Origin of the sequence: Kitasatospora sp. NBC_00240 (assembly GCF_026342405.1) — a bacterium.
Classification (GTDB): Bacteria; Actinomycetota; Actinomycetes; order Streptomycetales; family Streptomycetaceae; genus Kitasatospora.
Window position 1 is genome coordinate 57,672 of the sequence record NZ_JAPEMU010000002.1, and the last position, 57,671, is coordinate 115,342.

Genomic DNA, 57,671 nt, shown 5'->3' on the forward strand with positions numbered 1-57,671 from the left:
CCGAAGTCCGGGCCGTTGCCGCCCTCGCCCGCGACCAGGGTGTACGCCTCGTCGATGAACAGCACGCCGCCGCGCGCCTCCTCGAACCGCTCGGCGGTCTTGATGGCGGTGCCGCCGACGATCTGCGCCACCAGGTCGAGGCGGGCGACCTCCACCAGGTGGCCGCGCCGCAGGGTGCCCAGTGCGGCCAGGATCTGTGCGTAGAGGCGGGCGACGGTGGTCTTGCCGGTGCCGGGCGGCCCGGCGAAGACCAGGTGCCGGCTCATGGGGGGAGCGGGCAGGCCGGCCTCGCGGCGGCGGGCCGCCATCCGGTTGAGGTTGACGAGGTTGGTGACCTCCTGCTTCACCGCGGACAGGCCCACCAGGGAGTGCAGTTCGGCCAGCGCGGCGGCGAGGGCCTCCTGCCCGGGCAGGACGTCCGCCTGCGGGACGTCCGCCTGCGGGACGGGCGCCGCTGCGGGCGCGGCGGTGGCGGCGGTCCGAGGGGCGGTCGTTGCCAGGCTTGCGGTCGCGGCGCTGCCGGTGTCGGGGGACCCGTTGCCGCGGCTGCCGAGGTTCTCCAGGGTGAACCTGGTGTCCGGCACGGTGCGGCGCAGGCCGGCGCCGGCGTTGTCCCAGCTCTCGCAGTCGCGGACGGCGACTTCGCCGGTCGAGTCGATCAGGAAGCCGTCGGCGTCGTTGGCGTACACCTCGCAGGCGCCGGCCGAGCCGGTCGACTGTTCGGCGAAGCGGATTCCGCCGCTGCGGCAGTGGTGGACCCGGGAGCGGCTGACGGACAGCTCGCCGTCGCCCTCCACCGCGATGCCCTGGGCCGCGGCGCCGGAGACCTCGCAGTCGCGCAGGACGGCCCGGCCCTGTGCTCCCACCAGGACGCCGGCATCGGCGCTGTCGAGCAGTTTGGTGCCGCTGACGTACGGGTTGCCGCCGCTGCTGACGGCCAGGCCCGCGTGGCCGGTCTGCTGGATGCTGCACTCCTCGACGCGTCCCCGGCCGTTCTCGGTGACCAGGATGCCGTGGCCCTTGCAGTCGGACAGCGTGGCCTTGCGGAACAGGGGGTTCGCGCCGGTGCTGATGCCGATGCCGTGCTGTTCGGCGCCCAGTACCTGCAGCCTGGTGTAGGTGCCGGCCGACTGCTCCCGGACGACGACCGCCAGCGCCGCGGAGTCCTGGATCCGGCAGGACGTGAGGGTGGGATTGCTCTCGCCGGTCACCCACACCGCCGTCTGCTCGGACCGGGTCACCTCGCAGTCCTCGAACGTGCCGCGGGAGCGTTCGGCGACGTGGATGCCGTTGCCTCCCGCGCGGATCACCCGGCAGCGGAGCACCGTGGGATCCGCTCCGCCGGTGAGGACGATGCCGTGGCTCGCGCTGTCCGCGATCTCGCAGTCCTCGAAGGCCCCCCGTGCCTTGCTGGTCAGGTGGACGGCGGAGTTGGCGGTGTCGTGGATCCGCGTCCTGACGACCTGGGTGCTGCTCTCCTTCTCCATGCCGATGGCGGGGCCCTTGGCGCCGGACACGTCGCAGTCCTCGATCCGGCCACGGGCATGGTCGGTGGCGCAGATGGCGTTGCCCTCGACCTCGCGGATGGTGGAGCCGGTCACCACGGGGCCGGCGCCGGCCGCGATCACGATCCCCGATCCGCCGATCCGCTCGATGGTGCACCGCTCGACCAGGCCGCCGGCCTCCTCGACCGCCACCAGGCCGGAGCCTCCCGGGTTGGTGATCAGGCAGTCCCGCATCGTCAGGGTGGACCGGTTGCGGGCGAGGACTCCGGCCCAGGAGTCCGCGTCGACGCCGCAGTCCTCCATGACGAGCCGGCCTGCGGCGAGATCGACCGTCGCGCAGGTGGTGTCGCGGTTGCGGAGCACCAGGCCGCGGAGGGTCAGGAGTTCTGCGGCGGCCACGACCGCGCTCCCCTCGACCGCCTCCAGGGTGACGCTTCCGCGGCCGTCCTCGGCGGTGATGCTCACCGAGGTGAGCACCTTGAGGCTCTCCCGGTAGTCGCCTGGCAGCACGTTGATGATCGCTCCGCTGTCGGCCTCCGCGAGCGCCTGGCCGATGGTGGGGTAGCAGCCGGGTTCGCTGCCCGACACGTTGAGCACCCTCCTGCTCATCACCGGGCCTCCATGGTCGGACGGGGGCGGATTACCGTGGCCGCACCGGTGGTGGCCGCCGCGTACGGGGCTTCGGGGGTGGCGGGACGGGTGGGTTCCTTCACGGTGGTGCTCCAAGCTTGGGCGGGCGCGGGCTGCGGGCATCGCCCGGTTGACACGGGGTCAGAGTGAGTCGGGGCCGGGCCGGGGCGGCGGAGGTGTGCCTGGAGGGTCCGGCTGGGTGAGGAACGCGATGGCCCGGTGCCTGGTGGGGCCGTCCACCACCGGGGGTTCGAAACCGGCGGCTCGGATGTGCGCGAGAAGCCCGGCGTCCGGTTCCAGGCCGTACTCCTCCAGGTAGTAGGTGGTCGCCTCGCTCCAGATCCAGATCCCGTCGGTGCGGATGTCGACGGGCACCACCGCACCGCGCCCGGGTGCCATGACGTCGTCCAGCCGCTCGGGGGAGGACAGCAGCAGTTCCCCCACCCGCAGGTAGGCCGCGGTCTGCTCCGCCTCGTCCAGGTCGTCGAAGCGGGCAAGGCCGGACTCCTGGTCCGTCTCGGCGAACACCGGGGCGACGGAGAACGGAACGGCGGCCGGTGTCCACAGCAACTGCCCGTACCGACGGGCGAGGAGTTGGTAGAGCGGGATCCCGTCACCGGTCGCGTAGACCTCGACCTGCGGCTCGGCCTCACCGGCCGCCTCAAGGCGGCGCTGAAGCCGCCCGGTGACGGTGGGCAGGTCCAGCCCGCGGTCGACCTCGACGACGAAGACGCGGCGGGGCGCTTCCTCCCCGGCGATCGGGGAGCGCCAGCTGCGCCACAGTCCCCGGGCGCCAGCGACCTCCGCGAGGGCGTCACCGGCTGCCCGGTCCACGCTGTCGGGGGTCTCGCCGTCATCAGGCCGGCCGAAACGCGACGCGGTGAACTCGTAGGACGGCTCCGGTCCGGTGCCGGGCGGCAGCCCGTCCAGGGGTGACGAGTCCTGGCCGTCGGCTTCCAGCAGCTCGGCCAGCAGATCCTCGTCCGGTTCGGACAGCGGCAGGTTGTGTTGGAGAACCACCCAGACCAGTTCGGTGGCGAGGACCCTGCGCTGTTGCTCGGCCAGCAGGGTGCGCAGCCGGACGAGGTCGGCGTCGGGGATCCGGCCGGCCAGGCCGAGCAGCAGCCGGTGGCAGTCCGCGGCCCAGGCGGGCCGCGGCTCCGGCGGGAGGATCGGCTCCGGGTCGGAGTGTGTGCGATCGGACATGTCTGCGCTCATTCCTGCTGCTGCGGTCGCTCGACGAGGAAGAACCAGGAACTGCCGGGAGCGGGGAAGTCGGGCACGACGCTGCCGATCGCGTACTGCACCGTCGTCATGACCACGAGGACGCCGTCCGCCTCCCCTCCTTCGAGCAGCCCCAGGTCGTAGCCGGAGCCCGGCGGGAACGTCACCACGACCTGCCCGCGTGGCAATCTCTCGGGCACCTGGACGCTGCCGAAGGTCGGCTGCCCGCTGCGCAGCCAGTCGTCGAAGCCTTGGGCCGTGCCCACTCCCGGGTCGAGGTTCACAACCGCGTGGACCGACTCTCCCACCCGAGCTGTGGCAAGGTGCTGGGAAGTGATGCGGCCCACACCGGCCAGCGCGTTCACCTCCCGCAACCTCTCCGCGAAGGATCGGTGGGGAGCCCCGGCACCCGGCTCGACGCGCGGCGCACTGTCGGGTTCGGGTTCCGGTTGGTGGGGCGCGGCAGACGTCCCGGGTGCGGTGTCCGGGCCGGGCGTTCCGGGAGCCTCGGGCACCGCCCCGCCTCGTGGCGGCACGAAGCCGAACTCGTCGGCCAGCGACCTGGCGACCTGGTGGGCCCGTTGCTGCCCGAACATCACCAGCGTCTGCGCGACGTCCTCGTGGACCTGCTGCTCGATCCTGCGCCGCTTCTGGACGGACTCTGCGGAGTCGGGCTCGGGCTCGGGCGTCCGGCCGTACTGCCGGACGATGCCGTGTGCCCCGGCGTAGAGGGATTCCGACGGACCGTCCGGAACATCGATCATGGTCTCGTAGCTCGGCGGCGCGTCGAGGAGCCGGATCAACGGCACGCCGGGCGCGGCCCACTCGCCGGTGCTCTGCAGGGTGAAGTGCTCCGGATCGGGAACGACCCAGGTACTCGGCTGCCCACTGCTGTCTGGACGGCGGATCTCCCCGGCGGCGCCCCCGGGGAACTGCACCAGGACCTGGCCCGGCCTCGCCTGCGGACGGAGCGCGACCGGGGTCGGTTGCGCCGTGGCGAGCCAGTCCGTCACCACGACGGTGGGATCCGCACCGGCCGGCACCTCGATCGCGATGTACGTCGGCGCCAAGGCGGCCCTGTTGGCGGCGATCAGTTCCAGGGCCAGCCGGTCGGCCTCCACCGGGCCGCGCCAACGCAGCACATGCGCCACGCGGACGACCGTTTCACGTACGGCACTCGACATGTTCTCCCCCATAGTCAGTCGGGCCCCGAGCAGATCCTCGACCAGCTCACGTGCCCGGCCGAACAGCCGCGCCCGGGCGCTTTGCGTGAGCTTGGCGAGCCGGGACTCGGCGTACGAGAGGTCGGGCCACGGCAGGGCCTCGCTGGTACGTGGGATGTACCGCACCCACGGGCTCTCCCCGCGCGGCCCCGGCTGGAGCGGCAACCCACCGCCCGGGGTGGTGTCCGCGTGGACCGAGGACCAGTCCACCGCTCCGGTCGGGGCGTGGACCTCGACCCCGGCGAGGTCCGCGAGCACCTGCCCGAACCTGTCACCCGGGACGACCTCGCCGGCCCGGCTGTAGGGCGAGTCGTTGAGGGCGAGCCCGTCGACGGCCAGCCGGATGGGGCTGTGCCCGTCCCAGCCCGACCTGAGCAGGACCCGCAGCAGGGGCTCCGGCCCGGCCGTGAGCCAGATGCCGAGGCCCGGGACGGCGAGCGGCACGCCGTCCGGTTCACCGTGCCCCACCACCAGGAACTCCTGGTCGGAGGCGGCTTGCTCCAGGGTGGTAGTGCTCTGGGGCTTGAGCGGCCCACCGTCCAGGGTCGGGGAGCCGTCGCTCCCCGGCGTCAGGGAGAGGCCGTTGCGGAACGGTGCCGCGTGGACGTGGCGGGGCCGGATCCCGACGTCGGCGAGGTTCTCGATCCGACGCGCCGCCTCCGGCACCAGGGCCCCGTAGGAATTGGTGGTGAACCGGGGCGGCTCGTCCCGGCCCGGGAACCGGTGCCAGTACCCGAGCCCGCCACCCGGGCCCGCCGCGGTGACGGTCGCGGTCTGGGCCACATGGCGCGCGACACCCCCATGGGGTCCGTCGGGCACACCGCCGGATACACCGCCGGTGTGGGAGGCGGCAAGGTAGACATCCGTCCCGAGTTCAGCGGCCAGCCGCTCCATCTGCTCGTGCAGCCGCATCGTGGCGGCGCGGCCGAGCGCGTGCGTCTCAAAGCTGACGTGCCCGTTGGGCTCAGCCAGGAAGCGGCCCAGCACCTGAATGTCGTCGCTGCCGTTCCAGAGCCGGTTCGAGATGAGCCGCTCGGCGACGCCCTCCTTCCGTTCGCCATCCGTCCGCACGTCGACCGGCGTGCTGTGTATGGCGCTGTCGCGCAGGAGCCGGGCCAGGTCCTCGGCCTTGACGGCCTCCGGCCCCTCGGGGCCCATCAGCGCCAACGACCCGTCGTGGACGACGATGATGTCCAGGGGCAGCAGACCGGCGACCGGGCGCAGCTCGAACGGGTCCTCGCCGTGCATGCGGGCGGGGTGCAGGCCGTGCTGCTGGATCACCTCGTAGTCGGTGTAGGCGCGGGGGTTGTCGTACGTGGCGGCGGAGACGAGCGATCCGGCGTCGCCGAGCCAGAATGAGTGCTCGCCGACCGCGCCCGACCGGACCAGGCCGGGCGCGGGGCGGTTGGAGGAAGTGGCTGGGCCCGACCAGAACACCGACACCTGCGGCACGTCACCTGGTTGGGTCGCGACGCTGCCGCGGGCCTCGGCGCCGCCGACCGGCGCGAGGACCTCGTGCAGTGCCTGGCTGCCTGCCGCCCGGTCGCTCAGCGCGGCGCGGAAGTCCCGGACCCAGGCCTGGAACCGGTCGTGGCGCGGGCCCGCCTCCGGTGTGGCCACCAGCAGCCGGACCCACTGCCCGGACCACACCTGGCTGCGCCAGTTCGCGTCGGTGCTCTGCCGCTCGGACGCCGGTACGGCGCCCGTCGTCATGACCTCGATGACGTCCTCCGGGGTGGCCTCGCGCCGGGTGCCGTCGTGCAGCTGGATCTCCGGGGCGCCGCTGTCCCCGAGGTACAGCGCCACGTCGTAGAGGAAGGGGTGGGCCGCGACGGCCCCGGTGGCCGTCGAAGCCGGGAGCGGTGCCGGGGCCAGCACGACGCCGCCGTCGGTCAGCGCGAACGACGGGCGGGTGTCGGCTGCCACCAGCCGCCCGTAGAAGTCGGTCACGAAGCGGGGCCGCTGCGGATCCGCGTCCGGCGGGTCGAACGACTGCCAGCTTCCGCGGAGGCCGTTGGAGCTGGTGAGCGTCATGTCGCGCAGGTTCGGCCAGTCCATCAGCGCTGAGAAATCGTCGCCGGGTGTGTAGACGGGAGCGCCGAGCGCTGCGGCCACCTCTCGCATCAGCTGCTGCTCGCCCGCTCCGCCGAACCTTCCGTCGTGCCAGACGAACTGGACCGCCTGGCCGGGTCGCCACCCGTGGTGAGCCAGCCAGGCGACCACCTCCGGGGCGGTCGCGGGCCCCCACTCGTTGCCCGGTAGCGACAGCTCGTCGAACGGGCCGTGGTTGACAGACGCTAGGAACAGGTCCGTCGGCCGATCGGCGAATCGCAGAGGCCAGACCCCCGTGAGGAACTCGACCCACTGCTGGGTTTCCTCGATGCGCTGGCCCAGCTGGTGTGCGCCGCCGGGCATCACCAGGGTTCCGCCCAGCGCCCTGGTCCGTCCCTGAGGGGCGAGATCGACCACATACCGGAACCCGGGCGGAAGGGGTGCCGCGATCAGCCATTCGTCCACCTCGTGCACGTTGACGGCGACCACCCGGCCGATCTCCGTTGCCAGGCCGTAGGCCCAGGAGACGGCTTCCTGGCTGTTCGGCCCCCCTTCGGACCCGGCGATCAGGACGGGAAGGGCTGTCGTCGGCGGACCCTCCGGCCAGACGGCCCGCACGAACTCCCGGGGCGAGAGGGCGACCGACTGCCCGGTGAGCGTGCTGACGGTGGGTCGGCCCTCCGCGTCGACATCGAGATGGATCCGGTAGTGGTGGGGATCGTCCATGTTGCCCTCGACGAGTCGGCGCATTCCCTCCTGGGACAGGTCGACCCGGGATCCGGCGCCGAAGGTGCTGACGAACAGCCTGAGGTCGTCACGGGACCACGCGCGGCCGTTGACGTCGATCAGTGGAGCCGCATTCGAGCGGAGCCGTCCGTCGACGGTATGGAAGGCCGGTTCCGGTCCGGAGCCCGCAGACTGGTCCGACGGTGTCACGACCTGCCACTCGCCCTCCCCGGTCAGGACCAGGTCGGCGGAACTCCGATCGATGACCGCCCCGGTGCCGGGGGGTGGCACGTACACCGGCCTGCCGGTCAGGTCGGCCAATTCCTGGACCGCGTGGAGGAAAGCCGGGTACCCGGCCGGCCCGAGGGCGTCCCCGGTGAGGATCTGCAGGGGCGCCGTACGGTCGTACAACTCCTGAACGGCCGTGACCTCGCGGGCCACCCAATCGGGGGTGGTGGGAACCCAGCGCCCGTCCAGGCGCAGCCGGACGAAGGAGCCGTCGGGCCCGGCAGCAACGAGAACCGTCATCCGGCTGGGCCGGTCGGCCAGCAGGTCCAGGCCGGTCGCGGCCACCAGCCCCGGGGGCAGGCTCTCCAAGGCACCGAGGACCACGGGCAGGTCCACCGAACGGAGAACGCCTTCGTGATCGGTCAGATGCTCCTCCTCGCTCCGCCCGTCGGCGGGCAGCACCAGTTGCCAGCCCGCAGGCAGATCGGAAAGAGGCACCAGGCGCACCGCGTCACCGTCGATGACGGATCGGGCTCCGGGGCTCGGTAGGTAGACGGGCCGGCCGAGCAGTTCGGCGAGCTCGGAGGCGGATTGGACCAAACGCGAGTGGAGCTCCGGAGAAACGGCTTCGGCCAAGTGCAGCTGAACCCGGAGGATCGGCAGGCCGTTCCGCCCCTCGACCGTGTCGAGGAGCCGGGCGAGTTCGCGGGCAGCGGACGGTGGGACCAGCAGTCCGTCCTCCATGGGGATGCGCAGCTCTCCGGTGGGGGTGACGACCACGGCGAGCACGGCACGGCCCAGTTCGGAGTGGTCCAGGTTGTGGTCACGCCAGGCGGGGAGCCTGTGGTGGGCGGCCCTGCTGTCCCGGCGCAGCACCCCGTCCAGGAACGGGAGCCATGGGCTGCGTGCCGAGCTTCCCGGAGGGGGAATCTGCTCCCATCCGGGGCTCATGTCCGGTTGGATCGCCCGGATCACCATGCTATCGACCCGCACGGTGCTGCCCGTGGTCGTCGTCCACACCGGCCGCTGGGAGAGGTCGGCCACCTGTTCCAGCAGGTCGCGGACCGCGCGCTCGTTGCGCGCGGTGCGGCCGACGACATGGGTGCGGATGATCTCGGCCCCGTTCCACCCGTGGGCCGTGGTCTCGGCCAGTGTCCTGATGATCGCCTCGGCGGCGGCCCGTGTGTTGGGAGGTCCGCCGAACCCGCCGGGGGTCAGCAGTCGGCCGTTCTTGTCGACCCACAGCACGGCGGTGACGCTCCCGCTCTCCGACAGTAGGGAGTCGAAACGGCGGACGTCGGCGTCCCGGGTGGAGAAGAGCACGACTCCGGGGGACGACTGCCACACCGGGAGGATCTCGGTGTCGACGGTCGAGTCGGAGATGAGGGAGGGGGGCGCCGAAGGATATTCGCGTGGCGGCCCGCCGGCACGCGTCCCGCCGGACAGTCCTCCGCGCGCGTGCAACCCGAGTTCGCGGAGCAGATCATGAGCGGACCGATCCCCCTCGTCGGCCGCCAGACCGGCCGCCAGGCGGTCGGCCAGTCGCACCTGTACCTCGTCGTAGAGACGGTTGCGGGCGGCCAGTGCGTCCGCGCCGATCACGAACGGGCGGTGCAGCATCCGGTCGGCCTGCGCCAGGAGGCGCGCACGTTCGCCCTGCGGCAGGGCGTCGAGGTGGGCCCGGGACTCGGCCAGGGGCGGCTGCGCTGCGAGTCTGGCCTGGAGTTCGCGGTCGGCCGGACGCAGCAGAGCGGGGTCGGCGGGCTGGTAACGAGGCGGGGGATCGGCGATCAGGTTGGTCGGGAGGCCTTCTGCTTCGGTGGTGGGCACCTGTGACAGCAGCCTGGATGCAGGGATCGATGCCGCCGCTTGCTCGGCTGTCAGCCGCGCCGCGATCCGGTGGGCCTCGACCGGGCCGTGCCGGAGCAGTTCCAGCGCCACGCGCAGGCGGGCCTCGCGGCCGGCGGGGGTCTCGCCACGGGGGCCGCCGTAGGTTTCGAGGATCCGCTCCGCACGGCGTTCCAGCATGCTCAGCGCCTTGTTGGAGAGCTTGCCGAGCCTGCGCTCCACCTCACCCAGCTCGGGCCTGGGCTGCGGGGTGTAGGTCACCCAGTCACCGCTGTCGCCCAATCTCGCCCCGGAAGCTGCGGCGTCCCAGTCGACCTTGCCGGTGGGGGCGAAGACGGTCGTGCCGGAGCTGTCGGCGAGTGCCTGTCCGTAGCGGACGCCGGGAATGCCCTTCGCCTGCGGTGGGAACGCCAGCCCGTCGACCGCCAGTCGGAGCGGGCTCCGGCCGTCCCAGCCGGCCGCGCGCAGCACCCCGAGCAGCGCGTCGGGGCCGGTGTTCAGCCAGGTCCCGTGAGCGTTCGGGGCTGTCCACACCTCGTCCGGTGCGCCGAAGGCGACGACCAGGAACTCACCGTCGGCCGATGCCCGCTCCCAGGCCGCCGCACCGGGCACCTTGATCGGCGCCCCGGACGGCCTGTAGCCGCTCGTAGCGGCGGAGGCCAGTGCGAGACCGCCGGGGAAGCGCTCGATGTGGAGGTCGGACGGTGAGAGTCCGAGCCGTGCCAGGTCCTCGACACGGCGGGAGCCCTCGGGCACCAGGGCGCCGTAGGAGTTCGTAGTGAAGCGGGGCGGTCCGTCACCGCCGATCGCGCGGTGCCACTCCGGCGCACCCGTGCGGGCGGAGAGGACGGCTCCGGCCTGCACCAAGTAGTGGGGCCGGGCGGCCAAGTAGACGTCGACGCCCAACGCGGCCGCGAGTGCCTTGCTCTCGCGCCGCAGGGCTTCCAGCGCGGCCACGCTGAGGTGTTGTCCCTCGTAGCTGACGTTGGCTTCGTGGTCGGCCACGAACCGCCCGAGGAGCTGGAGGTCGTCGCTGCCGTTCCAGAGCCGGTTCGAGATGAGCGGCTCGGTGCCGCCCCGCGGCTGTTCGTCGGCCGAGCGCAGGTCGGCCGGGGTGCTGTGCGTGCTCGCACGGAGGATCACGGCCAGCTCTGCGGCCGTCTTCGGTGTCGGCCGGCCGTTGGCGTCAAGCAGCGCCAGCCCACCCTTCGCGGTGATGATCAGTTCGATCGGCGTCAGGCCCGGGTGGGAGACGAGGCCGAACGGGTCCTCTCCCTGCATCCGGCCCACGTGCAGGCCGTGTAGTTCGACGACCCTGTTGTCGGTCACCGTGCCGTCGCCAAAAGTCGCGGCGGAGACCAGCACGCCCGTGTCGGAGATGCGGAGGACGGGCTCGGCGGGACGCCGCAGCATGCCGGCGGAATCGGTGACCAGGAACCCAGGTGCGGGGTCGGGGTCCTGGTCCGTGCCGAGGCGGATCCAGTGGGGCTCCCTGCTCCGGGGGCTCTCGTCCCCCCAGCGGACGACGACGGGCGGCCACTGCCGACGGCCGTCGTCGGGCGGGTGGGGCGCGGTGACGGCGCCGGGTTCGGGGGCGTACACGTCGACCGGCCCGGCCGCCGGACCCCGGTTCGCGAGGTGGTCGGAGAGGCTCGCCAGCCGCTCGCGCTCCTCGGTGAGGACCGTGCGCAGGCCCCCGATCCAGTCCAGCAGTCGCTGGTATCGCGCGCCCGGGGCGGGGGTGTCCACGAGCAGGCGCAGCGGCTGTCCCGACCAGACGTGGTAGTGCCAGGCGGGGTGGGCCGTGTGCGGCTCCACGGGCATGGTGCGCTCACTGATCAGCTGCAGGATGTCCGCGGGGGTGGCGTTGCGCTGGGTACCGTCGCCGAGTTCGACCACGGGTGTGCCGTCCTCCCCGAGCGCGAGCGCGACGTCGTAGGTGTCAGGGTGCGGCTCGACCTGCAGGATGCCGATGTCTCCGGGCATCCGGGCCGGGGCGACAACGACACCGCCGCCCGTGAGCGCGAACACGGGCTGCCGGTCGGCGACCACCAGCCGGCCGTAGCGGTCGGTCCGGTGCTCGCCCACCGGGACCCGGACCTGCGGTGGGTCGTAGGCGCGCCACTCGGCCCGGGCCCCGTCCGGCTGGAGGACGATGTCCCGCAGGTAGGGGTGGAAGGTGTACGGAACGGACATCCCGTCCGGGGCGTACACCCGCGTCCCCAGTTGGGCGGCGATGGCGAGCATCAGTTGCTCGTCCGCATGGCCGATCGGCTCCAGCGGCTTCGACCCCGCCCACGCGATCTGGACCGCCTGGCCCGGCTTCCAGCCGTGGGCGCGCACCCAGGCGGCCAACTCCTGCGCCGTCGCCGGGCGGTCCTCGGTCCCGGGCAGTCGCAGGTCACCGGCGCCCCTGCGGCCCGGTTGGGCGAGGAAGAGGTCGGCGGGCCGGTCCGCCAGCCGGGCGGACCAGGTGCTCGCGAACAGCCCGGGGAGGCTGGGCTTGGGAAGAGTGTGGGAGACCGCCGCGGTCACTCCACCGGGGATCTCGAAGCTGCCCGCGCGGGCACCCGGCGACGCGTCGGCGGTGGGGCCGTCGATGTAGTGGTAGCCGTCCGGCAGCGGATGGGCGGTGACCGGCTCGGGCCGCCGCCCCGACAGGTACTGCACCGGGCGGCCGAGTGCCGACGCGAGTGCGTGGGCCCAGGAGGTGATGCCGTGCTCCTGCCGGTCCGTGACCGTCTCATCTTCATCGTGCTCGATGTGCAGGACCGGTGTCCTGGTACCCAGTCTCCGGGCCCGGAGGAAGTCGGCGAACTGCTGCGGCCCGACGGTCACCGGTTCGCCCCATAGTGTGCTGATCGTGGGGACACCGTTTCGGTCGATCTCCAGGTGCGCCACGTACGTCGCGGTGTCCGCAGCGGCGGTGCGGAGGACGGCCTCGTCGCGCGACCAGTGGACGCGGGAGACGATTCCCCCCGGGCCTTCGAGCACGTCCAGGTCGTCCGGGGTGAACCGTCGGCCCTCGGTGTCCGTGATCACCTGGCTCGTCCTCACGAGGCGGCCGTCCGCATCGGTACGGAAGCCCCGGGCCTGCCCGTCGCCGCCCACTGGCAGCCACCGGCCCCCGTCGGAGAGCGCCACGTCCCGGGTATGGCTCAGCAGGAACGCCGTGGCGCCGGGGGACGGGACGAACACGGTACGGCCGGTCAGTGCCGCCACCTGGGCGGCGGCACCGGCGAATGCGTCGTGCAGCCCTTCGGGGATCCCGTTCGGCACCACGAACTGGACGACCGCGGTGGAGTGGTAGTCCGCCGCCAGGAGTGCGATCTCGTCCACCAGATCCGCCGGCTCGACGGGCTCGCGGGTCCCGTCCCGGAGCAGCCGGGTCAGTGTGCCGTTCGCGTCGACCTCGGTGTGGACCACGATCCGGTCCCTGCGCAGGGCGATCCCGGCGGGCAGTCCCTCGCCGCCGCCCTGGACAACCATGAGGACGGGCGTGTCGGCGAAGACGAGGAATCCGCCCTCGTCGGTCAGGTGGGGCGGAGGTGCCTCGACTCCGCTCCCCGTCACGGCGACCCACCGGGCCGGACGGTCGGATTCGGAGGTCACGCGCGCGGTGTACCGCCCGTCGGCGGGATCTCCCACCACCTCGCTCAACATGCCTGCTTCCGGGAGGAAGACCGTGCGGCCCAGCTGCGTCGAGAGCTCGGCCACCGAGCGGAGGACCGCCGGGCGCAGGTTGTCCGGGATTCCGGGAAGGTCCAGGAGGACCGCCCGCACCCGCTCCCCCGCCCGGTCCCCGAGGTCGTCGAGGACGGGGACCAGCCGGCCGGCCTGCCGGGGCGGGACCAGTAGGCCGTCGGCCATCGGGATCCGCAGTTCACCGCTCATGGTGACGGTCGCGGCCAGCACGACCTGTCCCAGCCCGTAGGAGTCGTCCAGGACGTGGTTGGTCCAGGTGGGCTGCTGGGTCTCGGGTACGTCCGGGAGCCGTACCAGCGCGCCGGTCTCGGTGGTCTGCCAGGAGCTTGCCCATTCGTCGGGCGGGACGGCCTCCTCCCACTGCCCGGCCTGCCACTGCCCGGGCCGCTGCGGGTCTGCAGTGATCAGCTGGAGGGAGCCCTCGATGACCCCCCGACTGTTGGGCCCGGGGAACCACACCGATCGCCGTGTGACGTCCGCGATCTGTTCCATCAGCCGGCGGACGGCGGTGTGGTTGGCCGGGGTCTGCCCCATGGCGAAGACCTGGATGATCTCGGCGGAGGCGAACTTTTCCGGTGCCGTGCGGGCGAGCTCCCGCACCAGTTCGTCCGCCCCCATGGTGGTGACGGTGCCGTCCGGCAGCGTGGCGCGGGGTTGACCCGATTCGTCGACGGCCAGCAGCACCATGAGGCGGTGCTCGTTGGGGTAGAGCCCAGTGAAGGCCTCGGCGAACGTTTCCGCACCCGGGAAGACCACCCCGGCGGCGACGCTCTTGGCGGTCGGCGCCCAAGACTCCGCCGCGGAGGCAGAGGAGGATGCTCCGGTTCCGTCTGTAGCAGGGGTGGAGGACGGGTCGCCGGTCTGCCGGCTGCCACCGAGCAGGCGGCCGACCTGAGCCGGATTCAGCCGCGTCGCCAGGGCCTTGCCCTCGGTATCGCTCACAGCGAGGGCCTCGGCCACGCGCAGGCGCAGCGCGTTGTGCAGGGCCCGGGTGGCTGTGGCGGTGGTGTCCGTCCCGATCACCTGGCGGAGGTGCACCAGCCTCTCGGCCGCTTCCCTGAGGCGGGCCTGCTCCGCTGCGGGGCGTGCCTCAAAACTCTGCCGCACCTCGGCCAGGGGCGGCTCGCCCGCCATACGATCCGCCAGTTCGCGGTCCTCCGGCCGCAGCGGCGGCAGCTCGTGCAGTAGCTGGTACGCGACCCGATCCACCTGCGTCGGCTCCGGAGCGAACTTCCCCTTCTCGGCAAGCTCCGCACGCGCCCGGTTCCGCAGTTCCTCCAGCCGCGCCTCGGTCTGCTTGCCCAGCACCCGCTCCACATCGGCCGCAGAAATGGGGTGGTCTTGGAGGACGTTGGTGGCTGCGGTGATCTCTTCGATCTCTTGCAGGTGCGCCTCGGTCAGTACGGGGGGCTGGGTTGTGGCGTCCGATCCCATGACCCCGGGGCTGTCCTGGGTGTGGCGTCGCAGGAGCAGATTCCCATCCGGGTACCGGTCGCGCAGACCCAGGAAATGCATGACCTCGTGGACGAGGACGCCGTCGGATGCGGTGGCCGACCAGTTGCCCTGGTCGCTGTCGGTGCCGTTGTGAACGACCACCTGGGCGTGCGGGGACGGCTCGTCGAACTCCACCCGGACATGGAACTGGTCCCCGTCCACGAAGCGGTAACGCTGGTTGACGTGCTCGCGAAGGACCTCGGTGACCCGATTCTGCACCTGGTGCACCTGCTCGACGCTCACGCCGGGGCCCGGCTCAAGCTGCAGGCGGACGGTGAACTCGCGCACCCAGAGACCGGACGGCAACTCGATACGGCGTACGTCATGACGGATCAGAGTCATGGCACCGGGAATCCGGCCCCGCACGGGAACAGCATCCGTCGCCGGCTCGAACCGCTCGGTATCGATCCGAGTGACCGGAGCATCGGCCCGCCGGTGACCCCACTCCTGCGGACCGGCCAGCCCCTCGCCGAACGGCTGCTTCGCGCTCTCCGCACCGAACGTCCCGTTGCCGACGGCCGTCCGAGCCGGCCGCGGAGCACCCGGCCACCCCCAACCGCCGTAGCCATAACCACCCTGCCCATAGGGGTAACCACCTTGATGGGCGTGGGCAGCCGCCTGCCGCAATTCCTTTACTCGCTCCAGAACCTTCCTCGCATGATCATGGCTGGAAGCCAGGTAGTCCCGGAATTCCACCAGTGTGAGCTCCAGATCTCCGCTGCTGACGGCCTGGAGGGCATTGTCGGCATCGGCTTCGACATCCCGCCCATTGGCATGTCTTTGCAGTCCATCGGCATGCCTTTGCCACAGCACCTCAAGATCCTGCACCCGATACTGCTGCCCGAAGCCCCGGCCGTTCCACCGCCCTTGCGGGTTCTCACGGGACTCCAGCCCCGCGTCATAGACCCAGTGGCGCAGCGTTTGCTGAAGCATTCCGTGCTCATCGGCGAATGTTTGGACGCTCACCCATTGCGGGCTTTCCTGGCTTTCCTGGTATCCGTATCCCGCTTCACCAGCCGATTCTCCGTACTGGTATCCGTACGCCGATTCATAGCCCTGGTGTTGATTCTCCGGCTCGCTGTTCTGGTATTCATACTCCGGCTCGCTGGCCGGCTCGTAGGTGGTGTTGTCGGGCTCCGTGGGGGTACTTTCCCGGGTATATGCCAAGCGTTCGGGCAACTCGTCCCACTCATGAGGGAGGTCCAGGTCGGAAACCCGAGAACGGCCGAAGGGGTCCCAGCCGCCCTCTAGCCGGGGGTTTTCTCGGAGTGATTGCTGCTGCCACTCGTGGTGGAGTGTTTCGAGGCGCTCCGGGTCATTGCCCCAAGTACGCAGTTCCTCACGGGCGTTGTTCAGCTGCTGGTCGGCCTGGACAAAGGCGTTTCGGGCTTCGGTCACGCCCTGTCCCGCTGTGACGCGACTGGTGCCGGCACCTCCGGATCGCTGCCGTTCCTCGGCCGTGGCGAGGTCCCATGCCGCCGCCTGCTCGGCCAGCCGCGCACGCTTGTAGTTGCTCCAGGCCTTTTCCCGATGGAGGGAGAGTTCCTCGCGGTGGGCCGCCGACACGGGGGTGGGACCGCCGGTGGCGTCGTCGTCGAGAATGCTCCGCCACTGCAGACGCTCCTCCTCCCACCGCTGCTCGGTCGAGGAAGGACGGGACACGACCGGCTCCCCGCCGGCCAGCGCCGCGGAGAGCGGGTCGGGTCCGGGCGACAGTGGCTCCCGTGCCCCCTGCGGGTCCGCCGACACCGACGCGAACGTCCGCGCCAACCCCTGCGCCGCCTCGGCACCCTTCTCGTACAGCAGCAGATACGCGACCCGATCCACCTGCAACCGCTCCGGAGCGACCACACCCTCCTCCGCAAGCACCACCCGCGCCTCAGCCCGCACCTCGGCCACCCGCGCCTCGGACTGCTTGCCCAACACCCGCTCCACATTCGGCGCGGATATGTTGATGTTCGGCCCGTTCCCGCCCTCGCCATCCTCGACGACCCGCGCCACAGGACCAAGGACATGATCCGCAGACGTCACCTGACCACGACCCGCCCCCTCCGGATCCAGCACCGCTGCCAAGCCGTTCCCCGACCCGAGACCCGAACCCTGCCCACCCGACGCGGCATGGCCGGGGAGCACCGGCCCGCCGCTGGCCAGCGCCGTGGTGAGTAGGTCGGGTTCGGCCGGCAACGGCTCGCGTGCCCCCTCGGGGTGCGCCGGCACCTGGACCGGCACTGTCGGGGATTCCACGGACGGCGGCCCCGTCGGATCCAGCACCGCACCGACACTCGTACTGTTCACAGCCCCCGCCGCGTCCGGGCCACCATCACTGCCGCCGCCGGCCTGCTCGGACAGCGGCGCGAACGACCGTGCCAATCCCTGCGCCGCCTCGGCACCGTTCTCGTGCAGCAGCAGATACGCGACCTGATCCACCTGCGACCGCTCCGGAGTGACCACACCCTCCTCGGCAAGCACCACCCGTGCCTCAGCCCGCACCTCGTCCGCAAATTCAGGGGTCTGCTCGGCCAGCACCCGCTCGGCCGAAGCAAGGTTGAATGTCGGCCCCTTCCCGCTCCCGCCACCCTCGGCGGTCCGCACCACAGGAACAGGGGTAACGACAGAGTCTGCGAACGTCACCCGGCGACGCCCCGCCCCGTCCGGGTCCAGCGCCGCCGCAAACGCGTCTCCCGACCCGGCACCCGACCCCTGCCCATCCGGCTCCGGCAGCGGCTCGGGCAGCGGCAGCGACTCCGGCAGTGGTTCCGGCAGCTCCGGCGGGAAGCCGAGGGCGTCGCGCAGCGCCGACACCCGCTTCGGGTGAATCAGCAGTTCCACGGAGTCGTCGAGCTGGAAGTGGAAGCTGCTGCTGCTGGCGCCGTAGGAGATGGGTCCGCGCTGGTTGACCGACTCCACCGTGATGGTGAAGAGCACGCCGGCACGGACGTGGAGGTACTGCTGGTCGGGTCGCTGGATGAACGTGCCGCCTCCGACCAGGGTGTGGGAGGTCACGCTGCTCCCCACTTCGTCGGATGTGGTCCGCCCGATTCCGGCGGAGATGGAAACGTCCGACGGCTCGTGGGAGGTGTTCATCGGGCCGGTGTGCACGGTGGTGCCCTCACCGATGCCGATCCGTTGGGAGGTCGCATGGCTGGTGGCGGCCGTCTGCCGGGTTCGCCGGTTCTCCTCCAGCTCATGCGAGACCTTGATCTCGTCCAGCTTCTGCGCGTTGAACAGCTTGGCGTGCACGGTGACGCGACCGTGCGTGTCGGTCAGGGTGCCGCCGGGGCGGACCAGGGGCGGCGGCCGGTAGCCCTGCTCGGTCAGGGTGTCCCGGAAGAAACTCTTCAGCGCGGGGGCCGCGAGGGCGTCCCGCAGCACTTCCTCGGACCCGGTGCCCCATTCCACCAGAAGCGCCGATCCGGCGAACCGGAACGCGGGCCGCTGGTCGGGCAGGCCGTTGAGCAGCCCCAGCAGGTGCTGGTGCATCTCACGGACCGACAGGTCGTCGATCTCCTTGAGGACCACGTCCCGGGTGCGGAAGGCCTCTGAGTCGATGGGCAGCGGCCGTACTCCGGAGCCGTTCTGGACGGCGCCGTCCGGGTCGGGGTGGAACAGCTCGGGGAACTGGGTCTGCGGGTCGGTCAGCGGCAGGACCCGGGGCCGGCTCACGGTGGCTAGCGGGCCGTTGGGGGTGAACAGGGCGTCGGGCACGGCGACCTGCTGCTCGATGGTGACCTCGCGGGTGCTGTCCGGTGTCAGGTCGTCGACGCGGTGGTAGGAGGCCCTGATCCGGTCGGGGAGTCCGCCGAACAGGCGGTTGACGACCACGTGGCTGGGCTGGACGACGCGCTTGAGCGCCACCGTCAGCTTCAGCGCGCCGGTGTAGAGCTGTGCGCCGGCCTCGAACATGATCAGGTCGAAGGAGCTGTCACCGCCCAGGCGGTCCGACGCCTGGCTGCGGGAATGGTTCCAGGACAGCCCGCCCGAATTGTCCACCTCGCCGACCCTGCTGCCCGACGGGCTGGTCGCCCCGCTCGGGTCCAGCGACAGGACGAGGCTCTCGGAGGCCGCCGTGTTCTCGATCCGCCAGCCGAAGGAGTTGATGTAGCTGCCGACCGACAGTTCGCCGCGCGCTTCGACGTGCCGCAGGTCGCCCTGAGGCGTGGCCGTGACCAGCACGTAGTGGTCGGCCTTCGCACCGAGAGGGGTGAGCCGCAGCCCGGTGCTCATCAACTGGCGCAGGGAGGAGAGCAGCGCCGAGGGGTTGAGCATCTGGTGGAGGGACTGGACCAGCTCCCGCTCGGCGCCCAGGGGGAGTTCGGCGGACGACGGAAGCTCTGTGCCCGGTGGCACCGGGTTCAGTCTCCGCAGCTTCGTCCCCTTCTCCTGCGGTGCCGTCAGCAGCTGTCGCAGCTTCGGATTCTTCTCGCTCAGCAGCTCGATCACCGCGTCCGCGAGCGGGTTGTGCCGGGGGGGGAGGTCACCGGAAGGCATCGGGAACCGCAGGGACCGTGGCACCCCGGACATCAGCATCTGGCGGCTATCGATCGTCTCCGGCACACCGGCGGGGCGCGGGGTCATCGGCACCGGCACCCGGCGCAGGAACTCCAGCCCGTCCGGGACATGGATCCGCCGGGCCGGCTGGATCTCCGGGCGCCCGAGGCCGAAGATGGTCCGCTGCTGGTACTCCACTTCGAGGGTGTAGACCACGTCGGCGAACCGGCGGGTGTGGTCGGTGCGCCCGGTGGAGTCCATCCAGCCGGTGGTCGAACGGTCCTGCTGCCCGGTCTTCGCTGCCTTGCTCTTGCTGTAACTCACGCTGGCGGCCGGCGTCGCCTTGCTGGTGACCCCGGCCTTGGCGCCCAGGCTCAGGCTGGCGCTGGCCGTGTGCCCGTGGCTCCGTTTCACGGCGGAGGTCAGGACGGCGGTGTTCTCGGGGGCGGCCAGCCGGCCCACGCGGACTACGCCGGGAACCTTGGTGCCGGGGGCCTGGACCTCGGCCCGGACACGGATAACCACCTGGTGGTCGCGTAGGAGCAACTTGACGTCCGCCAGTTCGACCCGTGCCGAGCCACCCTCCTGCCCGTGCTGGAAGAGTGAGAGGAGCTGCGCGGGGGCGGTCACCCGGTCGATGATCAGTTCCCGGTCCTCGGCCGACAGCCCGCGCTTCTTCCCCAGCATGGCGGACAGTTCCCGGGCGACCTCGGGCGGGCTGCTGAGCGAGATCAGCATGTCCTCGGGGTGGAGCTTCTCACGCCGGTCGGCGGGAAGACGGAACTCTCTCGTGTCGCTGCTGACGGAGATCTTGACGGCAACCGTCCGATGGACTGGGGTTGCGAGCTCCTCAGGAAGCCAAAGCGAGGCTCGGCCGTCGCGCACGACGCCAGAGCGGGTCGTGGGCGGCTTCGTCCGGAACACGTGGGCGATCTTGTCCAGGGCCCGGGCCGCCAGGTCAGGTTGTTGAGTCGGCTCGGGCGGGCCGGGCGATGCTGCGAGCGCGTCCGACGCGTCGGGTGTGACGGTGGCATCCTGCGCGGCAGTGGTCTTGACCTTGGCTCCTCCGATGGTGACGGACACCTCGAAATCGACATCGTATTCGAACCACCGGCTGGGACCCCCGAAGGTCGGCGACCCGGGGATCACAGCGGCGAAGTCCGCGCTGTCCATGATGGCGCTCCGGCCCTTCGAGAACCCGTATCCCAGGTTCAGACCGAGCTTGCCCAGCCTGTTGGCGGTCATCCAGCCGAGGCCGAGCTTGGCGACCACGTCGATGCCGAGGCTCACCGAGGCCGACATCACGTCGGTGTGCTGGGCCCACTGCGTTAGGGGCCTCAGGACGTTGACCGTGCGGTCGTCACGGGTCCCGGTCGAGAGCAGTGCCCGGCGCCTGGCCTTGACGCTCACGAAGGCGGTCGAACCGTCCGGCAGTTCGACTCTCCGGCGCAGCCCGCGCTCGCTCATCAGCCGCTGCCCGTGTCCGTGCAGGCCGTCGAGGGAATACTCGGGTGCGAGCGTCCGGTGCAGGTGGTGCTCCTGCATTGGCGTCAGGGCCGGCAGTTTGTGCGCGGCTCGCGCCTCGGTGATCAGGTCCATCACCTTGCCCTGGACCGAGCGCGTCGTGCCGTGCATCTCGACGTACGCCAGGCTGATCCGGTTGCCGTCCCGGATCGCGGGGGGCAGCAGGAGGACCTCCGCGGGTGCGGTGTACGTCAGCGGCCGGGGGACTGCGAGGGGCTCGATCGCGTGGGCGAGTGCGGCCTCGAAGGCCTCGACGTTGGCGAGCGGCACCCGTACGTGCAGGATGCCGTCCTGCGACAGTTCACCGCTGGTGCCGGGCAGATCGGAGCGCAGGCCCGCGATCAGTCGTACATCCAGTTCGTACGCCACCGTCCGCCCCTGGGTGATCAGCTTCTGCCACACGGCGGGCCCGGGGTCCAGCTCCATGGTCCGGGAGACGCCGCCGGAGGCTTCCGCGTGCGGGGTCACGCCCAGGCCGTACTTGCCGTCCAGGAACGTGTGCCCGAAGGTCAGCGAGCCTCCCACGGTCCATTTGCCCGCCGCCGAGCGGGTCAGACCGGACATGTCCGTGACGCGCTGTTGGTTCCAGGTGGTGATCGCCGACGTGTCCGCGTCGTCCAGCCGGCGCACCGCGACCAGTTCGGATCGAAGCGCGATACCGACCGAACCGCCGTGCACGACGAAGACCTCGGACGCGTGCCCCAGCCCTGCCTGGTGGCTGTGCAGGCGCAGCTGGGTGCGCTCGCCGAAGAACAGCCGGAGGCGGTTCCAGGTGTCGGAGCCGGGCTTCACGATGTCCGGCCCGGTCGGGGTCTTCGGCTGGAGGTGCTCCAAGACGCTCTCCCGCAGTTTCTCCAGTCCGTGGATCGACTCGGGTGAGGTCCCATGGGTCCACAGCACGTCGTCCAGCCGTCGCTGAGTCTGTGGGTCACGTGCCTCGGACGGGCGCGGGAGGACCTCTGGCCGGCTCTGTGGGATGGGCGGCTTGCCGTCGGGCCCGGCCACCACCCGGGGGACGTGCGAGTCGGGGACGCCGACCAGCACGTTGAAACCGTCGGAGCGGACGGCCTCGGCCGGCTCCACCCCGGTCGGCGCCGGGCCGACCGGGGTCACTGTGACCTCGACCCTGGCGTCCGGGTGCCTGAACCAGACCGCCTTACCCGTCGGTGTGGTCCGTCGGCCTGCGACGGCGACGAAGTTCGTGGTGCCCTGCCCCCGGCTGTCCGCGCCGCCGAGCGACACGCCGGGAGTGACGGTCCCAGGCACGGCGAAGCTCTTCTTCGCGTCCCACGTGGTGGTCCGGTTCCGGTAGGACGCCACGCGGACGTCCGCCTCGGGGTCCCACGCCAGCCCCCAGACCTCGCCCTCGCGCGGTGCGTCACCACCGACATCGGTGCCGATCGCCTCGTGGATGTTCTCCTTGGGCAGTACCAGTTCGGCCTTGATCCGGAAGTCGCCGCCGTCCGGCAGCGAGATGGTGACCTCGTCGCCGCCGTGGGCGAGCCAGTCCCCCCATTCCTGGTCGCCCACGGCGGTCCGCGTGGCGTACAGGCGTTCCAGGGCGGCGTCGGTGAGGGCCTCCGGGTGGCCCCCCTCGCCGACGGCACGGCTGAGGGTCTGTTCCAGGTGTGCGGTGACGTCGTCGAGGTTCCCGATCCGGCCTTCCGTCCCGAATTGCCCCGTCCGGGCCAGTGGTGCCGGCAGCCCTCGGACCACCGTCCCGAATCGCCCCGTCCGGGCCAGTGATGGCGGCAGCCCTGGGACCAGGCCCGTTTCGGGCGCCGTCAACACGGTCGGGGTTGCGGCCGTCGGCCCGGGACCGGGCCCTGGGAGCGGCGGGGTCGGCAGGGTCAAGGACGGCAGGATCTCCGGGGGTTCGGGACGCGGGCGCTCCAGGCCCAGTTCTTCGGCGTGGGCGGGCTCGACCAGGAGTTCCACGGTGTCGCTGTTCAGGCGGAAGTGCCGCACCACCTGATCGCTGCCCCACTCCAGGGTGACGGTGTAGTCGACTCCGGCGCTCACGTGCCAGTACTCGGCTTCGGGGCGGTTGATGAACACACCGCCGGCACCCTGCAGCATCTGGCTGGTGACGGACACTCCCGTGCGGTCGCTCCGGCTGATGTCGAGGGTCGGGACGAGGGGCAGTACCTGTCGGGCGTCGGGGTCGCCGCTGTGGACTGCCGGACCGGCGCCGAGGGAGACGGTGAAAGCCGTGCTGTGGCCGGCAGAAGAAGACTGCTGAACGCGATGGTGGCGTTCCCGGTTATGGGCGACGGTGACGGTGCGCAAGGTTCCCGGGTCGGTGAGGGTGGCTTTGAGGGTGAGCCGTGCTTCGACGCGGCCGTGGGGGCCGTCCGTGATCAGAACGGGGACGGTGTGCCCGTCCTTGTGGAGGGCGCGATCGAGGAAGCTCGTCAGCAGCGAGTAGGAGAAGACCTTGCGCATGGCGTCCTCGGAGGCGCGGCCGAGTTCTGCCAGCATCCGGGGAATGCCCTGCTGCTGCAGCTCGGCCAGGAACCGGGTGTGGAGTTCGCGGGCGGTGGTGTAGCGGAAGTCGGTGATGACGACACGCCCCTGAACGACGTCCTCGGGGCGAACGGGGAGCGGCCGCAAAGGAGGGAGGGGGCGAGGCAGCAGGGTGACCGGGGAGGCACTGTCGGGCTTGCGGGCAGAAGTGTCGAGGACGGCGTCGGGGACGGTGATCCGTTCGGTGGCGATCAGTCCGCGGCCGGCGGTCGTCGGCGGGTCGTCGGCGCGCTGGAACGAGCGGAGCAGCCGATCGGGTACACCGAGGAACAGGCGGTTGAGCAGCAGGGGCAAGGGTTTCGTGATTTTCCGCAGCGAGACGGTGATCTCCAGCGGGCCGAGGTAGACATGGGTGCCGGTGAACTTCACCTCGTCGTGGCGGGTCTGGCGGTCGGCCCGGGAACTGCCGGAGTCGGTGCCGAGACCGGCGGAGCCTCCGACGGTTTCGCGGCCGCTGTTGACGAGTCCGGCTTCCGGGTACTGCTGGGGAGCGAGTCCGGCGTTGGCGGTGAACGTGTTGGCCTCGGTGGTGCTGATGGTGGTCCAGTTTTCACCTCTGCCGTACTTGCCGACCAGGTCTTGGGGGTGGAAGGCCTGGTGTTCGTAGGTGCCGAGCCGGTTGGCGTGGATCTGAAGGACGTGGCCGGTGCCGGGGCCGAACGGGCTGATGGTCAGGCCGGTGCTCAGTAGGGAGTGGTGGGCGGCGAGCAGGGAGCGGGGGCTGAGCAGGACGTCGAGGGGCAGCACGGTGCCGCCGTCGAGGGTCCACTTCAGCGGGATGTGGTCGGGGCCGGTGGTGCGGGCGGCGGGAAGGTGGCGCTGAAGCAGTTCCTCGACCTGCCGGACGAGCGGGTTGTGGCCGGCCGGGTCACCTTGGCGGGTGGGGAACTCCAGGGTGCGGGGCATGCTGAACTGCGGGATGTTCGTGGCAGGGAGCTTGGCAGGGGTGCGGGCGGGTCTGGGCTCGGCGTGCCCGGTGGGGTGCAGGTACTGCAGTCCGTCGCGGACGAGGACGTGGCGCACCTCGCGGACGGCTCGGCTGTGACCGAACGGCCCGTCCACCCAGGTCTCGATCTCCAGTGTGTAGATGACGTCGGCGTAACGGCGCAGGTACTCGGTTGCGGCGTCGACGTGGAATCCGCCGGTGGTGGAGCGTTCCAGGATCTCCCGGCTGTGGCCGTGCAAGGCGTTCCAGGAGAGGCCGGCCCACAGCCAGAACAGGTGAGTGAGGCTTTCGGCCCTGCGGAAGCCGGCCCCGCCGCCGAGGGCCAGGGTGTGACCGCTGCCGGCGCTCTGGGTGTTGGTCACCTTGGGGGTGATTTCGGCGATGGCCAGGCGGGCGGCGCGGACGGTGCCGGGGTCGGGGGTCGGGGATTTGGCGAGGGTGCCGGTGAGGTGCACCACCACGTGCCGCTCGACGACGGTGCCCGGGAAGTGGAGCGTCTGTGTGGAGGCCATGCCGCTCGGCAGGCCCTGCTGGAACAGTCCGGTAATGCGGCGCTGCTGGAGGGAGGTGCCCACGAGCTTTTCAATGCGGTCGTGGGACAGGCCCCCGGTGGTTTCCAGGGCCTCGCGCAGAGCGGCGGCGAGTTCCGGCGGCATGATCGGGGGCAACGGCATGTCGTCGGCGGCCAGGCTGACCAGCTCGCTGTCGCCCCACGGGCTCTCGGGGCCACTGTGCACCGTGGTCTGACCGGTACGGTCGGCGACCGCGGATGAAGTGTCGGTGGGCTGGAGCATCTTTTCGGGCAGCCAGTAGCGGACCTTGCCGCCCTCGACGCGCTCCCGGAGCAGTACGGCGCCGTGCGGGAGCCTCGCGTCGGGGCGGCCGAAGAGGACCGCGTCGGGCAGGTGGAGGGGGCGCAGCACCCTGGTGGGCACCTCGTAGCCGACCTGGCCGTCCTTGACACGCTTCCGGAGGAGTTTGTCGCCGTGTCGGGGGCGGGTGACGGTGGATGTCGCAGGCTCGGCGCCGGCTGGCCGGCCGGTGTGGTCCGGGGTGGAGACGGGGGGCGTGGTGCCGGCTTCGGTGTCCCGGGGGGCGGGGTGGAAGTCGATGGTGAGGACGGCGCGGCGGCGCAGGCGGGCAGAGCCGGCCGCGGAGCCGGGTCCGGGGTGCCCGGTGCCCGCGGAGCTGGTGGTGATGCTGATCTGGTCGACGCGCGGTTCGGGGCCGACGTGCAGCTTCTGCAGCTTGGTCGTGAGGGCGGATCGCAGGGCTTCGGCAGTAGCCTCCGCACGCTGCCGGCCGGTGTCCTTCGCGCGGGTCTCGCCGGAGCCGGTCCGGCGGCCGTTGCCGTAACCGACGATCTCAACCTCGGGCAGCGGCAGTCCTTCGCGCCGGTTCTGCAGGGCGCTGCGGGCCAGCAGGTCGGCCACGCGGTCGATGCCGGCGAGGTCCTTGACGGAGAGCTCCTTCGAGCCCTCGGTGAAGGTGAGGGTGTGTTCGGCGTCCTTGCTGGAGACGGGCAGGTTCTCGACGGGCAGGTCGGTACGGGGGCTGTCGATCCAGGCCAGTTCCTCGGTGACCCGGGTCAGCTTGTCGGCGGTGCGGTGCAGCCGGCCCTTGACGGGTGGCGGAACGACGGCGATCTGCACGTCGAAGGTGACGCCGTAGTCGAACCAGTGGGTGGGGCCCTGGAAGAGGATGCCGCCGGGTGCGGTGAACAGGAAGTCACCGGTGTTCAGGCTGTGTTCGTTGCGGCGGCTGTAGCTGTAGCTGGCGGTGCCGCGGGCGATCTGGTTTTCGCGGACGCCGAAGCCGTGGATGAGGTTCTTGGCCGCGGAAAGGGAGTAGCCGGAGCTGTCCGTGGTGTCGATGCCGTGCATCACGGAGCTGACGACGTTCATCTGGCGGTTTTCGTGGCGCCCGGTGGACAGGGGCGCGTCGGTGCGGTTCACCGGGGTTACCAGCACATGGGCGGTGGAGCCGTCGGGCAGGGGCAGGGTCTTGCGCAGACCCTGGCCGCCGAACAACTGGTCGACCTGGGTCTTGAGAGCGGAGGGGGAGAAATCCGCGGCGACCTGCCGGCGCAGCATGGCGCGGTCCATCGGGGTGAGGCCGGGGTTGGCGCCTTCGAGGAGTTTGAGGACGCTGTCGCCGGTCTTCCAGGTGGCGGTCCCGGTGAGCTGGACGTGTGCGGAGCCGACGCCCTTGTTGTTCCGGATCTCGCCGGGGACGCGGTGGTCGGGCACGGTCACGGGGATTTGGACGGGGGTGGTGGTGGGGGTGATGGCTTGGCGGACCGCTTCCTCGAACCGGTCCGCGCTGCTCTGGGGCACCCGGATGTGGACGGTACCGTCGCTGTGGACCACACCCTCGACGCCGGGCAGGTCGGAGAGCAGTTCGGCGGTGTGCTCCATCCGCAGACGGAAGGCGACCGTCGGCCCTTCGTAGCTGAGGTTCTGCCAGCGGCTGCCACCTCGGGTGAAGGCGGTGGAGCTACCCGCGTTGTTGGCGGCGGTGGCGCTGACCGTGGCGATGACGTTGTTGGCACGGCCGAAGGGGGCCGAGGGGTCGTCCCCGGTGAAGACTCCGGTGGCCTCGACGGTGATGGCCGCGGACCGGGAGTGGGTGTGGGACGTGCTGTCCATCAGGTAGCTGCGCTGCTCGTTCCAGAGCTTGGTGTCGATGTCGGCCGAGCCGAGACGCTGCACGGACAGCAGGCGGCTGCGGACGGTGAGGTGCACCTCCCCGCGGCCGACCGGGAACGGCTCGGAGGTGTGGCCGGCGCCGATCAGCTGCGCGAACTCGCGCATCTGGTTGCGCTCGCCGAGGAACAGCTTGAAGTGGTTAGCGGCCTCCGAGCCGGACTGCAGTGCGCCGGTGGGCAGCTTGCCCAGGACGTGGGGGCGCAGGCCTTCGATGCCGCCGATCGATTCGGGGTCCCACTCATCGAGCCAGAGTGTCTCGTCGAGGGCTTCCCGGGTGTGCTCGTCCCAGCCCTCGGGCGGGCGCTCGCCGAGCAGGCCGATCTCCTCACCCGGGCCGCCGGTGACGGTGTCGCCGTCGGTAGCCGTGTCGCTCTCGGAGACGGTGGCCATGCGAGGGGTAGCCCCCGACGGGAACGCCATGACGAGGTCGACGGGCACCTCGGGGCCGGAGGTGGTGTCCGTCTCGGCGCCTGCCTCGCGGACGGTGACGGTCAGGCCGTTGCCCGGGAGCTCGAAGTAGACCGACTCCCCGCCGACCGCGGTCCGCATGTCCTGGGTCACCGAAACGACGGCGTTACCCACGGTGGTGCTGCTCCCGGCCGAGAGGACCACGCCTGCGCCCACCGTCACGAGCGGTTCGGCTCCAGTCGGGATGAACGCCTTGAGCGGCAGGGTGACGCCCTTGCCGCGGGTGGAGCTGTCGACCACCACCGACTCGACGTTGGACGACGGGTCGAACGGCTGGGAACGCTCCTCACGCGGTCCTGTCCCGTTCTCGTAGCGACTGGTAGGGGCGTGGACCGCGTTGGCGCGGTCGGCGAGGGTGAGGTTGGCGCTGACGATCCAGCTGCGGCCGTCGGGCGCAGTCACCCGGAACTCGACGCCGCCGTGAACCAGGGAACGGCCCCATTCCTCGTCGCCGAACCAGGCGCGGTCACCATCGGTTGCGGACCGCAGGGCCGTCTGCACGGCCTCGTCTTGAGCGCTGGGGCCGAGCGCCTCGACGGCGGCGCGGTGCAGCTTCTCCGTCACGGCGTCGAGGTTGTGGATGCGACCGCCCAGGCCGAACTCCCCGTCGTGCTGGAAGCCCTCCGGCAGACGATGCGTGGCCTCGGATGTCACATGCTGAGGCGCGGGACCGGAGGACACGGAATTGGAGGACCCGCCGTCTTGCGAGTCGACCGGCTCATGGAGGTTCGCCGCCTCCGGCGATGGCACCGGTACGGAATCCCGGGTGCTGTGCTCAGGCGGGGTGGAGAGGGTGGTCAGCCCAGCGGATCCGGGGGTGGTGGCGGCGTCGGAGGTGGTGTCCGGCTCCGGGTGAGGACTGTCGGGAGCGGCCTCCCGACCGTCGTTCGTCTGCCCTTCTTCGGGTCCGCGGTTCAGCGTCTGGGTCGGCGACTCGTGATCGACAGAATCGGATGTCCGGGGAAACCCGAGAACCGACGACAACGTGTTGGGTTCCGCTGGCAGCGGTTCGCGCATCACGACCGGGTCCGTCATCACCTGTGTCATCACGACCGGCTGCTCCGGCCGCGGCTCGAAAACGCTCGCCACCCTCGACTGGTGTTGGCTGATCAGGTCGGGAAGCTGCGTGCGAAACCAGTCACGGACCCGCCAGTTGAGGCGGTCGCGCGGGGCGGAGACCTTGGGGTCGTGATACGCCGCGTATGCCTCGGCGAACCACTCCGCCGGACTGGAGAACTGATAGTTCGACAGTGCGTGACGATCCCGCTCGATCTTCAGATAGCTGACCCATACTCCGTCGGGGTCCACATGGTAGGTACGCCCGTTGATGGTGAGGGTGTCCTCCCCGCCGTCGGTCCTCGTCCAGGGGTGACTGAAGGCCATTTGGGCGAATTGCACCACATTGTCCAACCGGGACCTGAAGTCCTGGTCCTGGGCGGCGAAGTGCTCGGCCAGCCCGGACAGCGGGTCGGCATCGCGTCGGGCGTCCTGGGGCAGGAACGCGAGTGCCACCGTTTCGAGCAGCGGCATCCCGTCGGTGCCGACCACGTCCAGCCTGTCGCCCAGCCCGACGTGCTCCAGGACCCGCTGGGAGAGCCCCTGGATACTGCCGAAATCCGGGAAGGACTCCCATCCACCGAATTCCGGCCGGTGCGACATGCCGTCCAGCCAGCCGACCGCCTGGTCGATCGAATGCCCGACCTCGTGGCGAAGTGTCCACTTAACGAGGTTGCCGTGGGCCAATACCGAGGACACGCCCCCCATGACCTGGCGGTCCGGGCCGAGGATGTCCGTGGTGCCGAGCCCCTCGTACCCGGCCTTCGCACCTGCGTCCATGAAGAAGCGCTGGAAGGCGCTCCCCCGGTTCAGTTCGGTGTAGAGCCACGAAGGCAACCCAAGGGGAGAAACGATGTTGACGAGCTTGTCGTTGCCCTCGTAGGCGCTGGCTGCGCCCTCGTTCGGGTCCCCGGGCTGGATGGACAGCAGCTCCGGGTTGGCCTGCAGATGCTCGGGTGGGAGTCCGCCGAGCACCGCGTCGAGACGGTCGAGCATGGAGTGGCTGAAGTGCCTGGCGTTCTCCGCGTCCGGGCGGGGCCCGATCTGGATCCCGTACTTGGCAGTCAGCTCCTGTTCCCGTTCTGCGGCACCCCGGTTCCACAGGATGCCGGGGATCCCCTGACCTCCGCTCCAGCCGGTCCTTGTGACCTGCGTCGGTTTGATGTCCTGTCGCAACTCTGAGCCGCCTGCGGTAGGCCTCCCTTCGCCTGTTCGGGTCTCTGAGGTCGGGGCAAAAGAGACGCCGGACTCACGCATGGTCTGCAGAAAGGCAAGGTAGGTCGAGGGGGTGTCGTGGCGGTCGGGGGTGGTGTGTGTGGGCTCGGGCATCACAACAACCGGCTCGGGGCCGGCGTGTGTGGGCTCGGGCATCTCGATAACGGGTTCGGGCCCGGCGTGCACCGGCTCGGGCATCACAACAACCGGCTCCGGCCCGGCGTGCACCGGCTGGGGCATCACAACAACCGGCTCGGGAACGGTGTATGTGGGCTCGGGGTCGTGGTGGTTCCAGGTGGGCTTCTGCTCGGTGATGGTGTCGGGGTTGGTGGGGCGCAGGGTGCCGTCGGGGGTGGGGGTCCAGGCGCCTTGGGCGGTGTCGAGGTGGAGGTTGTGGGTGTTGGCGAGGGTTTGGAGGAGGTGGTGGGCGGCTTGTTCGGCGGGCCCGCCGGGGCGCATGAGGTCGGCGTTGGGGTGGGTGAGGAGGAGGTGGACGTGGTCGGGGGGGTTGGGTTGGCTGGTGAGGTTCCGCAAGAGGTGGTCGAGGGCGGTGTGGGTGGTGGTGTGGGTGGGGTCGGCGGTGACGGCGATGACGGGGCCGCGGGCGGTGGGGGCGAGGGCGTCGAGGGTGTTGAGGGTGTGGGTGGTGGTGTGGGGTTGGTGTTCGGTGGTGGTGTGGAGGTGGAGTCCGGCGGGGATGCGTTGGGCGTGGCCGTCGTCGGCGAGGTGCTGGACGGCGGTGTCCCAGGCGGGGGCCGGGGACAGGGGGCCTTCGTTGTGGGTGGGCTCGTTGGGGCGGAAGCGGGTCCACTGGCCGGAGCGGACGGTGGTGGCGCCGCTGTCGGTGACAGTGATCTTGCCGGAGGGCGCGGTGATGTCGACCTTGTGGGTGTCGGCGAGGCGCTGGAGGAACGCTGCGCCTTCGCCGGTGGCGGCGTGGTCCCAGGCGAGGCGCAGGGTGCGGGTGCCGGGCAGGGCGGCGAGCTCCGTGACGAGGCTTTCGACCCGCTTCTGGAGTTGCGGGCTGGTGGGGTCCCCGTGGATGGCAAGGGTGGCGCGGGCGGGGTCGGGAAGCAGGCGCGCAGCATCGAAGGAGGGGGTGGGACCGAACAAGAGCAGGCCCGCGGGGATCCGCTCGGTGCCGGGGAGTTCCCTTTGGCGCAGACCTTCGGTGAGGATCTGGTCCCAGCCGGGGGAGGGGTGGAGGGCGCCGAGGGGTTCGGCGGTGAGGGGGTGGGGTGGGGCCGGGGTGCCGGGGGTGGGGGTGTCGTTTCGGGTGATGCTGAGCCACTGGCCTTCGGTGGTGGTGGTGCGGCCGGTGTGGGGGTCGGTGGTGGTGCGGTCGTGGGCGTGGGCGTGGCCGGTTTCGGAGAGGGTGACGGGGCCGGTGGCGGCGACGACCTCGCGGATGTCGGGCAGGGATTGGAGGAGGCTTTGGGCGTGGTCGAGGCCGCGGTCGGGCATGATCAGGCGCAGGTGTTCGCGGGCCTGTGGGGGCAGGCCGGCGATGAGGGTGTGCAGGGAGCGGGCGGCGGCGCTGTCGGGGACGATGAGGGTGAGGCGGGCCGGGTCGGGTGCCAGTGAGCGGGCGGTGGGGGCGAAGGCGGGGTCTTCCGTGGCGCTGTGCAGGAGGATGCCGGCGGGGATCCGGGTTGCGGTGACCGGGCCGAGAGCGGTGGGCAGTGCGCCACCGGGGCCGGTCAGTGCCTGCTCCCAGCGGGGGGAGTCCAGGACCGCGCCCACCGGCCGTGACTCGACCCCGAACGTCGGGACCGCTGCGGTGGTGTGGGTGGTGGGAGCGCCGGTGGAGTCGGGGAGGGCGCCGGTGGGGCCGCCGCTCGCCGAGGAAACGGGAACCGTATCGGCGCTCGCGTCGGGAGTCGCGAACCCGGACGGGTCGGACACCGGATCCGGGTGCACGGTGGCGGCAGTGGGCGCGGCGGTGACCGGACCGGTGCCGGGCGCGGCATCATGGTCCGGCCCCTTCTGCTCGGTCGGCCCCGCCGCGTGCTGCTGCACCGTCTGCGCGGTGGTGGCGGTGGTGGTGTCGGGCAACGTCTGGCCGGCGTCGGTGTGCACACCGGTTTCGGCGTTCTGAGGGGGCGTGCCGGTTTCCGGCATGGGGATGGGTGAGGTCTCCCCGGTCGCGGTCGCGGTGACCGCGTCCGGAAGCGTCTGATCGGCTTCGCCTGCGGACCGCACCACATGCGTGTCGGGGCCCGTGCCCGAGGTGGGGCCCACCACGGGTCGGGCGCCGCCCTCCACGGTGGTAGTCCCGATGGGGACGGAGGCGCCCGAGGGCGGCACCGCGTGCACGGTGACGTGTGTGGGTGCGGTGGCAGTGATGGCGTCCGGGACGGTCTTCACGGTCGTGGTGCCGACTGCTGCAGGGGAGGCGGTGGGGGTGCGGTCGACGGTCTGTGTCGGGGTCACCTGTACCCACTGCCCGAAGCTCTGGTCACCCGTCCTGGCGCCGACCACGGCGTCGGCACCGGTGACGAACAGGGCGCCGTCCGCGCCCGCGAGCACCCGCCCCTCCGGGATGGTCACCCCGACGTTGTGGGTGGCGACGAAGCGTTCCAACGCGGGCATCTCGTGCGCGGTGACGGGGGCGGCGAGGACGATCTCGCGCGGCAGCGCAGCCGACGTACGCGGCGCCTGCTGGAGCGCGCCCCACACCGACTCCAGCTGCCGCACCACCCCGCCCGGCGCCATGTCGGGGGTGCCCACCACCAGCCGCGGACCGTCCTGCCCGCCGCCCATCGTGCGCACCGCCGACCCGAACGCCGCATCCCACGGCCCCCCGCCGGCCGACTCCGGACGCGCCCACCACGCACCACCCGACGTCTCCTCCAACCGCAGACCGTCCAACAGCGAGAACCCCGCACCCGAATCCGGCACCGCCACGAACGGCTCGAACCGCCCCCCGCCCTCGCCGCTCTTCGGCAGCCGCGCCAGCGCCGCTGCCAGACCCTTCGGCACCTCCCCCACATGAGCCCCGCCATGACGCGCACCCAACGCCCCCACCGCGCCCTGCGCCAACGCCGCACCCGTGTCCGTCACCGGCGTCCCCTGCACCGCCCGGAACCCCACATCCGCCAGCGCACTCACACCCGCCTGCTGCACCATCTGCCCCGGCAGACTCATCGTCCACTTCGGCGCGAACAGCATCTCCCCCGCAACCTCACGACCGGCCCCACCACCCACAGACGCCGACCGCCCCGCGCCCGCAGACGCGCCCTCCCCCGCGCCCAGGACCACCGACCGCTCAACCACCCCGGCCACATCACCCCCACCCGCACCCGCCAGCGCGCCCCGCGCAGCAACCTCCCCCTTCGCCAACCCCGTCACCACACCCAGCCCCAGCAGACCCGCCAGGGCACCGATCCCACCCGAGATGAACAGCGACCCCACATCGAAATGGTCACTGTGACCCTTGCCCAGCACGATCCCCTGCGCCAGCCCGTCCGCCGTCACCATGAACAGCGCACCCGCACCCGCCGCCACCACACCCCGCACCAACCACACCCCGACCTGGGCCAGCAGCTCCTGCGCGAGCGCCTCCACCCCCGCCAGCCACCCCAGCGACGCACCCGCGGTGAACGGCGCCACCGCCAACGCCCACGCGATCGACGCCGCCAACCACGCACCGATGATCATGGCCTGGTACTTCGCCTTCTCCACCTGCGCAGCGGTCTCCCGCACCCCACGCGAAAGCCGCTCCGCCGCATCGATGAACGCCGCGATCCCCGACTCCTGGAAGACCCGCTGCATCATCGCGTCGTGGGCCTGACGCGCGTCCCCCTCCCAGCCCCGCACAGCCGCCGACTGCCACGCCAGCGCCCGCCCCAGCTCCGCCGCATCCGCGACAGCCCGCTCATGCACACCCGCCAGCCGCCGCAGAGCATCCTCATCCGCCGACGGCCACACCCCCACCAAGTACTTCGCAACCGCCCGCAACTCCGGCGGAAGATCGAGCGACACCCCTCAACCCGCCGATCGCTCGTTCTTCACATAGTTCGTCGACGCCCGACTCGTCGAGGCCCCCGCCTCACCCACCTGGTCGGCCACCGACTTCAGGCTGTCGGCCAGTTGCTTGCTCGCCCCCACGTACCAGCCGGCGAAGGCCTCGGCATACTCGTCCCCCTCGCCCCAGGGCGAACCCATCGCGGCCAACGAGTCACAGAACTGCTCGTACGCGCGCCGCACGTCCTCGGCCTGCACCGCGAGCTGCGCCGCGTGGGAGTCCAGCGCGCCGGTGTCGACCGACATGTAGTCCGAAGCCATCGTCTGCGCCTTTCTCCAGTGCCAGGACCCGTGCCCGGCTACCTCATCAGCTAGCTGCCGGCAGAAGTTTCGGCAGGAGGCGAACGCTAGTGGCGTGGCCCGATTCGTACACAGGGCCCTGGGGCCCAAAGATCGGGACCTGAGCTGCAGGTCTTCGTCCATCCGCCCGGATTTCCGACCTGTCAGGCCCCTTGGGCCCAGGCCCTGCCTGCAGAGCCTGGGCGGGAGCGCACAAGGATCGGGGCCAGCGGTGGACGTGGCAGGCTGCGTGCCGGCACCCGGTGGGACTGCTCAAGCACGCGCAGCACCTGCACGTGGCGATCCCGCTCCGCCGACGGCCTGCCGTCTCGCTGCACCGGCGAAGGCCAGCATGCAGGAGGGGATTTTACTCCTCGTCGTCGTACCTGCTGGCTCGCGTGGGCCCCGACTGCTTCGGGAAACCGTCGCCCGAGAAGAAGTCGACGGGCTCGAACCGTCCTTCCATGACATCGTCGATATTCACGCCCTCGGGGGCCAGCGGGGCCACCATGGACTTCAGGCTGTCCATCACCTGCGAGCGGGCCCGCCCGATGGTGTCGAGAATCAGGTGTTCCAACTCAGGCCTTGCCATGGAGCGGTAGCCGTCGGAGTGGAACTTCAATGCCGTGAGTTCTCCCTGTGCCCCGACCGTGGCGGTCAGCAGGCGCTTGGGTGAGGTCGCCGAGGCGGATATCTCCCGCATGCGCTGGTGCAGCGAGGAGAATTCCGCCATCCGGTCGTTGAACTGCTGGCGCAGCTTGTCGACGTCGAAGTCCGAGAACGAGTCCATTGTTTTTCCCACTCTCCGCGATATCAGTTCTGGGGTGATCTGCCGATGACGCCGCCGTGGCATTCGGCGCCGTCCGTCCCCCAGACCTCGTCGTCCTCGAGGAGCCAGGTCGTGCGCTCCCGTTCGCTGTCTGTCTGGCGCTGCCCCCCAGCGCCTGTCATGGGTGGCATGTACGGCATGCCGCCCATCCCGCCCATGGCACCCGCAGCGCCGCCTGGCCCCATGGCGGCACCGAGACGGCCGACGGCAGCGCTCTCCTGGGCGGCAGCACGTGCCGCCCCGGCCTCGGCGGCAGCGAACCGACCGGCCTGACCGGCGCTAGCCGTCAACCCAGCGACCTTGGGATCCGAGCGGAGCAGGCCGGCGAACTCGTTCTCCAGCGGGGTGGGTTTCAGGTTCGGGTCGAACTTCGAGGGGCCGATGAGAGCGCCTTCGAAGGCCCCGGCCGCGCCGGGTACCTTCCCCCCCAAGCCGAGGTTCGGGCGGCCGACGAGTCCGCCTTCGGAGGCCCCGGCCAGGCCGGATACCTTCCCCCCCAGGCCGAGGTTCGAGAAGCCAGGATCAATGGCTGGGAGCTTGCCCAGCGAACCCGGGCCTCCTGTCGACGCCCCGACGCCCGACGAAGATGTGGCCACTCCGCCCAACTGTGGGGGCGGAGGCATCTTGACCTGGTTGGACAGCGACCGCGGCTGAATGCCCGAGCCGCCACCAGTGCCGCCCCCGGCACCGGCCCCGAAGATCGGCATCGGACCGATGGAATTGGCACCAACACCACCAGCACCACCAAGCCCCCCGAGGTCACCGATCTGCGGAGCACCCAGATCCCCCACACCACCAGCACCACCACCGGGACCCGCACCACTCAGCCCCGCACCAACACCACCACCGGGACCCGCACCACTCAGCCCCGCACCAACACCACCAGCACCACCAAGCCCCCCGAGGTCACCCAACTGCGGAGCACCCAGATCCCCCACACCACCAGCACCACCACCGGGACCCGCACCACTCAGCCCCGCACCAACACCACCAGCACCACCAAGCCCCCCGAGGTCACCCAACTGCGGAGCACCCAGATCCCCCACACCACCAGCACCACCACCGGGACCCGCACCACTCAGCCCCGCACCAACACCACCAGCACCACCAAGCCCCCCGAGGTCACCCAACTGCGGAGCACCCAGATCCCCCACACCACCAGCACCACCACCGGGACCCGCACCACTCAGCCCCGCACCAACACCACCAAGCCCCCCGAGGTCACCGATCTGCGGAGCACCCAGATCCCCCACACCACCAGCACCGACGCCACTGGGCTGCGAGAGCTCGCGAAGCTGCGGAGCACCCAGATCTCCGGCGCCACCGTCGACACCACCGAGCCCCGACACATCACCCAGCTGCGGGGCAGCCGGCAGCGGCTTCAAAGCAGGAGAGGGTTCCTTGTCCTTGCTGCCGGGGTCGGTCAGGTCGCCCAACTTCGGCGGAGCGGGGAGGACCCCGCCGGGGCCGCCGGCAGGGGATCCGGCTCCCGAGAACTCGGGCGACCCCGGGGACGGCATGTTGACGATCCCGGTACGGTAGTATCCCGCGAGATCCTTCAGCAGATCCCGCATTCCTTCCGTTATCGGCTCCCAGAGCGTGGGAAAGTCAGCGACACGATAGAAAGTTTGGCCATCCTTCACTTGCACCGGGGGGTAGTCGTGCGTTTTCATCCATTCCATTTGTTGACTGGAATTCAGGCCCGACCACCAAGCGCCCAACACCCGGGTCGCGTGGTGCCAAATTTCCAGGACGCCGTCCTGTGTCACAGCGAGGGCACGTCCGGATTCGTCGAGGTGGACCTGGTGGTGGTTCAGGGCCGTGGCGTGCTCGACCAGGACGGTCTCCGCCCTGCTGAGGAGGTTGGAGAACATGGTCGCGGTGGGGCCGGACCAATAGTCGCCGCGCTCCATTTGCCGGCTCAGCTGGGAGATGATCTGGTGCGCATCCGTCATGGCGACTGAGGCGTCGATGACCGCTTCCTTGGCCTGGAAGAGAGTCTCGGGCTCAGGGGCAATCCAGCCTGCGGACTTATCGTTGGCGTAGCCCTTGTCCTGGCCCCGGAAGATATGGAGGATGGCGGCCGCGTCCCAGGCATCGTAGTCAGCGTTCTTGGGCGCCTGGAATCCTTCGGATTCCGCGGGCTTCTCTTTGTCGGCCACTGGCTGACACCTCTCGTACGATCACCTCTGGCCGGAGCCGCTACTGCGGCGCCTATGACTACGACCGGCTACGCCGCCGGGGTCTCCTCCGTGACGCCGGTCTCAGTGCCGGCCTTCGGCACGTCGACCTTCGACCCACCCACGGTGGGGGGATTACTCACGTCTGCCCCACCGGGCAGGCCGGGCTGGGTGGAGGAACCGAAGAGGGGAGCCATCTCCTCGAGGAAGTGCTTGTTGAGCTCGTCGGCGTTGGTGTAGCGGCGCGCCACTTCCTCAAGCTTGTCTGCAACCTTGTTCAGTTGCTCGCGGATCCTGGCGTTGTTCTCCATGATGTTCCGGATACGGCCGTCACGGCCGGACCCGACGAACTTGCGCAGGTCGTCGCCGTCGGGGAACTCCCCGGGCCGGAGATCGGTGACGGAGGCGAGCAGCGGCTCGGCCCGGTCCATCGGCTTCGTGGCCTCCCTGAGCAGCCCTGCGATCTTCACGATGACGTCAGGTGTCACCGACACGGCGCCGGCTGACGGCTGGGCACCACCCAGCGTGTACCCCTGCCCCACATCACTCATCAGGTTCTCCTAGACACTGTGCCGCGCGCCGGTGGGCACGCTCTCTGTGCATGCACTCCGCGCCCTTGACCAGGCACGGCGGACGCAACTGCACCCGACAGCCGATGAGCGACCGCCGGGTAGAGGAGGTGACGCCCGGACAGGTGCGGTCCGGGCGTCACCCGTCGATCCGATGCGGGTCATCCACCAAACATGGCGGCGTTGGTCCGCTCGGTGCGCTGGGTGTTGCCGGCGATGCTCTCCAGCGTCGCGCCGGAGGTGCTGAGGGTGCGGCTCATCTGGGCGCACTCCTCGTACCACTTGCGCTGCAGGATGGCGTACGCCTCGACGGCGTCGCCGGTCCAGTGGGCCTTCAGCTTGCTGACCTTCTGGTCGAGCTGGTCCAGCTGGTTCTTGATGTCGTTGGTGGCCTTTTGGAGGTCGGCGACAACCATCTGCACTTCGCCGAACTTCATGCTGTACTGAGCGGTCATCTGAAGTCCCTGGTGAGTTTTGAAGGGTCTTGGACTAGCAGGTTCTCGGGCTAGTTGCCGAACGCGGACCTGATCGCGCCGAGGGATTCGTGGTTGGCCGCGTCACCCCGCTCGTAGTTCGAGATGTTGTCGTTCAGCAGCGCCAGCATGCTTCCGAGGTCGTTGTAGACCTGGCCGAAGTGGCTGCTCCATTCCGTCATCAGGCGCTGGTACTGGTTGGCCGTGTCACCGGTCCAGCCGGAGGTCAGCGAGCCGAGCACCGACTGGACGCTCACTCGGATCTGCTGGAGCTGCGCCTGGGTGTTCTCGAAGTCGGTCACCGCCGTCCGCATGGAGTTGGTGTCGACGAAGTTGAAGTTTGTGGGCACGAGTACCGCCTCGGTCGCGGGGCGCGGGGTCCGCGCGAGGCGGATACCCCATCCAATGTGTCTGCATGCTAAAAGCTGGACACCACTGACAAACAGGGCCCACAGGCCCAAGGATCTTGAGCTGACGGAGTATCATCTCCAGCCCGGGCGGCCTGCGGGCGCCCCTGTCCCGGGACCGCGCCGGGCGGCTACCGCCCCGGTGCAAACACCCGCGCGGCGGCCTGCGGGTCGAGGACGGGGCCGGTCGGGAGCAGGTCCAGCAGGCTGGCCGGCACCGTCACCATCCCCGCACCCGGCCCCGAGTAGCCAAGGGCTCCGGCGGCTTCGAGAGAGGCCAGCGGGTACTTCACGCCCAGGTCGGTCACGAGGTACGCCTTGGTGGACGTGTCACCGGCGGCCACCGGGGGCTGCGCGAGCATTCCGCTGCCCGGCGCCAACAGGATGGGCCCACCGCTCGGCGTCCGGCCGGCCACACCGTCCCGGCCGCCGGTGCCCGGCTGTGCGAGTGCCACCTCCACCGACTCCACGGCGGCATCCGGCCGAAGGATCATGCGGACACACGGGGTGCGGGGCCGACCCACCACGGGCGGGGTGAGCTCGGGCAGCGCCTGGGGAAGACCGGCGGGGGCGCTCCGCTTGGAGGCCGGTGCCGCGGCAGCGTCGGACGCGCCGACCGGAATCGCGGCCACGGCGCCACCGGGGTAGGCGTCCTTGCTCCTCGGATCCCCCAGCACCAGCGCGGCCTCGATGCCGGACAGCGGGGCGAGGCCGTCGGGAAGCACCAGGAAGTGACTGGTCGAGGTCTCCGACGGGCCGGTCCTGGTCTCCAGCAGCTGACCGATCCGGGTCTTGACGGCTCCGACCTGCGGGCCGGGCTCCCCTCGCTGCGGCACGTCCGGCCCCGTGAGCGCGTCGCCCGGGAGCAGCGCACTCACCCACAGGGCGGAGACCGGCCAGGGTTCGGCGCTCCCGTAGCCCAGCGCGACCAGTGACGCACGGCCGCCGACGGCCAGGCGGCGTCCGTGCCAGGCGAGGTACGTCGAGCCGTCGGGCGTACGGACGAGCAGTGCACTGTCCGCGGCCGGCGGGACCGTGGGGCGGGCGCCCCCGAGGGCCACCTCGTCCCGTACCACCGGCGTCCCGTTCGAGGTGCCGCTCTGGGAGCAGATCAGCCAGTCCTTGCCAACCAGCGACTTCGCGGCGGGGAGGGCGTCCGGCGCGCCGGGAATGCCGATCGACTGGCCGTGCGGGATGCCGTTCAGTGCCTTCGCCGCGACGGAAACGACCTTGGTCTGCGGTCCCAGCACCAGCCGGGCCGAGGCGTAGTTGGCCACCGGGTGCAGGACGTCGTCCAGCAGTACGTAGCGGGTGCCGGTCTCCTTCTCGACGAGCAGGCTTCCCTGCTCCCGCCAGGCCGTCCCTCCTCCTGGGAACAGCAGTCCCCACACGGCGATGCCCGCCACCACCAGGCCGGCCACCAGGATTCCGCCGATTGCCGCGGCGCTGAAGCGCCGCATCGGGGCTTCAGCGGCGTCGGGTTCCCCGCGGGTGAGTGCCGACACCACCCGCCCGAGGACGAACAGGTGCGCGTGAAGCTGGTCCTGCTTGCTCTGCATCGTTCTCTCTCCGAGTCACGGGTTTCCAGGCACCCTGTCGTCGTGTCAGCCGACGAGGTTTCTCACGTAGGCGTACAGCCCGAGCACCTGAAAGAGCAGCGGAGCAGCACTCAGCGCGACCAGCGTCTCGCTCAGGTCGGCCGCGCGGCCCCAGTAGGGCAGCAGGCGACGGCCGGGCAGGGTGCGGGCCGCTACCAGCAGCAGCGCCGCGACCACCAGCAGTCCGCCCAGCTGCGCGGCCAGCCGCTGCTCCAAGGGGAGGGACCGGGCGGCGGTCCCCGCCACCAGCAGCAGGCCGAGGACGGCAGGTACGACCACGGCCAGCCTCTGCCAGGCGCTCAGGAGCACCCGGCTGCGCAGCAGCAGGACGGCGGAGGCCACCAGGCAGAGTGCGGTCGCCGCCCAGCCGGGGGCTTCGGCCAGCCGGGCGAGGCACACGCCGCAGATGGTGCCGAGAGCGCAGAACAGCGCGGTCATGTAGCGGTCGGTGAGGCCGACCTGTTCGAGGAGCGGTCCTGCCGGGACGGGCTCGATGTCCTCCCCGAGGTCGTCGGCGCCGGTCGGCAGGCTGGTGGTGCGCAGGCGGGCGAGTCGGAACGACGCCACCGGTACCCAGGGGCCGAGGAGGAGCGCCACCGACAGCAGCACGGCGGCCGACTGCCCGGCATCGAGTACCCCGGTGAGGGCTGGGATGGCGATCAGGGCCCCGGCGGCGCCGACCATCGCGACTCCGACGAACAGTGGCCGGGCCGAGGCGTTCAGCAGCAGGCAGAGGAAGGCCGCAGTGACGATCGCGGCTCCGGTGCCGAACAGTTGGTAGCCCGACAACTGGATGCCGACTGCGGTGCCGGCCGTCTCGGCAAGGGTGCCGCACAGCCCGGCGTAGGGGATCGCCGCCAGGCCGAGCGCCGTTGCCGCCCCGGGGTCCTTGGTGACTCGGGCGAGCACTCCGGTGGCCACGATCAGCAGCCCGGCCACGACGCCGGCCGCCACGGCCCTGAGTCCGATGGAGCCGGCTGGCAGCAGCGCCAGCCAGCCGCCGGTCAGGGCGGCGAGCATGAAGCCGAGCAGGAGGCGCCGCGTCATGTCCTCCCGCCAGCGGTCCGGCCTGGCCCTGATGCCGACCGAGATGCCGTCCACCAGGTCGTCGAAGTCCATCTCGGGCAGCGCGTCGTCACGGGGCCGCAGAGCGACCATGTCGCCGTCGCGCAGGCCGAGGGCGGCAGGCGCACGGTCCTCGTCCAGCGGGGCCTCGCCGATCCGCTGGAGCACCCAGCCGCCGTGTTCGAGGCCGGCGTCCGCCAGGCCGGGTCCGGCGTGCTTGAGGAGGGCCGGCATCAGGTCGCAGACGGCAACGCCGGCGGGCACGGCGACCTCTGCCTTTCGGCCACCGGGGGCCACGACGACCAGCCGGCACACGTCGCCCGCGGTGACCCCGCTCGCATGTCGTACATCCACTTCCGAACCTCCTGGCGCTTGCGCCACGTACCTGGAGATGGCGGCCCGTCCAACGGGCTGGTGCCCCTCACGGCTACACGGCTGGGGGACCCGAGAGGTTCAAGGAGGCGTGTCCGTTGACCACGGTTGTGTTCCGTCGTCCCCTTCGCAGAACGGGACCGGCGAAGCCTGACGGGGAGATCGCGCTCCAGGAGCCTCCCGTCCTGCCGGAGAAGCAGGGCGGCGGGATGTCCGCGATGATGACCGTCCTACCGATGAGCATCTCCTCGGGCTGCATGATGCTGATGTTCGTCCAGCCCGGGGCGAAGGCGATCAGTTATGTGGCGTCCGGCGCGATGGCGCTGTCCATGCTGATGATGCTGTTCGGCCAGCTCGGCAACTCCGCGGGTGACCGCAAGCGTCGGTTGAAGGGTGCGCGGCGCGACTACCTGCGCTATCTCACGCAGTCGCGTCGGCAGGCCCGGCAGACCGCGCAGCGCCAGCGCGCCGCAGCAGCCTGGTTGCACCCGGACCCGGAGAGCCTGTGGACCGTGGCGATGAGTTCGCGGCTCTGGGAGCGTCGCATGACCCACGACGACTTCGGCGAGGTGCGGATAGGCACTGGTGAGCAGCGGCTCGCCTCCCGTCTCCAGTCGCCGCAGACCAAGCCGGTGGAGGATCTGGAGCCGCTGTGCGCCTCCGCGCTGAGGCGGTTCATCCGTGCGTACGCCATGGTGCCTGATCTGCCGGTGGCGATCTATCTCCGGGCCTTCGCCCGGGTGCTCGTGCGGGGTGACGAGGTGGTGCGGCGCGACATGGTGCGCGCCGTCGTGGCTCAGCTGGCGGCCCTGCACGCGCCGGACAATCTGCTTATCGCGGTGTGTGCGGATGCCGGGCGGCAGGCCGAGTGGGATTGGGTGAAGTGGTTGCCGCACGCGCTGGACGCGGCGGACCACGACGCCGCCGGGCAGGTCCGTCTGATCACCGACAACTACGAGGATCTGGAGCGGCTGCTCGGGGAGGAGTTCGCCGAGCGGGCCCGCTTCGATCCGTCGGCCGCCCCCCGGAAGGGTGAGCCCTATGTCGTGATCATCCTTGACGGGGTGCCCCTGCCGGCCGGTACGCGGATCGCCGAGGCCGGTGTGTGCAGCACCACCGTCCTGGACCTGGCGGATTCCCTGCACTGGAAGGCCGACCGGGTCACCCTGCGGCTGAACGCCACCGCCGATGCCGTCGACATCGTCGACACGGACCGGACGGGGAAGGACGTCACCCGGCCGGTGGGCCGCCCCGACCGGCTGAGTGTCGGCCGGTGCCGGGCGCTGGCCCGGTTGATCGCGCCCTACCGGATGGGTACCTCGGTGGAGTCCGCCGACGCGCTGTCCGCCGACTTCGACCTCGCCACCATGCTCGGGGTGAGCGACGCCCGAACGTTCGACTTCGACCGGTTCTGGGACTCACGACCTCTGCGGGACCGCCTCTGCGTGCCGATCGGCGTGAGCGAGGACGGCACCCCGGTACAGCTGGACATCAAGGAGTCCGCCCAGGGCGGCATGGGCCCGCACGGCATGCTGATCGGCGCGACCGGGTCCGGCAAGAGCGAGCTGCTCCGTACCCTGGTGCTCTCGCTCGCGGCGACGCACTCCTCCGAGGTCCTCAACTTCGTCCTGGTCGACTTCAAGGGCGGTGCGACCTTCGCCGGCCTGGACGGTCTGCCCCACACCGCTGCCCTGATCACCAACCTCGCGGACGAACTCCCCCTGGTCGACCGGATGCAGGACGCGCTGCAGGGCGAGCTGATGCGGCGCCAGGAGTACCTTCGCCGTACCGGGTACAGCTCCCTCTACGACCACGAGAAGGCCCGCCAGCAGGGCGCGACCCTGGACGCCATGCCGACGCTCTTCCTGGTCGTCGACGAGTTCAGCGAACTCCTCAGCATCAAGCGGGAGTTCATGGACCTCTTCGTCATGGTCGGCCGACTCGGCCGAAGCCTGGGAGTGCATCTGCTGCTGGCCTCGCAGCGGCTCGACGAGGGGCGTGTCCACGCGCTGGAGTCGCACCTGTCCTACCGGATCGGCCTGCGGACCTTCTCCGCGGCGGAGAGCCGCAGTGTGCTGGGGGTGGCGGACGCGTACCAGCTGCCCTCGGCGCCGGGCAACGGCTACCTCAAGTCCGACATGAACCTGGCCCGGTTCAAGGCCGCGTACGTGTCGGGGCCCTACCAGGTGCAGGAGCGGCGGCAACCGCAGGCGGTGCTGGAACGCCAGGTCGTGGAGTTCCAGTCGCAGTACCTGCCGCTGGAAGCCACGCAGTCCGTGGCGGCCGAGGCGGCGCCCGAGGTCGGCGAGGCGCCGCGGGAGGAGTCCGCGAGCCTCTTCGAGATCCTGCTCGACAGGCTGCGCAGCATCGGCCCCCCGGCCCGGCAGGTCTGGCTCCCGCCGCTCGCCGCACCCCCGAGCCTGGACCAGGTCATGCCGCCGCTGGCTCCGGACCCGGAGTTCGGGCTGACTCATGCCGACGGGCAGGGCCGGGGCTCCCTGACCGTGTCACTGGGTGTGGTCGACAAGCCGTTCGACGGCGTCCGCGAGCTGTTGACGGTCAACCTGGCGGGCGGCGCGGGACACGTCGGGATCGTGGGGGCGCCCCAGTGCGGCAAGAGCACGCTCGTCCGCACGCTGATCACCGCGCTCGCGCTCGCGCACACCCCGCAGGAAGTGCAGTTCGCGTGCCTGGACTTCGGTGGCGGCACGCTGCGCAGTATCGCCGGCCTGCCGCACGTCTCGGGTATCGCCACCCGGATGGACGCCGACCGGGGTGGGCGGATCCTGGCGGAGATCAGCCAGGTGGTCGCGGCGCGGGAGCAGCGCTTCGCGGAGTTCGGTGTCCAGTCGATGGCGGAGTACCGCAAGCTCCGGCGGGAGGGCCGGGTGCCGGAGGACAAGTGGGGGGACGTGTTCCTCGTCGTCGACGGCTGGTTCACCCTGCGCCAGGAGTTCGAGGCCTGGGAGCCCCTGATCACGGACCTGGCGAACCGCGGGCTGGGGTACGGAATCCATGTGGTGGTGACGGCCTCCCGGTGGTCGGAGATCCGGTCCTCCACCCGTGACCTCCTCGGGACCCGTCTGGAGCTGCACCTGGGCGACAGCATCGAGTCCGAGGTCGGCAGCCGGGCGGCCGCCCGGGTGCCCGCGCTTCCCGGCCGAGGCCTCACCTCCGCGGGTCTCCACTTCCTGGCAGCCCTGCCCAGGATCGACGGCTCGGGCAGCGTGGAGGACCTGTCCGAAGCGAGCGCCGCGCTGGTCGAGGAAGTGGCCCAGTGCTGGAGCGGACCGAGCGCCCCCGGCGTGCGGATGCTGCCCGACACGGTTCCGTTCCAGGTGCTTCCCCCGTCGTACGGCGACCTCGCCGTGCCGCTCGGCCTGGACGAGCACCGCCTTGAGCCGGTCTGGCACGATTTCGGCCAGCACCCGCACCTGATGCTGTTCGGCGACACCGAGTCCGGCAAGACCAATCTGCTGAGGCTGGTCGCGCAGGCCGTCGTCCGCCGATATCCGCCTCAGCAGGCCCGGATCATGGTCGCCGACTACCGGCGCGACCTGTACGACTGGATTCCCGAGCAGACCCAGCTCGGCTACGCCGTCTCCGAGTCGGCGCTCGCCGACATGATCGCGTCCACGGCGAAGACCCTGCGAAGCCGGCTGCCCGGGCCTGACATCACCCCGGACCGCCTGAAACTGCGGGACTGGTGGACCGGCCCCAACCTGTTCATCCTGATCGACGACTACGAACTGGTGGGCGGCGGCATGAACGGGCCGCTGGCTCCCCTGCTCGACCTCCTGCCGCAGGGTGCGGAGATCGGGTTGCACGTCGTGGTGGCCCGGTCCAGCTCCGGCGCGGGCCGCGCAATGATGGACCCCGTCCTTCGCCGCCTGTGGGAACTGGGCACACCCAGCCTGCTGATGTCGTGCAGCAAGGAGGAGGGCGTCTTCGTCGGCGACGCCAAGCCCAGGGTCCTTCCCCCGGGCCGCGCCCAGTTGGTCACCCGCAGGAAGCGGCCGCTGCTGGTGCAGACCGCTTTCGTCACGGCGTCCGACCGGGCGGTTCCTGCGCGGTAGCCCCAACCAGGGGGCGTGTCGAAACGGCCCGCCGGGGAAACCCGGCGGGCCGTCACGCCGTTCATGACCTCTACAGAATCGGATTCGGCTCAGTGCCGACCGTGCGCAGTGTGGCGAGCATCAGTGCCCGGGTGACGGCGACGACTTCGCTGACACGGACCTGTTCCTGCGGACTGTGGGCGAGGCGTACATCGCCGGGGCCGTACTGCAGCGTGGGGATGCCCGCTCCGGAATACAGCCGTAGGTCGCTGCCGTAGGGGGCGCCGCGCTCGGGCGGCCGCGGGCCGCCGGTGGCGTCGGCGTGGGCGGCGCCGAGCAAGGCGGCAAGCGGGTGCCCGGCCGGCAGCCGTCCGCTGGCGAACTGGCCGCCGGGCCACGTCACCGTGGCGGGCCGGGCGCACAGCCACGGGTCCCTCGCGCAGGCTTCGGCCACGCACGCCTCCAGTTCGGTACGTGCCTGGGCCGGATCCTCGCCCAGGCGGACGCCCAGTCTTCCCTCGGCCACCAGGAGGTCGGGCACACTGCTGGCCCAGTCGCCGGCCCGGACGGTGCCGACGGACAGTGGATTAGGGATGGGGTATTCGGACAGGAGCGGGTCGGCACCGGTGTTACGGCGGGCTTCCAGACGGGCAAACGCACGATGGATGGGCAGGTAGGCATCGATGGCACTCACTCCCACGTACCTGGTGCTCCCGTGAGCGGCCAAGCCGGCTACTTCGATGCGGAAGGTCGGGGCTCCGGCATTCGCGGTCATGAGCGCACCACCGGTCGGTTCGGTGATGACGCAGGCGTCACCGGTGTGGCCACGTTCGAGGGTGCCGAACGCCCCGAGCCCTCCGTCCTCCTCGCTGACGACGAAGTGGGCGGACACCCGGCCGTGCAGCCTCGCACCCGCCTTACGTACGGCGGCCAGGGCGGCGAGGACCGCCACCACGCCGGCCTTCGCGTCGCAGGCCCCTCTGGCGTGCACCACCTCTCCGCTGACCCGCGGGCGGAACGGATCACCCTCCCACTGCGCCAGGTCCCCGGGCGGGACGACGTCGACATGGCTCTGGAGAATCAGCGACGGCCCGTCGCCCGGCTGCCGCGTCTCGCCCACCAGGCCCCACGCCTCCGTGCGCGGAGCCTCGCCGCCTGGAAAACGGGGGTGCGCGCGCGCAGCTCCTGCAGGTTCGTGACTCCTCCCCCGGTTGAAGCTGGGGGCTTCTCGCTAGCCCTGGCGGGCGCTGCGACGGACCAGCCCGGCCCGTAGAACGTTGATGGCTCCCACCGTGTCGGCGTGCGCGGTGTGGCCGCATGCCGTGCAGTGGAACTTCTCCTGTGTGGGCCGGTTCTCCTTGGCGGTGTGCCCGCATTCGGGGCAGCGTCGGGAGGTGTTGCGGGGGTCCACGGCGATCACTTCCCGACCGGCGCTTTCAGCCTTGCTGGTGAGGATCGTGAGGAACACCCCCCAACCGGCATCCATGATCCAGCGGTTGAGTCCGGCCTTCGCCGCCGCCCCGTTGGGCAGGAAGGAGCCCGGCGTCGCGGGGTCGGGCCTGGGTGCGGGGGTCTTGCTCATGTTTCGGATCTTGAGGTCTTCGTGCGCGATGACGTCGTGTGCACGCACCAGGGTGAGGGCGGTCTTGTGGGCGTGGTCGAGCCGCCGGCGTCGCACCTTGCGGTGCAGATCTCCGACCTTGGCCACGGCCTTCCTTCGCCGGTTGCTGTGCCGCTTGCACCGGGACACGGCCCGCTGCGCGGCTTCGAGCTTGGCGGCGGCGGTGCGGGCGTGGCGCGGGTTGGGCACGAAATCGCCGCCCGAGTCGGCGAGGAAGTTGGCTATGCCCAGGTCGATGCCGACCATGCTGCCGGTCGCGGGCAGCGGCTCGGGCTGATCCTGCTCGGTGGTGAGCACGACGAACCACTGACGGCCCTCGCGCTTCACCGAGACGGTCTTGACCCTGCCGGCCACCGGCCGGTGCTGATTGACCTTGACGTGCCCCACGCCCTGGAACCGCACCCGTGTCTGCGGATCATGCGGAGTGGCATCCCACCGGCAGCCGTCCCCGTCCTTCGGGAACTCCACCGTGTCGAACCAGCTCTGCCCGCGAAAACGCGGGTAGCCAGGCGTCTCGCCGGACTTGACCCGCCGGAAGAACGCCGCGAATGCCTTGTCCAGGCGGCGCAGCGTCGCCTGCTGCGAGCTGAACGACCAGCGGCCCTGACGCTCCGGGTCGAACGCCCGGATCTCCTTGAGCTGCGCCGACTGCATCCCGTACTTGACCGAGGTCTTCGACGGGTGACGGTAGGCGTCACGCCGTTCCTGTAACGCCCCGTTGTACAGCGAGCAGTGGTCCCGCAGCATCTCGCCGAGCGCCTGCGTCTGACCCACGGTGGGCCGCATGAGAAACTTGTACGCACGAATCATCCGCCCACCCCCTCGGTCGATGCGCTCAACATAGCGGAGGGCACTGACAACGCAGAGGACTCCGGCACTGCGCACCTCCGTTCCAGGGATCGCATTCCCGCCCGGCCTGAAGGCCGGGATTCCCTGCGAAGATCAAAGGATGGGCATCGAGGTCCAGCCGCTCCAGGTGCCGGGCCAGGACGTGCTGCAGATCGGACTCCGCCGCGCTCCCCGTCAGGCTGGGAACAGTGAGAAGTTCCGGCAGATCGCGGGCGATGGCCGCTTCGTCCACCGCGGCCAGGGCGGAGCTTCCACATTGCTCAGGTGTGCCGTCAACGAAACACAGCTCCCAACGGGTGACATCAGGAAAAGCCGGAGACTTCGGTTGCGGCGGCACCGCAGATAATCGCCGTTTGCTGCTGTCCACCGCTGTTCTCTTGCAGTGTTTCCGGGCGGCCCGGTGCGCCCCTTTTCAGGGTGGCCACCGATCGGGTGACGCGGCGCCAGTCGTGCAGAACGCGAACCAGTAGGGCCCTTGTGGTGTCGAGAGGTTTTCACACCTCGACTCAGCACCCCAAGGGCCCCGTGGGTCACCTGTCCCGTGCGCTCCCCGCACGGGGAGTAGCAGCCTTGCAGAGGCTCAGTGGCCGGCCCAGCGCCCGGAGGAGACCAGCGTCGTCCACTTGCCGTTCTCGACCTTGTACAGCGAGATGGACTGGTTGTAGTTGTCCCCGAACTTGTCGAACGAGACCTCTCCGGTGACGCCGAAGAAGGTGACCTCCTGCAGAGCGGACGTCACGGCTTTCCGCAGGTCCTGGTCGGGGAGCGCGCCGTCGTTCTTGGTCACCACGCTCCCGACGGCCAGCATCAGTGCCCAGGCCGAGTCGTAGGCGTAGGGGCCGAAGGGCCCGTGCGGCACGGTGTAGCTGGCCGCGGTGTACGCGTCCACGTAGGCGTAGGCGGACGCGAGGTTGTCGATCGCGATGCCGGCGGAGGTGGCGAGGGTCCCTTCGGCTGCTTTCGCCCCCGCCAGGTGCAGGTACTCCTCGCTGTGCATGGCGTCGCCCCCTGCCACGGGTATCCGTACTCCGGCCGCTGCCAGCTGGGCGGTGAGCCGTCCGGCCTCCGGTGACTCTCCGCCGTAGTAGACCAGTTGGGCTTTGGAGGACTTGATCTGCTCGACCAGCGTGGTGAAGTCGGTGGCCCCCGGCTCCACGGTCTTGCGAAGCAGCACCGTGCCACCGGTGTACTCGAACTCGCCGGCGAACTCGTCCGCCAGGCTCTTCCCGTAGGCCTTCGTGTCACTGATCACGGCGGCGTTCGCCACCTGCATGCTCTGGCGTAGGAGGTCCGCGAGATAGGGGCCCTGGATCGCGTCGGTGGTGACGGTGCGGAAGTAGGTTCCGTAGGGACGGTTCTTCCCCTTGCCGCGGTAGTCAGGGCCCCAGGTGAGCGCTGGCAGGGTGTTGGACGGAGAGACCTGTGCTAGGCCGGCCTCCGCGAGTACCGGGCTCATCTCCAGGGCAACCGACGAGCTGTAGGGGCCGACAACGCCGAGCACGGCGGGATTCGCGGCGAGGGCCGCCGCGTTGGCCTTCGCACGGGCGGGGTCTCCGGCGTCGTCCCTGGGGTCGAGTTCGAACCGGACTCCTGGTACCAGGTGCTTCTCGTTCGCCTTGGCGACGGCCAGCTCGATGGAGTTCTTGATGCTGAGGCCGGCCTCGGCGAGGTCACCTGACAGCGGGGCGTCAAGTCCGATGGTGACTGTCTTGGTCGGGTGCGGGTCGTCACCGAACACGGAGCAACCGGTCAGCAGGACCGAGACTGCGGCGAGCACGGACAGGCGACGCACGGCACCGAAGCTGCGGTGGCCGCGACCGGGACGGCTGGACTGTTCCGGACGATTGGGCTGATGACCGAGCGGCATGGCAGTGACTCTCCCCAATGAGATACGGCCGGTGGCTGCGCGGAGGTTCGCGAGCGCACCGACGCATGGGAGGGAACGCCAGACCTACCGCATTTCGGTTGTTGTCCGGTCGGCCGCCACCAGGTAGGGAGCGGCCGCGGGGTGCTCGGGTTCACAGTGCGGTCCGCGGTCTGCGGCCGACCGGTTCGGTCGGCCGCAGACCGCAGTGGTTCACCCGGAGGGCCGGGCTCGCACGGATCAGTCGGTATCCGAACCATCTTCCGTGCCGACGGCCGCCTTGCGGATCGCCTCGACCCTGGACCGGACGCAGAACCAGCCGACGATCAGGCCCACAACGACCAGGGGAAGTGCCAGGATGGTGATGCGGCCCGGCCCCTCGTCGAACCACATGAGAACCAGGACCCCGACGAGGAACAGGATGGTGACGATCTCGGTGTAGGGCGACCCCGGCAGCCGGTAGCCCGGGCGAGTGGCAAGGCCGGCCTTTGCCTTACGCCAGAACAGCAGGTGGCAGATCATGATCATCGACCAGGTGCTGAGAACGCCGATGGCGGCGAAGTTCAGGACGATCTCGAAGGCCTGGCCCGGAACCACGTAGTTGAGGCCCACGCCCAGGACACAGATCGACGTGGTGAGCAGAATGCCGCCGTACGGGACCTGGGTCCTGCTCATCGCTGCGGTGAACTTCGGCGCCGAGCCGGCCATCGCCATCGAGCGCAGGATCCGGCCGGTGGAGTACAGGCCGGAGTTGAGGCTCGACAGCGCCGCGGTCATGACGACGAGGTTCATCACGCCGTCGCCTCCCGGAATCCCCACGTGGGACAGGACGGTGACGAAGGGGCTCTCGGACGCCGAGTAAGCACCCGAGGGCATCAGCATCACGAGCAGGATGACCGAGCCGACGTAGAACAGCGCGACCCGCCACATGATCGAGTTGATCGCCTTGGGGATCAGCTTCTCCGGGTTGCTGGTCTCACCCGCGGTCACACCGACCATCTCGACGCCCGCGTAGGCGAAGACGACGCCCTGGACGATCAGGAGCATCGGAAGCATGCCGTGCGGGAAGATACCGCCGCCCTCGGTGATCAGGGAAGGACCGGGTATGTGATCGTCGATCGGCTGCCGGGTCGCCAGCAGGTAGATCCCGATACACATGAAGAGGAGCAGTGCGCCGACCTTGACGATCGCGAACCAGAACTCCATCTCGCCGAAGATCTTCACGGAGATCAGGTTCACGGCCAGCACGACGGCAAGCGCAATGAGCGCGATCACCCACTGCGGGGTCGTGGTGAACATGTGCCAGAAGTGCGTGTAGGTCGCGACCGCGGTGATGTCCGCGATGCCGGTGGTCGCCCAGTTCAGGACGTACATCCAGCCCGCGACGAAGGCGCCCTTCTCCCCCATGAACTCGCGCGCGTAGGAGACGAACGCCCCCGAGGACGGGCGGTGGAGGACGAGCTCACCCAGAGCCCGCACCACGAGGAACGCGAAGACGCCGCAGACCGTGTAAGCCACGGCGAGGGAGGGCCCCGCGCTGGCGAGCCGCCCTCCGGCTCCGAGGAAGAGCCCGGTGCCGATCGCCCCACCTATCGCGATCATGCTGACATGGCGGGGCTTGAGGGACTTGCTGTACCCGACGTCACCGGCATCCACATGGGTGGGCACTGAGGGGTGCTGCTGTTCGGTGTCTTGCCGGAAGGCCTGCTGACTCACGCTATGTCTCCGCAATGGGTGCATGGCTCCTGCGGCCACACCGCAGGATGATGGGGATCTCACTGTGGGTGAGATATCTGGCCGGTGCCGGCCACGGCCGGGCGGGAATTTCGAAATGCCGGATCAGGAAGTCACCGGCCCGCTCGGGCATGGGCACGGAATCGCTGCGAAGCCCGGCTCACCTGCAGAGCGGACAATCCTGCCGCACGGGATCGAGTCGGTGCCTCGCCAGTGTGATGGGGGCTCTCAGGGACCTTCCCTTAGAAGGAAACCGGCAAGACGAACGGGCGACCCACCACCTCATCGGACGGGACGCCCTGCCCTGCTCTCGGTAATTACTTCGAGGAAGTCGATGACCGGAATTTTTCAGTGCCTTGCGACCGGCCCGCTCGACGCCCAGCGACCGGACTTTAGTCCATTTTCAGAGATCATCAATAGAGCCCCCGGGCCCAACTCCCCGGGACCGCAGACCCGGATGCCTTCCACGACTGCCCCGGACCGGGCGGACCGAGCAGGGCACAGGGCACCCCGGGGCAGGCGCGCCCGATCGTCCGGTGACGATGGGGCCGGCCTCAGCCCTCTGCGTCGGACTCCCGCCCCGAGCCATGACCGGCATCCGTCGTCGGCCCGGTCACCGATTCGCCCGAAAGGGAATTGAATCCGAAATTCGGGTTGACGAGATAAAAGCCATCGTCCTCACCTTCCCGATCTGGAACGGGCATTCCTCGGCGCAGCCTGACCTCCTCGCTGGCCCCAAGAATGAGCGATCGATCGATACCGCCTTCGAAGGCGACCTCCTTCTCGTGATTGATATAGAAGGGGTAGTCGTCGCCGTAGGTCAGCGCGGCATCGATGCCCTTCCCCGGCGCATCGATCTCGTAGTCGTGCCCCGTGACATGCCGCAAGCCCTGCCAACGGCTGGTACTCACCCATTGCGAGGGGGTGGAGGCACTGAAAGAAATATGGTCCATCAGCGCGTGGGTACCGGCAGGATTCCGCGGCTGGAAACCTTCCTCGAAGATGAGGTCAGGATCCCTCGCATCAGCCCTGTAGAGCAGGTCATCGTCATCACGCTGAACGTACTGGTGATCGAGACCTTGGCCGCCGGGAAGCCCCGGCCGGGAGGCGACACCCAGGTGCTCCGCCAGCGCCCTGGCATGTTCCGGCCCCTTCTGATGAAGCGCATGAGCTATCCGCTGCTGCTTCTCCTCCTGGACGGCGCGTTCCCGTCTGGTGGCGGGGTCCGTACCGAGAAGGATCGGGGCGGGCGCAAAGCCGTCCATCTGGGAGAGCAGTTGCAGGTAATAGCTCTCGGGTAGCTTCCCCAGCGTGTGCCGGATGCTGTCCATCGAAGGGTGGCCGGATGCATCGTCATCCCCCCGCCGACGCTCTGCGCCCAGCTCCCCGAACGGGGTGGTGGTACCCAAGGGTTCGACCCAGTCCGGGACCGCCTCGGACGGCTCGAACCGCCCCCCGCCGTCGGCTCCCGGCAGCCGCGCCACCAGCGCCGCCAGACCCTCCGGCACCTTCCCCGCCCGCACCCCGCCGTGCCGACCGGCCAACGCCCCCACCACACCCTGCGCGAACGCCTCCGGCGCGTCCGTCACCGGCGCACCCTGCACCGCCCCCAACCCCACACCCGTCACCACACCCGACAACCCCTGCAACCCCATCCGAGCCGGCAGACTCCCCGTCCACACCGGCGCGAACAGCACCTCCCCACCCACCGGCGCCGACCGCCCCGCCCCGACCAACGCACCCCGCACCGCGACCTCCCCCCTCGCCGCCACCGCCCCCACACCCAGACCCACCAGACCCGCCAAAGCCCCCATCCCACCCGACATGAACAACTCCCCCACATCGAAGCGCCCACCGTGACCCCGCGCCAACACAAGCCCCTGCGACAACCCGTCCGCCGACATCATGAACAACGCACCCGCACCCGCCGCCGCCACAGCCCGCACCAACCACACCCCCACCCGCGCCAACAACTCCTGCGCGAACGCCTCCACCGCCGCCAACCACCCCAACGACGCACCACCCGTCAACGGCGCCACCGCCACCGCCCACCCGATCGACGCCGCCAACCACGCAGCAATCACCAAAACCTGGTACTTCGCCTTCTCCACCTGCGCAGCACTCTCCCGCACCCCACCCGCAACACTCCGCGCCGCATCCACGAACGCCCCGATCCCCGAATCCCGAAACACCCGCTCCATCAACGCGTCATGCGCCTGACGCGCATCCCCCTCCCAACCCCGCACACCCACCGACTGCCACACCAAAGCCCGCCCCAGACCCTCCGCATCCACAACAACCCGCTCATACACACCCGCCAACCCCCGCAGAACATCCTCATCCGCCGAAGGCCACACCCCCACCACATACTTCGCAACCACCCGCAACTCCAGCGGAAGATCAAGCGACACCCCACACCCCACCAACCACCCGCACCCCACACAACAGGACTGCATTGGCATGCCGGGTTCGGATACCTGCATTCATCAACGGCACAAGCAACGTCGAACAACCGGAAGACAGCAACCAAGCGACGCTAACCAACACCCACGACCCGGTGACAGAACCCCACGACCCAAGATGGTCGGGCGCTCAACGTCCGCAGGCGAGAGCCGACCGGTCCGGCGACGGCGTGGCAGGACGGATGCCCCGAGTGTCCCGAGAGAGAATCGACCGGCCGGACCCACCCCGGGGCGCTCAACTCCTGAAGGGGCTGAGAACAGTTCATGACCCAGCCGGACGACGCAGAGGCGCAGTTCGAGGAAGAACTCTCCCGGCTGCACGTGAAGAAGCAGTACGCCGAGCCGGAACGCCGCATGATCGTCCTGGGGCTGTTGCTGGTCGCGGTCGGGCTCGTCCTCCTGGCGAGCAGCCTGGTGGGCGCCCGGCAGGCGATCACCGTCCAGCAGCAGCTCGACAATCTCGCACTCGCCCCGCTGGGCCTCGGTCTGACGGCGGTGGGAGCGACACTATGGTTTCGCAACTCGCTCACCCGCTATCTCCGGTTCTGGCTGATCCGTCTGATCTACGAGGAGCGCAGGAACACGGACCGCCTCGCCGCGGCCGCGGCTCCGAAGCAGGACGAAGACTGAGGACGGCGTACCGGGGGGACCGGGATACCAGGCAGAAGCCGGATCCCCGATGTGGGAAGCCACCGAAGGGGCCCAGATAGTTGGGCCCCCGAGCGGGTTCCCTGGCGTTCCAACACGAAGTTACGCTTTTCGTGTCCTATACCCGTGCACACCCATACGCGTGTCACGGCACATCACCGACCGGTCCCGGGTGACGGTCGAAGGATCCATGGGAGAGTCGAGTGACCGGGTACGTGCGGGTTGATCCGGAGTCTCTGGTGACACTCGGCCAACGACTCCGCGAGCTGGGCGAGGACATCTCCACGTCCACCGAACGAAGTCTCGGCGGCGTGTCTTCGATCGGCGACGGCTACGGCAACCTCCCGGTGGCTTCCGAGGCCGCCCAGCACCACGATCTCAGCGTCGAGGAGTTCGGCAACGCCCTGCGGGATCTTCGGAGACGGTGTGCCGCACACGCCGAGGACGTCCTCACAGCTGCCGCCCGTTACGACGAGGCGGATGCCCGTGCCGCCGACGCCGTCGCGTCCCTCCGCCGCCGGCTCTGAACCAGGCGGTCGGGAAAGGGTCCCCCTGGCGGGAGGGTTCGCCCCCTGGCCCAGGGCGCGGGTGAACCACGCCCGCGTTCGTATCGGGCGCTTGTGCTGCTGTGGGCCAGGGCTTGGCCGGCACGGCGCACCCGTCCGTCAAGAGCCGCCGGACGTGTCCCCTGCTTTTCTGTCTCCTCTGAAAGCCTCACCATGGCATCTCTCTCACGTCGTAAGGCAGTGACACCGGTCAGCGGCAACTCCGATGCCCTACTGTCGGACCTGCTGCCGCCGGGCCAATGGGAACCGTCGGCCGCGTGCCGGAGCACCGACCCCCAGGTGTTCTTCCCCGTCACGGACGGGCACGGCCCGGAACAGACCACAGAGGCCGCGAAGCGCGTCTGCAGCCGCTGCCCGGTGCGCCGGGCCTGCCTCGCACACGCTCTGGAGAACCAGGAGCCGGTCGGGATATGGGGTGGGCTCACCACCAGGGAGCGCGGCCGACTGCTCGCCAAGATGCTTCGGGCTCCCCGAAGGTGCTGAGCCCGGTGGCAACCCCCCGGCAGAGACTCTAAACATCTCGGCCCTCCTCCGGCAGCGCCGTTCTGCCCCTTTCGCCGCGTGTGCGGGCGAGAACGGCCGACCATGTCCTCAGAGACCTTGAAACGGACGACTGGAGCCACCCGGCCGCCCCGAAGACAGTAACTCCCAGGCCGATCGGTGCGAGGGCCAGAGCATGGATCTGCTGCTGAAGGGTGGCAGCCCCGCGCGTCATCACCAGCGAGGCGATCAGGATCGCCAGGCCGGCGCCGCAGAGGAGTACGCCTGTGACCGCACGGAGGCCTCCGGAACCGGTGGCCTCCCGATCGGCATCAGGGTGTCGGAGCGGGCGCGCGGTCTGCGCCGCCTGTCCGGCGGCCCTCGGCGGCCCTGACGCCTCCTCGCGGTCTGGACGTGGCAGCGGGCCTTCGGCTTTGTCGGGCTGCACCTGCCGTACGTTCGGCGCACGTTCCCCGTCCGACTCGTCCCTGCGCCGGGCAGGGCGCAGGTTGCCGGAGATCTCCCCCAGGTAGGAGGCCGCGAGATGCGTCTCGATCACTGGCGGCGAGCCCTGTTCGCGAATGCGCCCATAGATCAACAGACCGGCCGTGTCGGCCACGTCGAGCACTTCCTGCGAGTACTGCTCGACGAGGAGAACGGCCACCCCCTGGTCTGCGATCGCCCGGATCTTCTCGTAGAGATCGGCCAGGGCCTGCGGGCTGAGACCGGCCGAGAGCTCGTCGAGAAGAAGGACCGCCGTGCGGGTCGTGAGGGCCCGGGCGACCGCCAGCATGCGCTGCTCGCCGCCGGAGAGCGTGCCGGCGACTTGGCTTCGGCGCTCCGCCAGGCGGGGAAAGAGGGTGAAGGCCTGGTCCTGCACATCCTCCAGTGGGCGGGGACGGAACGTGGCCATGCGAAGGTTCTCGTCGACGGTGAGATTGGGGAACACGCCCCGGCCTTCCGGTACCAGACACACGCCTGCCCGGGCCAGGGCGTCCGGCGCGGCGCCGGTGACGTCGTGGCCGAGCACGCGGACCGTTCCCTGGTCGGGCCGCAACTGCCCGGAAACGACCTTGAGCGTGGTGGACTTGCCGGCCCCGTTGGGCCCGAGCAACGCGAAGACCTGGCCGGCGGGGACCGCGAGATCGACCCCCCGCAGGACGGCGGCCGTGCCGTAGGACGCGGTGACCCCGGACAGCTCCAGGGCAGGGCGGCGGTAGGTGTCGACGTCCGGTGCCCGGCGCAGCCTCGTCGACGGGTCCCGCTTGCCGAGGTACGCCGTGCGGACTGCGGGGTTGTGGCGGATCTCTGCGGGTGGTGCGGAGGCGATGAGGTGCCCGAAGTCGAGGACGTGCACGGTGTGGCTCACCGACATCACCAGCGTCATGTCGTGCTCGGCGAGAATGACGGCCAGGCCTTCCGCCGCCAGGTGCTGCAGGAGTTGGCCGATGGTGTGGGTCTCGGTCTCGTCCAGGCCGGAGGAGGGCTCGTCCAGCAGGAGCAGGCGCGGCTCGACGACCAGGGCTCGGGCGAGTTCGAGCAGCCGGGCGCTGCCGGGGGGGAGTTGGTTCGCCGGTGTGTCTGCCAGGGATGTGAGGCCCACCATCTCCAGGGCCTGCCGGGCGGCCGACTGCGCGGTCCGTGCGGCGCCACGGGTCTTGTGCTCGACGGCGGCCAGGACGTTCTCGCGGACGGTGAGGGTGCCGAACAGTTCGAGGTGCTGGAACGTCCGGGAGATCCCGAGGTTGGCCCGCGTGTGGGCGGGCAGCGTGGTGATGTCCCTCCCGTCGAAGACGACTCTGCCGCTGACCGGTCGGACGAAGCCGCTGATGACGTCGAACAGCGTGGTCTTGCCGCTTCCGTTCGGTCCGATGAGCCCGGTGACCTGGCCGGCCGGGGCCGTGATGCCGACATCCTGCAGAGCCGCCAGCCCGCCGAAGCGGATGGAGATGCCGTCAAGTTCCAGGAGCGTCACGGCGGTACTCCTCGGGCAGTGAGAGCTGGTCCTCGACGACTTTGAGCGTCTCC

At 70.4% G+C, this 57,671-nt stretch carries 22 protein-coding genes and 2 pseudogenes (2 of these 24 cut by a window edge); 5 read left to right on the top strand and 19 right to left on the bottom strand.

Translation table 11 applies throughout. From position 1 onward, the window contains the following. The 3 genes from OG689_RS40290 to OG689_RS40300 all read right to left on the bottom strand — a co-directional run. Positions 1-2,114: the 5' portion of a right-handed parallel beta-helix repeat-containing protein gene (locus OG689_RS40290; RefSeq protein WP_266327955.1), read on the bottom strand. It extends 1,333 nt beyond the left edge of the window; only the first 2,114 of its 3,447 coding nucleotides appear in the window; the start codon lies at positions 2,112-2,114; the stop codon falls past the left edge of the window. Positions 2,115-2,276: 162 nt separating this feature from the next. Next, complete coding sequence (locus tag OG689_RS40295; RefSeq protein ID WP_266327957.1) at positions 2,277-3,341, bottom strand: hypothetical protein; 1,065 nt, start codon at positions 3,339-3,341, stop codon at positions 2,277-2,279. Between the two features lie 8 nt (positions 3,342-3,349). Continuing rightward, positions 3,350-32,737, bottom strand: a complete 29,388-nt coding sequence (locus OG689_RS40300) for a hypothetical protein (RefSeq protein WP_266327959.1) — start codon at positions 32,735-32,737, stop codon at positions 3,350-3,352. A gap of 265 nt (positions 32,738-33,002) precedes the next feature. Between OG689_RS40300 and OG689_RS40305 the strand changes: the two genes are divergently transcribed. Further along, positions 33,003-33,359, top strand: coding sequence for a hypothetical protein (locus OG689_RS40305; RefSeq protein ID WP_266327960.1), 357 nt, complete (start codon positions 33,003-33,005; stop codon positions 33,357-33,359). A 194-nt stretch (positions 33,360-33,553) separates the two neighbouring features. Here OG689_RS40305 and OG689_RS40310 read toward each other — a convergent pair whose 3' ends face one another. The 8 genes from OG689_RS40310 to eccD all read right to left on the bottom strand — a co-directional run bounded on the left by OG689_RS40310 (position 33,554) and on the right by eccD (position 41,346). Beyond that, entirely contained in the window at positions 33,554-33,853 is a 300-nt protein-coding gene (locus tag OG689_RS40310; RefSeq protein ID WP_266327962.1) for a hypothetical protein, read from the bottom strand. A gap of 385 nt (positions 33,854-34,238) precedes the next feature. Continuing rightward, on the bottom strand, positions 34,239-34,661 hold the full coding sequence (locus OG689_RS40315) for a YbaB/EbfC family nucleoid-associated protein (RefSeq protein ID WP_266327964.1): 423 nt from the start codon (positions 34,659-34,661) through the stop codon (positions 34,239-34,241). A gap of 23 nt (positions 34,662-34,684) precedes the next feature. Next, positions 34,685-36,862, bottom strand: a complete 2,178-nt coding sequence (locus OG689_RS40320; protein WP_266327966.1) for a hypothetical protein — start codon at positions 36,860-36,862, stop codon at positions 34,685-34,687. A gap of 68 nt (positions 36,863-36,930) precedes the next feature. Continuing rightward, positions 36,931-37,431 (bottom strand): hypothetical protein, encoded by a 501-nt coding sequence (locus tag OG689_RS40325; protein WP_266327968.1) that lies wholly within the window; start codon positions 37,429-37,431, stop codon positions 36,931-36,933. A 179-nt stretch (positions 37,432-37,610) separates the two neighbouring features. Beyond that, positions 37,611-37,904, bottom strand: coding sequence for a WXG100 family type VII secretion target (locus tag OG689_RS40330; RefSeq protein ID WP_266327970.1), 294 nt, complete (start codon positions 37,902-37,904; stop codon positions 37,611-37,613). Positions 37,905-37,954: 50 nt separating this feature from the next. After that, complete coding sequence (locus tag OG689_RS40335) at positions 37,955-38,272, bottom strand: WXG100 family type VII secretion target (RefSeq protein WP_266327972.1); 318 nt, start codon at positions 38,270-38,272, stop codon at positions 37,955-37,957. A 188-nt stretch (positions 38,273-38,460) separates the two neighbouring features. Beyond that, positions 38,461-39,888: a type VII secretion protein EccB gene (eccB, locus tag OG689_RS40340; protein WP_266327974.1), complete on the bottom strand. Its 1,428-nt coding sequence runs from the start codon at positions 39,886-39,888 to the stop codon at positions 38,461-38,463. A gap of 45 nt (positions 39,889-39,933) precedes the next feature. Then, positions 39,934-41,346 (bottom strand): type VII secretion integral membrane protein EccD, encoded by a 1,413-nt coding sequence (gene eccD, locus OG689_RS40345; RefSeq protein ID WP_266327976.1) that lies wholly within the window; start codon positions 41,344-41,346, stop codon positions 39,934-39,936. A gap of 116 nt (positions 41,347-41,462) precedes the next feature. Here eccD and eccCa point away from each other — a divergent pair, with 116 nt between their 5' ends. Then, entirely contained in the window at positions 41,463-45,440 is a 3,978-nt protein-coding gene (eccCa, locus tag OG689_RS40350) for a type VII secretion protein EccCa (RefSeq protein ID WP_266327978.1), read from the top strand. A 70-nt stretch (positions 45,441-45,510) separates the two neighbouring features. Here eccCa and OG689_RS40355 read toward each other — a convergent pair. The 6 genes and pseudogenes from OG689_RS40355 to OG689_RS40380 all read right to left on the bottom strand — a co-directional run. Next, positions 45,511-46,602: pseudogene (locus tag OG689_RS40355) on the bottom strand (M20/M25/M40 family metallo-hydrolase); the annotation flags it as partial. Positions 46,603-46,650: 48 nt separating this feature from the next. Then, entirely contained in the window at positions 46,651-47,850 is a 1,200-nt protein-coding gene (locus OG689_RS40360) for a transposase (RefSeq protein ID WP_266327980.1), read from the bottom strand. A 145-nt stretch (positions 47,851-47,995) separates the two neighbouring features. Beyond that, a pseudogene (locus OG689_RS40365) lies at positions 47,996-48,175 on the bottom strand (peptidase M20); the annotation flags it as partial. Positions 48,176-48,469: 294 nt separating this feature from the next. Continuing rightward, positions 48,470-49,681, bottom strand: coding sequence for a branched-chain amino acid ABC transporter substrate-binding protein (locus OG689_RS40370; protein WP_266327982.1), 1,212 nt, complete (start codon positions 49,679-49,681; stop codon positions 48,470-48,472). 312 nt (positions 49,682-49,993) lie between these two features. Next, entirely contained in the window at positions 49,994-51,469 is a 1,476-nt protein-coding gene (locus OG689_RS40375; RefSeq protein ID WP_266327984.1) for an amino acid permease, read from the bottom strand. 572 nt (positions 51,470-52,041) lie between these two features. After that, positions 52,042-53,898: a hypothetical protein gene (locus OG689_RS40380; RefSeq protein WP_266327986.1), complete on the bottom strand. Its 1,857-nt coding sequence runs from the start codon at positions 53,896-53,898 to the stop codon at positions 52,042-52,044. 315 nt (positions 53,899-54,213) lie between these two features. Between OG689_RS40380 and OG689_RS40385 the strand changes: the two genes are divergently transcribed. The 3 genes from OG689_RS40385 (at position 54,214) to OG689_RS40395 (ending at position 55,646) form a co-directional block, all read left to right on the top strand. Next, on the top strand, positions 54,214-54,579 hold the full coding sequence (locus OG689_RS40385; RefSeq protein ID WP_266327988.1) for a hypothetical protein: 366 nt from the start codon (positions 54,214-54,216) through the stop codon (positions 54,577-54,579). 233 nt (positions 54,580-54,812) lie between these two features. Next, positions 54,813-55,124 (top strand): type VII secretion target, encoded by a 312-nt coding sequence (locus OG689_RS40390; protein WP_266328363.1) that lies wholly within the window; start codon positions 54,813-54,815, stop codon positions 55,122-55,124. 192 nt (positions 55,125-55,316) lie between these two features. Next, the gene (locus tag OG689_RS40395; RefSeq protein ID WP_323189402.1) at positions 55,317-55,646 is read left to right on the top strand and encodes a WhiB family transcriptional regulator; all 330 of its coding nucleotides are present in this window, start codon (positions 55,317-55,319) and stop codon (positions 55,644-55,646) included. Between the two features lie 28 nt (positions 55,647-55,674). Here the strand turns inward: OG689_RS40395 and OG689_RS40400 are convergent, their stop codons facing one another. Continuing rightward, positions 55,675-57,618: an ATP-binding cassette domain-containing protein gene (locus OG689_RS40400; RefSeq protein ID WP_266327990.1), complete on the bottom strand. Its 1,944-nt coding sequence runs from the start codon at positions 57,616-57,618 to the stop codon at positions 55,675-55,677. Next, positions 57,599-57,671, bottom strand: partial view of an ABC transporter permease gene (locus OG689_RS40405; RefSeq protein ID WP_266327992.1) — the 3' end only. Its footprint extends 2,009 nt past the window's final position; the window shows 73 of its 2,082 coding nt (coding positions 2,010-2,082); its start codon lies off the right edge, out of view; the stop codon is at positions 57,599-57,601. The genes OG689_RS40400 and OG689_RS40405 overlap by 20 nt, the downstream gene beginning before the upstream one ends.

Excerpts from the sequence above, each read along its gene's own strand:
- OG689_RS40330 (WP_266327970.1), bottom strand. The coding sequence starts at position 37,904 with ATGACCGCTCAGTACAGCATGAAGTTCGGCGAAGTGCAGATGGTTGTC.
- OG689_RS40360 (WP_266327980.1), bottom strand. The coding sequence starts at position 47,850 with ATGATTCGTGCGTACAAGTTTCTCATGCGGCCCACCGTGGGTCAGACG.
- OG689_RS40295 (WP_266327957.1), bottom strand. The coding sequence starts at position 3,341 with ATGTCCGATCGCACACACTCCGACCCGGAGCCGATCCTCCCGCCGGAG.
- OG689_RS40310 (WP_266327962.1), bottom strand. The coding sequence starts at position 33,853 with ATGGCTTCGGACTACATGTCGGTCGACACCGGCGCGCTGGACTCCCAC.
- OG689_RS40325 (WP_266327968.1), bottom strand. The coding sequence starts at position 37,431 with ATGAGTGATGTGGGGCAGGGGTACACGCTGGGTGGTGCCCAGCCGTCA.
- eccB (WP_266327974.1), bottom strand. The coding sequence starts at position 39,888 with ATGCAGAGCAAGCAGGACCAGCTTCACGCGCACCTGTTCGTCCTCGGG.
- OG689_RS40315 (WP_266327964.1), bottom strand. The coding sequence starts at position 34,661 with ATGGACTCGTTCTCGGACTTCGACGTCGACAAGCTGCGCCAGCAGTTC.
- OG689_RS40395 (WP_323189402.1), top strand. The coding sequence starts at position 55,317 with ATGGCATCTCTCTCACGTCGTAAGGCAGTGACACCGGTCAGCGGCAAC.
- OG689_RS40300 (WP_266327959.1), bottom strand. The coding sequence starts at position 32,737 with ATGCTGTTCGCGCCGAAGTGGACGATGAGTCTGCCGGGGCAGATGGTG.
- OG689_RS40385 (WP_266327988.1), top strand. The coding sequence starts at position 54,214 with ATGACCCAGCCGGACGACGCAGAGGCGCAGTTCGAGGAAGAACTCTCC.